Origin of the sequence: Sphingomonas sp. Sph1(2015), from assembly GCF_001970915.1 — a bacterium.
GTDB classification, from domain to species: domain Bacteria; phylum Pseudomonadota; class Alphaproteobacteria; order Sphingomonadales; family Sphingomonadaceae; genus Sphingomonas; species Sphingomonas parapaucimobilis.
The window spans coordinates 1-56,125 of record NZ_MQUI01000024.1 but is presented as its reverse complement, the minus strand read 5'-3'; the positions used below and the strand labels follow the sequence as shown (position 1 = coordinate 56,125).

General features: G+C 66.3%; 54 protein-coding genes, 1 tRNA gene and 2 pseudogenes (1 of these 57 cut by a window edge). 26 read left to right on the top strand and 31 right to left on the bottom strand.

The window, feature by feature from the left end:
* The 3 genes from BSZ14_RS11315 to BSZ14_RS11305 all read left to right on the top strand — a co-directional run.
* Positions 1-828, top strand: part of the annotated coding region (locus tag BSZ14_RS11315; RefSeq protein ID WP_076710997.1) for a M20/M25/M40 family metallo-hydrolase (this coding region is incomplete at its 5' end). Its footprint begins 499 nt before the window's first position; 828 of its 1,327 annotated nt are in view.
* A 192-nt stretch (positions 829-1,020) separates the two neighbouring features.
* Positions 1,021-1,287, top strand: coding sequence for a hypothetical protein (locus tag BSZ14_RS11310; RefSeq protein WP_042482455.1), 267 nt, complete (start codon positions 1,021-1,023; stop codon positions 1,285-1,287).
* 159 nt (positions 1,288-1,446) lie between these two features.
* Positions 1,447-1,522: transfer RNA gene (locus tag BSZ14_RS11305), tRNA-Ile, on the top strand.
* A 102-nt stretch (positions 1,523-1,624) separates the two neighbouring features.
* Here the strand turns inward: BSZ14_RS11305 and BSZ14_RS20315 are convergent.
* Both BSZ14_RS20315 and BSZ14_RS20310 read right to left on the bottom strand, forming a co-directional pair.
* Positions 1,625-1,724, bottom strand: a pseudogene (locus tag BSZ14_RS20315) (methyl-accepting chemotaxis protein); the annotation flags it as partial.
* Between the two features lie 96 nt (positions 1,725-1,820).
* A pseudogene (locus tag BSZ14_RS20310) lies at positions 1,821-2,174 on the bottom strand (PAS-domain containing protein); the annotation flags it as partial.
* A gap of 158 nt (positions 2,175-2,332) precedes the next feature.
* On the opposite strand from BSZ14_RS20310, the gene bfr reads away from it, so the two are divergent.
* The gene (gene bfr, locus BSZ14_RS11295) at positions 2,333-2,854 is read left to right on the top strand and encodes a bacterioferritin (RefSeq protein ID WP_042482461.1); all 522 of its coding nucleotides are present in this window, start codon (positions 2,333-2,335) and stop codon (positions 2,852-2,854) included.
* A 195-nt stretch (positions 2,855-3,049) separates the two neighbouring features.
* Here the strand turns inward: bfr and der are convergent, their stop codons facing one another.
* From der to BSZ14_RS11270, 5 genes are all read right to left on the bottom strand, one after another.
* Positions 3,050-4,420 (bottom strand): ribosome biogenesis GTPase Der, encoded by a 1,371-nt coding sequence (gene der / locus BSZ14_RS11290; protein ID WP_042482462.1) that lies wholly within the window; start codon positions 4,418-4,420, stop codon positions 3,050-3,052.
* Between the two features lie 95 nt (positions 4,421-4,515).
* The gene (locus tag BSZ14_RS11285) at positions 4,516-5,838 is read right to left on the bottom strand and encodes an outer membrane protein assembly factor BamB family protein (protein ID WP_076710996.1); all 1,323 of its coding nucleotides are present in this window, start codon (positions 5,836-5,838) and stop codon (positions 4,516-4,518) included.
* Entirely contained in the window at positions 5,835-6,503 is a 669-nt protein-coding gene (locus BSZ14_RS11280) for a tetratricopeptide repeat protein (RefSeq protein WP_241823729.1), read from the bottom strand. Before BSZ14_RS11280 ends, BSZ14_RS11285 begins: the two co-directional genes overlap by 4 nt.
* A gap of 117 nt (positions 6,504-6,620) precedes the next feature.
* A complete protein-coding gene (gene panB, locus BSZ14_RS11275; protein WP_076710994.1) occupies positions 6,621-7,487 on the bottom strand; it encodes a 3-methyl-2-oxobutanoate hydroxymethyltransferase in 867 nt (288 codons plus the stop codon).
* A 50-nt stretch (positions 7,488-7,537) separates the two neighbouring features.
* Entirely contained in the window at positions 7,538-7,882 is a 345-nt protein-coding gene (locus tag BSZ14_RS11270) for an ArsC family reductase (protein ID WP_076710993.1), read from the bottom strand.
* 228 nt (positions 7,883-8,110) lie between these two features.
* Between BSZ14_RS11270 and BSZ14_RS11265 the strand changes: the two genes are divergently transcribed.
* Together BSZ14_RS11265 and BSZ14_RS11260 are read left to right on the top strand one after the other, a co-directional pair.
* Positions 8,111-10,165 carry an NAD(+) synthase gene (locus tag BSZ14_RS11265; RefSeq protein ID WP_076710992.1) on the top strand — a complete coding sequence of 685 codons (2,055 nt, stop codon included), beginning with the start codon at positions 8,111-8,113 and terminating at the stop codon, positions 10,163-10,165.
* A gap of 106 nt (positions 10,166-10,271) precedes the next feature.
* The gene (locus BSZ14_RS11260; RefSeq protein WP_076710991.1) at positions 10,272-10,916 is read left to right on the top strand and encodes a GntR family transcriptional regulator; all 645 of its coding nucleotides are present in this window, start codon (positions 10,272-10,274) and stop codon (positions 10,914-10,916) included.
* 6 nt (positions 10,917-10,922) lie between these two features.
* On the opposite strand, the gene BSZ14_RS11255 is transcribed toward BSZ14_RS11260, so the two are convergent.
* The 3 genes from BSZ14_RS11255 to BSZ14_RS11245 form a co-directional block, all read right to left on the bottom strand.
* Positions 10,923-12,203: an NAD(P)/FAD-dependent oxidoreductase gene (locus tag BSZ14_RS11255; RefSeq protein WP_076711005.1), complete on the bottom strand. Its 1,281-nt coding sequence runs from the start codon at positions 12,201-12,203 to the stop codon at positions 10,923-10,925.
* Between the two features lie 17 nt (positions 12,204-12,220).
* Complete coding sequence (locus BSZ14_RS11250; protein WP_076710990.1) at positions 12,221-13,225, bottom strand: zinc-dependent alcohol dehydrogenase family protein; 1,005 nt, start codon at positions 13,223-13,225, stop codon at positions 12,221-12,223.
* Positions 13,226-13,288: 63 nt separating this feature from the next.
* Positions 13,289-14,461 carry a S1 family peptidase gene (locus BSZ14_RS11245; RefSeq protein ID WP_241823728.1) on the bottom strand — a complete coding sequence of 391 codons (1,173 nt, stop codon included), beginning with the start codon at positions 14,459-14,461 and terminating at the stop codon, positions 13,289-13,291.
* Positions 14,462-14,602: 141 nt separating this feature from the next.
* On the opposite strand from BSZ14_RS11245, the gene BSZ14_RS11240 reads away from it, so the two are divergent.
* Complete coding sequence (locus BSZ14_RS11240; protein WP_042482489.1) at positions 14,603-14,827, top strand: hypothetical protein; 225 nt, start codon at positions 14,603-14,605, stop codon at positions 14,825-14,827.
* A gap of 120 nt (positions 14,828-14,947) precedes the next feature.
* On the opposite strand, the gene BSZ14_RS11235 is transcribed toward BSZ14_RS11240, so the two are convergent.
* From BSZ14_RS11235 to BSZ14_RS11225, 3 genes are all read right to left on the bottom strand, one after another.
* A complete protein-coding gene (locus tag BSZ14_RS11235; protein WP_083748216.1) occupies positions 14,948-15,574 on the bottom strand; it encodes an alpha/beta hydrolase in 627 nt (208 codons plus the stop codon).
* Positions 15,575-15,660: 86 nt separating this feature from the next.
* Positions 15,661-16,080, bottom strand: coding sequence for a hypothetical protein (locus tag BSZ14_RS11230; protein WP_042482493.1), 420 nt, complete (start codon positions 16,078-16,080; stop codon positions 15,661-15,663).
* A gap of 203 nt (positions 16,081-16,283) precedes the next feature.
* On the bottom strand, positions 16,284-16,892 hold the full coding sequence (locus BSZ14_RS11225; RefSeq protein ID WP_042482496.1) for a TetR/AcrR family transcriptional regulator: 609 nt from the start codon (positions 16,890-16,892) through the stop codon (positions 16,284-16,286).
* Between the two features lie 182 nt (positions 16,893-17,074).
* Here BSZ14_RS11225 and BSZ14_RS11220 point away from each other — a divergent pair, with 182 nt between their 5' ends.
* Positions 17,075-19,369, top strand: a complete 2,295-nt coding sequence (locus BSZ14_RS11220) for a bifunctional diguanylate cyclase/phosphodiesterase (RefSeq protein WP_241823727.1) — start codon at positions 17,075-17,077, stop codon at positions 19,367-19,369.
* On the opposite strand, the gene BSZ14_RS11215 is transcribed toward BSZ14_RS11220, so the two are convergent.
* The 6 genes from BSZ14_RS11215 to BSZ14_RS11190 all read right to left on the bottom strand — a co-directional run bounded on the left by BSZ14_RS11215 (position 19,342) and on the right by BSZ14_RS11190 (position 27,663).
* Positions 19,342-20,745 (bottom strand): amino acid permease, encoded by a 1,404-nt coding sequence (locus BSZ14_RS11215; protein ID WP_042482499.1) that lies wholly within the window; start codon positions 20,743-20,745, stop codon positions 19,342-19,344. The two genes, BSZ14_RS11220 and BSZ14_RS11215, sit on opposite strands and share 28 nt — an antisense overlap.
* Before the next feature lie 38 nt (positions 20,746-20,783).
* Positions 20,784-21,494 carry a GntR family transcriptional regulator gene (locus BSZ14_RS11210; RefSeq protein WP_083748215.1) on the bottom strand — a complete coding sequence of 237 codons (711 nt, stop codon included), beginning with the start codon at positions 21,492-21,494 and terminating at the stop codon, positions 20,784-20,786.
* A complete protein-coding gene (locus BSZ14_RS11205) occupies positions 21,494-22,408 on the bottom strand; it encodes a dihydrodipicolinate synthase family protein (RefSeq protein WP_056437316.1) in 915 nt (304 codons plus the stop codon). The genes BSZ14_RS11210 and BSZ14_RS11205 overlap by 1 nt, the downstream gene beginning before the upstream one ends.
* A gap of 69 nt (positions 22,409-22,477) precedes the next feature.
* A complete protein-coding gene (locus BSZ14_RS11200) occupies positions 22,478-24,262 on the bottom strand; it encodes a DUF885 family protein (RefSeq protein ID WP_083748218.1) in 1,785 nt (594 codons plus the stop codon).
* Positions 24,263-24,280: 18 nt separating this feature from the next.
* Positions 24,281-25,276, bottom strand: coding sequence for an Ldh family oxidoreductase (locus tag BSZ14_RS11195; protein ID WP_076711000.1), 996 nt, complete (start codon positions 25,274-25,276; stop codon positions 24,281-24,283).
* A gap of 11 nt (positions 25,277-25,287) precedes the next feature.
* Complete coding sequence (locus tag BSZ14_RS11190) at positions 25,288-27,663, bottom strand: glycoside hydrolase family 127 protein (protein ID WP_241823726.1); 2,376 nt, start codon at positions 27,661-27,663, stop codon at positions 25,288-25,290.
* 103 nt (positions 27,664-27,766) lie between these two features.
* Between BSZ14_RS11190 and BSZ14_RS11185 the strand changes: the two genes are divergently transcribed.
* On the top strand, positions 27,767-30,514 hold the full coding sequence (locus BSZ14_RS11185; RefSeq protein WP_076710988.1) for a DUF5695 domain-containing protein: 2,748 nt from the start codon (positions 27,767-27,769) through the stop codon (positions 30,512-30,514).
* Here the strand turns inward: BSZ14_RS11185 and BSZ14_RS11180 are convergent.
* Positions 30,460-30,924: a (deoxy)nucleoside triphosphate pyrophosphohydrolase gene (locus BSZ14_RS11180; protein ID WP_076710987.1), complete on the bottom strand. Its 465-nt coding sequence runs from the start codon at positions 30,922-30,924 to the stop codon at positions 30,460-30,462. The two genes, BSZ14_RS11185 and BSZ14_RS11180, sit on opposite strands and share 55 nt — an antisense overlap.
* A 56-nt stretch (positions 30,925-30,980) precedes the next feature.
* On the opposite strand from BSZ14_RS11180, the gene BSZ14_RS11175 reads away from it, so the two are divergent.
* Both BSZ14_RS11175 and BSZ14_RS11170 read left to right on the top strand, forming a co-directional pair.
* Complete coding sequence (locus tag BSZ14_RS11175) at positions 30,981-31,148, top strand: Flp family type IVb pilin (protein ID WP_158069202.1); 168 nt, start codon at positions 30,981-30,983, stop codon at positions 31,146-31,148.
* 125 nt (positions 31,149-31,273) lie between these two features.
* Positions 31,274-31,447 (top strand): Flp family type IVb pilin, encoded by a 174-nt coding sequence (locus BSZ14_RS11170; RefSeq protein ID WP_076710985.1) that lies wholly within the window; start codon positions 31,274-31,276, stop codon positions 31,445-31,447.
* Positions 31,448-31,549: 102 nt separating this feature from the next.
* Here the strand turns inward: BSZ14_RS11170 and BSZ14_RS11165 are convergent, their stop codons facing one another.
* The 4 genes from BSZ14_RS11165 to BSZ14_RS20190 are packed head-to-tail and all read right to left on the bottom strand — an operon-like array spanning position 31,550 to position 35,358.
* Complete coding sequence (locus BSZ14_RS11165) at positions 31,550-32,500, bottom strand: acetyl-CoA carboxylase carboxyltransferase subunit alpha (protein WP_076710984.1); 951 nt, start codon at positions 32,498-32,500, stop codon at positions 31,550-31,552.
* Positions 32,501-32,511: 11 nt separating this feature from the next.
* On the bottom strand, positions 32,512-33,411 hold the full coding sequence (locus BSZ14_RS11160) for a tyrosine-type recombinase/integrase (protein WP_076710983.1): 900 nt from the start codon (positions 33,409-33,411) through the stop codon (positions 32,512-32,514).
* Positions 33,408-35,240 carry a hypothetical protein gene (locus tag BSZ14_RS20195; RefSeq protein WP_076710982.1) on the bottom strand — a complete coding sequence of 611 codons (1,833 nt, stop codon included), beginning with the start codon at positions 35,238-35,240 and terminating at the stop codon, positions 33,408-33,410. Before BSZ14_RS20195 ends, BSZ14_RS11160 begins: the two co-directional genes overlap by 4 nt.
* A complete protein-coding gene (locus BSZ14_RS20190) occupies positions 35,224-35,358 on the bottom strand; it encodes a hypothetical protein (protein WP_257575576.1) in 135 nt (44 codons plus the stop codon). The genes BSZ14_RS20195 and BSZ14_RS20190 overlap by 17 nt, the downstream gene beginning before the upstream one ends.
* A gap of 81 nt (positions 35,359-35,439) precedes the next feature.
* Between BSZ14_RS20190 and BSZ14_RS11150 the strand changes: the two genes are divergently transcribed.
* The 3 genes from BSZ14_RS11150 to BSZ14_RS11140 are packed head-to-tail and all read left to right on the top strand — an operon-like array spanning position 35,440 to position 37,219.
* The gene (locus BSZ14_RS11150; RefSeq protein ID WP_042482519.1) at positions 35,440-35,982 is read left to right on the top strand and encodes a shikimate kinase; all 543 of its coding nucleotides are present in this window, start codon (positions 35,440-35,442) and stop codon (positions 35,980-35,982) included.
* Positions 35,979-37,079, top strand: a complete 1,101-nt coding sequence (gene aroB, locus BSZ14_RS11145; RefSeq protein WP_076710981.1) for a 3-dehydroquinate synthase — start codon at positions 35,979-35,981, stop codon at positions 37,077-37,079. Before BSZ14_RS11150 ends, aroB begins: the two co-directional genes overlap by 4 nt.
* Positions 37,079-37,219 (top strand): DUF2256 domain-containing protein, encoded by a 141-nt coding sequence (locus BSZ14_RS11140; protein ID WP_076710980.1) that lies wholly within the window; start codon positions 37,079-37,081, stop codon positions 37,217-37,219. Before aroB ends, BSZ14_RS11140 begins: the two co-directional genes overlap by 1 nt.
* A 103-nt stretch (positions 37,220-37,322) precedes the next feature.
* Here the strand turns inward: BSZ14_RS11140 and BSZ14_RS11135 are convergent, their stop codons facing one another.
* Positions 37,323-38,690, bottom strand: coding sequence for a cryptochrome/photolyase family protein (locus BSZ14_RS11135; RefSeq protein WP_076710979.1), 1,368 nt, complete (start codon positions 38,688-38,690; stop codon positions 37,323-37,325).
* Complete coding sequence (locus tag BSZ14_RS11130) at positions 38,687-39,622, bottom strand: histone deacetylase family protein (RefSeq protein ID WP_076710978.1); 936 nt, start codon at positions 39,620-39,622, stop codon at positions 38,687-38,689. Before BSZ14_RS11130 ends, BSZ14_RS11135 begins: the two co-directional genes overlap by 4 nt.
* A 19-nt stretch (positions 39,623-39,641) precedes the next feature.
* Here BSZ14_RS11130 and BSZ14_RS11125 point away from each other — a divergent pair, with 19 nt between their 5' ends.
* From BSZ14_RS11125 to BSZ14_RS11075, 11 genes are all read left to right on the top strand, one after another.
* Positions 39,642-40,616, top strand: a complete 975-nt coding sequence (locus tag BSZ14_RS11125; protein ID WP_076710977.1) for an alpha/beta hydrolase — start codon at positions 39,642-39,644, stop codon at positions 40,614-40,616.
* Between the two features lie 2 nt (positions 40,617-40,618).
* A complete protein-coding gene (locus BSZ14_RS11120) occupies positions 40,619-41,134 on the top strand; it encodes an RNA pyrophosphohydrolase (RefSeq protein WP_076710999.1) in 516 nt (171 codons plus the stop codon).
* An 11-nt stretch (positions 41,135-41,145) separates the two neighbouring features.
* Entirely contained in the window at positions 41,146-42,057 is a 912-nt protein-coding gene (locus BSZ14_RS11115) for a DUF481 domain-containing protein (protein ID WP_052811345.1), read from the top strand.
* 50 nt (positions 42,058-42,107) lie between these two features.
* Positions 42,108-43,310: a hydrolase gene (locus BSZ14_RS11110; RefSeq protein ID WP_076710976.1), complete on the top strand. Its 1,203-nt coding sequence runs from the start codon at positions 42,108-42,110 to the stop codon at positions 43,308-43,310.
* A complete protein-coding gene (locus tag BSZ14_RS11105) occupies positions 43,307-44,326 on the top strand; it encodes an arginine N-succinyltransferase (protein WP_042482534.1) in 1,020 nt (339 codons plus the stop codon). The genes BSZ14_RS11110 and BSZ14_RS11105 overlap by 4 nt, the downstream gene beginning before the upstream one ends.
* Positions 44,327-44,331: 5 nt before the next feature.
* A complete protein-coding gene (locus tag BSZ14_RS11100; protein WP_076710998.1) occupies positions 44,332-45,585 on the top strand; it encodes an N-succinylarginine dihydrolase in 1,254 nt (417 codons plus the stop codon).
* 38 nt (positions 45,586-45,623) lie between these two features.
* Positions 45,624-45,842, top strand: coding sequence for a hypothetical protein (locus BSZ14_RS11095; RefSeq protein WP_042482538.1), 219 nt, complete (start codon positions 45,624-45,626; stop codon positions 45,840-45,842).
* Between the two features lie 49 nt (positions 45,843-45,891).
* Positions 45,892-46,791 carry a sulfate adenylyltransferase subunit CysD gene (gene cysD, locus BSZ14_RS11090; RefSeq protein WP_042482541.1) on the top strand — a complete coding sequence of 300 codons (900 nt, stop codon included), beginning with the start codon at positions 45,892-45,894 and terminating at the stop codon, positions 46,789-46,791.
* A 1-nt stretch (position 46,792) separates the two neighbouring features.
* A complete protein-coding gene (gene cysN, locus BSZ14_RS11085; protein WP_076710975.1) occupies positions 46,793-48,706 on the top strand; it encodes a sulfate adenylyltransferase subunit CysN in 1,914 nt (637 codons plus the stop codon).
* The gene (locus BSZ14_RS11080; protein ID WP_198930500.1) at positions 48,703-49,434 is read left to right on the top strand and encodes a 3'(2'),5'-bisphosphate nucleotidase CysQ; all 732 of its coding nucleotides are present in this window, start codon (positions 48,703-48,705) and stop codon (positions 49,432-49,434) included. The genes cysN and BSZ14_RS11080 overlap by 4 nt, the downstream gene beginning before the upstream one ends.
* A 111-nt stretch (positions 49,435-49,545) precedes the next feature.
* On the top strand, positions 49,546-50,256 hold the full coding sequence (locus tag BSZ14_RS11075) for a ZIP family metal transporter (protein ID WP_076710973.1): 711 nt from the start codon (positions 49,546-49,548) through the stop codon (positions 50,254-50,256).
* Between the two features lie 54 nt (positions 50,257-50,310).
* Here the strand turns inward: BSZ14_RS11075 and BSZ14_RS11070 are convergent, their stop codons facing one another.
* From BSZ14_RS11070 to BSZ14_RS11050, 5 genes are all read right to left on the bottom strand, one after another.
* Positions 50,311-50,829, bottom strand: coding sequence for a YciE/YciF ferroxidase family protein (locus tag BSZ14_RS11070; RefSeq protein ID WP_076710972.1), 519 nt, complete (start codon positions 50,827-50,829; stop codon positions 50,311-50,313).
* A gap of 24 nt (positions 50,830-50,853) precedes the next feature.
* Positions 50,854-51,636, bottom strand: a complete 783-nt coding sequence (locus BSZ14_RS11065) for an SDR family NAD(P)-dependent oxidoreductase (protein WP_076710971.1) — start codon at positions 51,634-51,636, stop codon at positions 50,854-50,856.
* Positions 51,637-51,647: 11 nt separating this feature from the next.
* The gene (locus tag BSZ14_RS11060) at positions 51,648-52,823 is read right to left on the bottom strand and encodes a zinc-dependent alcohol dehydrogenase (protein ID WP_076710970.1); all 1,176 of its coding nucleotides are present in this window, start codon (positions 52,821-52,823) and stop codon (positions 51,648-51,650) included.
* The gene (locus BSZ14_RS11055; protein ID WP_076710969.1) at positions 52,820-53,410 is read right to left on the bottom strand and encodes an SRPBCC family protein; all 591 of its coding nucleotides are present in this window, start codon (positions 53,408-53,410) and stop codon (positions 52,820-52,822) included. The genes BSZ14_RS11060 and BSZ14_RS11055 overlap by 4 nt, the downstream gene beginning before the upstream one ends.
* Before the next feature lie 107 nt (positions 53,411-53,517).
* Positions 53,518-54,237 (bottom strand): Crp/Fnr family transcriptional regulator, encoded by a 720-nt coding sequence (locus BSZ14_RS11050; RefSeq protein WP_076710968.1) that lies wholly within the window; start codon positions 54,235-54,237, stop codon positions 53,518-53,520.
* Positions 54,238-54,764: 527 nt separating this feature from the next.
* Between BSZ14_RS11050 and BSZ14_RS11045 the strand changes: the two genes are divergently transcribed.
* Entirely contained in the window at positions 54,765-55,955 is a 1,191-nt protein-coding gene (locus BSZ14_RS11045) for an aromatic amino acid transaminase (RefSeq protein WP_076710967.1), read from the top strand.
* The last annotated feature ends 170 nt before the right edge of the window (positions 55,956-56,125 follow it).

Here is a 56,125-nt window from a genome sequence, read left to right as displayed (position 1 = left end):
GCGGTCGCGATCGTCATCCGCTCGATCGGCACCGACCATCATCGCTTCCCCCATACCGGCACCACCAACTTCCCCGAGGGCGTGAAGCCCATTCCGGCGGCCGCGCTCTCGGTTCCCGACGCCGAGCAGCTGGAGCGGATTGCCAGCCGGGGCCAGCCGGTCCGCATGAAGCTGGTCCTGACCCCGCGTATGGTCGGCACCCGCGAATCGGGCAACGTCATCGCCGAAGTGCCCGGCAGCGATCCGTCGGCGGGCATCGTGCTGGTCGGCGGCCATCTCGACAGCTGGGACCTCGGGACGGGCGCGATCGATGATGCCAGCGGTATCGCGATCACCGCCGCGGCGGCCAAGCGGATCATGGATGCGGGTCAGCCGCGTCGGACCATCCGCGTCGTCTGGTTCGGGGCCGAGGAAGTCGGCGGCATGGGCGGCGAGGCCTATGCCAAGGCCCATGCCGGTGAGCGCCATGCCACGGCATCGGAAAGCGACTTCGGCGCGGACCGGGTCTGGCGGTTCGAGGTCAACCTGCCCGCCACCGCCAGGCCGGTCGCGGACCGGCTCCAGACCGCGCTCGCGCCGCTGGGCATCACGCGGGGCAGCGGCCTGGGCGGCGACGGCACCGATATCGGCCCGACGATCAAGCTCGGGACCGCCGGGATCGACCTGAACCAGTCGGGATGGGATTATTTCGATACTCATCACACGCCCGACGACGTGCTGGATCGCGTCGATCCGGCGGCGCTTCGCCAGAATGTCGCCGCCTGGACCGCCATGCTGGCGGTCGTCGCCAACGCGCCCGAAGCGATCGGCCCGGTCAGCCCACGCTGATCCGTCGGATTCATGGTAACCTTTTGGTAACGTCAACGCCTTGAAAAAGCCCGATCCGTGCCATCGGTTCGTCGCGAACCTTGCTTGTCCGTGAATTTTGCGGATTGACCGCGATGAACCGCACGTTATTTGAGCCGCTTCGCGACGGCATTCGGGCCGGCCGCGATTTTTGCTTTGCTTGGGAGCATTCGAATGAAGAAGATCGCTTTCGTTCTCGCTGCCGCCGGCCTGATGTCCGTCGCCGCCTGCAACAAGTCGCCGGAAGCTGCCGCTGTTGAGAACAACGCGGACATGCTGGCTGACAACATGGAAATGTCGGCTGACAACATGGAAGCCGCTGCGGACAACACCTCGAACGCTGCTGCTGCCGCGACCCTCGAGAACGCTGCCGACAACATGAACGCCGCTGCCGACAACGTCCGTGACGCTGCCGACGCCAAGGCGGACAACATGCAGTAATAGCCGCCTCGGACCTTCGGGTCCGAAGCGCCGACTGCTATGTCGGAAAAGGGCGCTTTCCATGCGGAAGCGCCCTTTTTCTTTGTCTCATTTCCTGTGCAAAGATGCCGCACGACGCTTGCGAAGTCCGGCTGCATCACGCTAACGACATTTGCGGTGGGGCCTGTAGCTCAACGGTTAGAGCTGGCCGCTCATAACGGCTAGGTTGCGGGTTCGAGTCCTGCCGGGCCCACCAAACCTCCCCTCGATATCGGCCATTATCGATCCCTGTCGTCGGCAAGCTCGAGCGACGCCGCGTTGATCCGGCTGATCTCCACCAGCACATCCGACGTTTCGATCGACAGGTTGCGCACCTCCTCGGCGACGACCGCGAATCCGCGCCCCTGGTTTCCCAACCGCGCAGCCTCGATATTCGCATTCAGGGCGACCAGCCGGGTGTTGGCCGAAATCCGGCCCACCCGCTCCAGCATGGCCACGGTTTCGCGATTCAGATCGTCGCGTTGTCGAATGACGCGCGTCAGATCGCGCTCATGCGTCACATCGACAAAGGTCAGCACCGCGCCGTGATCGGGCTGCGGGTGATAGGTGATCTCCAGGACATGACCATCATCGAAATGGTGGTCGAACTGACGCCGCGCCCCCTCACGCGCCCATTGCCGGTGATTGTCGAGGATGGCTGCCTTTCGAACATCCGACCAGCCCACCGCATTGCCCACATGGTGGAGATAATCGGCCAGGCTCGACCCCCTGGTCACGGCGCTGTCCGGCAGACCGAACATACGGCCAACATAATGATTGATCAGGATGATCCGCTCGTCCCAATCATAGATCACGATACCGTGCCGGACATGTTCCATGACCAGCGCCAGCTGCTCCGCCGCACTCACCGACACTGGTTGACCTCATCATTTATAACTTATGTTGCCCTTAACAGCTTTCCCACTAGATGAAAGCGCGACGCATTTTTACTGATGAAATGGGCCTTGTCGGGGCGACATATGGTCTTCTAAGGTGCGGTCAAACACGGTCATGAAAGGTAGGATTGATGGCGGTTAAGGGCGATCCGAAGGTCATCGAGTATTTGAACGAGGCGCTCAAGAACGAGCTGACCGCGATCAACCAGTATTTCCTGCATTACCGGCTGCTCGACCACTGGGGCGTCTACAAGCTCGCCCAATTCGAGTATAAGGAATCCATCGACGAGATGCGCCATGCCGACTGGCTGGCCGAACGCATCCTGTTCCTGGACGGACTGCCGAATTTCCAGCTGCTGGGTCGCCTGCGCATCGGCGAGACGGTCGAGGAAGTGCTCAAAGGCGATCTGGCCATCGAGGTCGAGGCCGTCGCCCAGCTGAAGGAAGCCATCGCCTATTGCGAGGAAGTTCGCGACTATGTCAGCCGCGACCTGTTCCAGCGCATCCTGGCGAGCGAGGAAGAGCATGTCGACACGCTGGAGCGCCAGTTCGAGATGATCGCGCGCATGGGCATCCAGAACTATGTCCAGTTGAACGCGATGGCGGAAAACGATACGCCCAAGTCGGGCGCGGCTCCGCATCTTCAGGGATAAGGCGACGGGGGCGGGTCATGAGGCCCGCCCCCTGTCCCCGGGCATCACCCACCCACCCGTTCAGCCTGAGCGAAGTCGAAGGCCACGGGAAAACGCGTGTTGCGCCCTTGGGCCGATGCCAGCCCCTTGGCCTTCGACTTCGCTCAGGCTGAACGGGTGGTTGGATAGGCGGCTCCAGTTGAGCCGCCCGCCCCCTCAATCCTTCTTGCCGAACGGGTTCTTCGGCGCACGCAGTGTCAGGCGCACCGGCACCGCACCGAAACCCAGCTCCCGCCGCATCGAATTGACCAGATACCGCTCATAGCTGGCGGGCAGCTGATCGACGCGGGTGCCGAAGATGACAAAGCTCGGCGGACGCGACTTGACCTGGGTAACATAGCGCAGCTTGATCCGCTTGCCGCCGGGCGCAGGCGGGGGATTGGCCTCGACCGCGCGCTCGAACCAGCGGTTGAGTTCGCCGGTCGGCACACGCTTCGACCAAGCCGCGCGAGTCTCGAACGCGGCTTCAATCAGCGTATCGAGACCCTTGCCGGTCGCTCCCGACACGGTGAGAAGCGGCACGCCCTTCACCTGGCTGAGCCCGTCTTCGAGCGCCTTGCGAACGCCGTTGAACAGTGAAGACGGACTTTCCGCGACATCCCACTTGTTGAGCGCGATCAGCAGGGCGCGGCCCTCTTCCAGCACACGGTCGGCGATGCGCAGATCCTGCGATTCCAGACCCAGCGTCGCATCAAGCAGCAGCACCACGACCTCGGCAAAATCGACCGCGCGCAACGCGTCGGCGACGGACAGCTTTTCCAGCTTATCCTGCACCTTGGCCTTTTTGCGCATACCCGCCGTATCGATCAGGCGGACCTGCCGCACCTCGCCGTCACGGTCGTGCCATTCCCAATCGATCGCGATCGAATCGCGCGTGATACCCGCTTCCGGCCCCGTGATCAGGCGATCCTGGCCCAGGAAACGGTTGATGAGCGTCGACTTGCCCGCATTGGGGCGGCCCACGATCGCCAGCTTGAGCGGCGCGAAGGGGTTTTCGAGGTCGACCTCCTCCTCTTCCTCAACCTCACGGTCGATAAAGGGCAGCAGCGCCTCGAACAGGTCGCCCACGCCTTCGCCATGTTCGGCGGACAGCTGGACCGGATCGCCGAAGCCGAGCGCCAACGCCTCAAGGATGCCCTGTTCGGCCGCACGGCCCTCCGCCTTGTTGGCGGCGAGCACGATCGGCGTGTCGGAGCTGCGCAGCCAGCGGGCGATTTCCTCGTCGAGCGGCATGATCCCCGCACGGGCGTCGACCAGAAAAAGTGCGACATCGGCCTCGCTGACCGCCGCTTCGGTCTGGCGGCGCATCCGGCCGGGCAATGTGTCGGGGTCTTCGTCTTCGTAACCGGCCGTATCGATGATACGGAAATCCAGGCCGAGCAAGTGCGCGTCGCCTTCGCGCCGGTCACGGGTCACTCCGGGCCGGTCGTCGACCAGCGCCAGCTTCTTTCCGACCAGACGATTGAACAGCGTCGACTTGCCGACATTGGGACGGCCGACGATCGCGACGATAGGGAGATTAGCCATCGCCCCCCGTTAGCGAAAGGCGAGCCTTTCGTCACGCGTATAGCGGTACAAATGTGCCGCCCCGTGGAACAAATGTCCCACGGGGCGATATGGCATCACTTGAAGGCGGTGATCCGCCCCTTCTGGTCGAGGACGTACAGCACATTGTTGGCGACGATCGGCGGCAGCGCAAACGGCGTCTTGGTGTCGACCGCCGCCTGGACGGATCCGTCCCCCGGATTGGCGTAGACGATCTGCCCTTCCGAATTGGTCAGGATCAGGCGGTTGCCCGCCAGCACCGGGCCGAACCAGGTGATCGCGCCGGTCTTCTTCTTTTCCTTGTGGAAACGCTGGAGCTGCGCGATCCAGCGGGCCTTGCCGCTCGACCGGGCCAGCGCGACCAGACGTGCGTCGTCGGTGACGAGGAAAATCCACTCGCCCGCGATCCACGGGGTCGAGAGCCCGGCGAAATTCTGCTCCCACAGACGCTGGCCGGTCGACAGTTCCAGCGCGACCATGCGGCCGCCCTGGCCCAGCGCATAGACGCGGCCCTGGTCGATCACCGGCGCGGCGTCGATGTCCGACAGGGTCGACACCGAGGTGGAAATGCTCGTCCGCGACAGCGCGTCCTGCCACAGCAGACGGCCATTTTCATAACGATAGGCGTTCAACTCGCCGCTGGAGAAACCGGCGACGACCGTCCCCTGGCTGGCCGACGGAGCCGCGACGCCGTACACGCCCTGTGTCTCCAGCGTCCCCTGCCCGGCCCAGACGATCTTACCGTCTGCCTGGTTGATGGCGTAAAGCTGATTGTCCTGGGTCAGGACATAGACATTGCCGTTGGCGATGGTCGGCGATCCACGCAACGGGCCGCTGGGCTTGGCGCGCCACAGCACCTTGCCGTCGGCGGCGCTGGCCGCGATCACATCGCCCAGACCGTCCGACGCGAACACCGTGCCGCTGTCATAGCTGGCCCCGCCGCCGAAGCGGGCAAGGCGGTTCGCGTCACCCTCGGTGATGCCGGTCGACCACAGGCGCGCGCCGGTATCGGCGTTCATCGCGACGAGATTGCCCTCGACATCGACGACGAACAGCTTGCCCTCGGCCACGACCGGCGCGGCGCCCAGCGGATCACGTGCCGAACCGCCGTTGATCGTCGCGGTCCACAGGCGCTGCGGCTGCTCCGCCAGCGCGAGCTGGCCCATCGACTTGGCGGCGTTGCCGCCCGGCTGCGACCATTCGGGGTTCGCCTCGGGCGCGGGCAGCAGGACCTGAACGTCGGCGATCGTCTTGTCCGCCTCGACCCCTGTCTCCGACACCAGGATCGGGATGCGATTGCCCACGGTCGGCGTTTTCTTGGGCGCGCCCTTGAATACCCCGCAGGCGCCCAGCGCCATCAGCGCGGCGAGCGCTGCCGAGGTGCGGAAATGCTTCGTCATTGGGTCTTGGTGTCCTCACTCTGGCCGACCGCGTCGACCCCCAATACGCTGGCCATCTGAACCGCACGTTGCCGCAACGTATCGGGCACATCCTTGTCGCTGGCAATCTGGCCGAACAAACGGCCTGCCTGGTCGCGCTTGTTCATGCGCAGATAGGCTATAGCAACCATCTCGCCCGCGCTGCCGAAATAGGCGTTGCCGGGCACCGCCATGCCGCCCAGCCGCGCCACGACGGCCTCGGGCTTCATCGTGTCATATTCGGCCATGGTCTGGCGGAGCAGCGCCAGGTCGCGGAACGGCTGGGCCAGCGACGTGTCGTTGGCGATGGCGGCAAAGCGGGCCACAGCGCCCTTCATGTCGTCCTTCTGCAACAGAATGTCGGCCTGGGTGAACTCGGCGAGCGCGCGATAGGCATCGACATTGGTGTTGGACAGCGCCTTCAGCTTCTCGCCCGCCGTCTTGGTGTCGTTCTGGCCCAGCGCGTCATAAGCGGCCTGCAGCTGTTCCCCATCGACACCCGCCGCCTGATGCTGGCGATGCTGCCAATAAAGATAGCCGCCGAACGCCGCGAGTGCGACGATGATCGCCGCGCCGACGATAAGGCCCCACCGGGTCCAGAAAGACGTCAGCCTTTCGCGACGCAGTTCGTCGTCGACCTCGCTCAAAAAGGCCTGGCTGGATTGGGGCGTTAGGGCCAAGACGGGCTCCGCTATTCTGGATCAAGGCAATATAGAAGCCGCGACCTTTAGCGAGGAGCGGCCCCCGTGGGAAGCGGGCTTGGCTTATCCCCCCTCGCGCGGGGCATAGATCTGCTCCGGCCCCGGGAAGCGGCGGGCGCGGACATCCTCGGCATAGGCACGTGCCGCCTCGCCGATACGGTCGCCCATCGTCTCGTAACGGCGGACGAAGCGGGCGGTGCGGTCGAACAGGCCGAGCATGTCCTCTCCCACCAGCACCTGGCCGTCGCACTCCGCCGACGCACCGATGCCGATGGTCGGACAGGCGATACGCTGGGTGATCTCGATCGCGATCGGCTCGACCACGCCCTCGATCACGACCGAAAAGGCCCCCGCCTCGGCCACGGCCACCGCGTCGGCGATGATCTTCCCGGCCTCCTCGGGCGTACGACCGCGCGCGCCATAGCCGCCCAGCACGTTCACCGCCTGCGGGGTCAGGCCGACATGGCCCATGACGGGGATGCCGCGCTCGACCAGGAAGCGGACGGTCGGCGCCATCGCGACGCCGCCCTCCAGCTTGACCGCCGCCGCCCCGGTCTCCTTCAGGAGCCAGGCGGCGTTCTCGAACGCCCTTTCCGGGCTGGCCTCATAGCTGCCGAAGGGCAGGTCGATGACGACGACTGCGTGATAGCTGCCCCGCACCACCGCAGCACCGTGCGCCGCCATCATCTGGAGCGTGACCGGCACGGTCGAGGGCAGGCCGTAGATTACCTGCCCCAGGCTGTCGCCGACCAGCAGCATGTCGCAATGCGGATCGAGCAATTGCGCCGAGCGCACCGTATAGGCGGTCAGCATGACCAGCGGCGTCTGCCCCTTGGCACGGCGGATGGCGGGCACGGTCAGCCGCTTCATCGGCGCGGGCGTGGGATTGGCGCGGCTGGTCGCGGTGTCGAGCGTGTAGGTCGTGGACATGACCAAAGCCTCTAACCCGTGTCCGCCGTGCGCTCCACCCCCTTGGTCCGTCAGAAGATTTCGCCGTAGGCCTCGGGCTTGAACCCCAGGGTCAGCGCGCCGTCACGGTCGAGCACCGGCCGCTTGATGAGCGACGGCTGCGCCTGCATCAGCCGGATCGCCTTGTCGGCATCGATCTCCTGCCGGTCGGCCTCATCCAGCTTGCGGAAGGTCGTGCCCGCCCGGTTGAGCAGCTTTTCCCAGCCGAGCTGATCGACCCAGCGGCGGAGCGTGGCTTCGTCGATACCGTCGGTCTTGTAGTTGTGGAAACGATACGCGACGCCGTGCTGGTCGAGCCAGACGCGGGCCTTTTTCATCGTGTCGCAGTTCGGGATGCCGTAGAGAGTGGTGGTCATATTACCTCGGATTCAGGAAGCCCGCCGCGTTTAACGAAATGCAACAGGATAGGGGAAGCGTGGCCTTTGACTTCGCTCAGGCTGAACGGATGTCGGGACGTGGGTCGTTCAAACCTCCACTCCGTTCAGCCTGAGCGAAGTCGAAGGCCAAGGGAAACCCCTCACATCCTAACCCCTGGCAACTCACACAGGCTGGCGCCCTTCCCCCCGCCCCGCTATCCCGAGCGGATGCAGGACCACCCCTTTTACGCGCTTCACACCCATGGCCTGATCCGCGTCGCCGCCGCGACGCCCGCCGCTTCGGTGGGCGATGCCCGGGCCAATGCGCACGCCATGCTGGACCTGGCGCGCAAGGCGGATGAAGACGGCGTTGACCTGATCGTCTTTCCCGAATTGTCGCTGACCTCCTACGCGATCGACGACCTGCACTTGCAGGGCGCGATGCACGCGGCCACGCTCGCGGCGCTGGGCGAGATGGTGGATGCCAGCGCGGCGCTGTCGCCCGTCATGCTGGTCGGCGCGGCGTTGCCCCGTAACGGGCGCCTCTATAATTGCGCGGTGGTGATCGCGTGCGGGCGGATCCTGGGCGTCGTGCCCAAGACCTTCCTGCCCAATTACCGCGAATATTATGAAAAGCGCTGGTTCGCGAGCGGCGCGGGGCTGACCGGCCTGACCATCGATCTGGATGGCCAGAGCGTGCCCTTCGGCACCGACCTGATCTTCGCCGCCGAGGACCTGCCGGGCTTCGTCATCCATACCGAGATTTGTGAGGATTACTGGGCACCTACCCCGCCCTCGACCCTGGGCGCGCTGGCCGGGGCGACGATCTGCTGCAACCTGTCGGCATCGAATATCGTCATCGGCAAGGCGCGCGACCGGGCGATGCTCGCCGCCGCCCAGTCGGCCCGCGCGGCCTGCGCCTATGTCTATTCGGCGGCGGGGATCGGCGAGAGCACGACCGACCTGTCCTGGGACGGCCAGGGCCTGATCCACGAACTGGGCGAGGCGATCGCCGAGTCCGAGCGCTTCCTGCGCGAACCCGCGCTCACCACCGCCGATATCGATGTCGAACGGATCGTGCAGGAACGCCTGCGCTTCGGGACGTTCAACGATGCCGCCGCTTTTGCGGGTCATCCCGAGCAGCGTTTCCGCCGGATCGGCTTCGTCCACGGCGCGGAGGCGGGCGATCGGGGCCTGCGACGCGCCGTTCACCGCTTTCCCTTCGTGCCCGACGATCCCGCCCGACGCGATGCGGATTGCTACGAGGCCTATAACATCCAGGTCGAGGCGCTGGCGAAGCGGCTCGAGGCCAGCCGCGCGAAGACCCTGGTCATCGGCGTATCGGGTGGCCTCGACTCTACCCATGCGCTGATCGTCGCGGCCAAGGCGACCGACCGGCTGGGCTGGTCGCGCGACCGGATCCTCGCCTTCACCATGCCCGGCTTCGCCACCGGCGAAGGCACCAAGGCCCATGCCTGGGCGCTGATGCGCTCGCTGGGCGTGACGGCGGAGGAAATCGACATCCGCCCCGCCGCTCAGCAATTGCTCGCCGACATGAGGCACCCCTTCGCGCAGGGCGAGCCGGTCCATGATGTGACCTTCGAGAATGTGCAGGCGGGCCTGCGCACCGACTATCTTTTCCGTCTCGCCAACCAGCGTGGCGGCATCGTGCTGGGCACCGGCGACCTGTCAGAACTGGCGCTGGGCTGGTGTACCTATGGCGTTGGCGACCAGATGAGCCATTATGCGGTCAATGCGGGCGTGCCCAAGACGCTGATCCAGTTCCTGATCCGCTGGTGCATCCGCACCGGGCAATATGACGAGACGACGAACGACGTTCTGGCGGCGATCCTGGCCCAGGAAATTTCGCCCGAGCTGGTCCCCGCCGACGCCAGCGGCGCGATGCAGTCGACCGAGGCGATGATCGGCCCCTATGCGCTGAACGACTTCTTCGCGCATTACGTCATCCGCTATGGCCTGAAGCCGTCGAAGATCGCCTTCCTCGCCTGGCATGCCTGGCATGACGCGGAAGCGGGCGGCTGGCCCGAGGACCTGCCGCAGGATGCGCGGGTCGCCTATGACCTGCCGACGATCCGGCACTGGCTGGAGCGGTTCCTGACCCGCTTCTTCCAGACCAGCCAGTTCAAGCGATCGGCACTGCCCAACGGACCCAAGGTTTCGCCCGGCGGCGCCTTGTCCCCGCGCGGTGACTGGCGTGCGCCATCCGATGGGACGGCTTCCGTATGGTTACAGGAACTTAGCCAAGCTGTTCCGCATATGTAATACACACTTGGCAGGCCATGACCATCGGGTCTATGCTGACCCGCTAGATCGTAACATTTACCGTAAATTACAGGCTTCTCCCCGGCCTGTCGGCACGAGAGAATCCATGAGCCTTGTCGTTCGCACCCTTTCGGAGCAGATCCTCACGATCATTCGCGAGCGGATCATCAGTGGCGACCTGCCCGAAGAACAGCCGATCCGACAGGATGCGCTGGCCAATGAGCTGGGGGTCAGCAAGATCCCGCTGCGCGAGGCGCTCGCCCGACTGGAGCAGGAAGGGCTGCTGACCAGCCAGGCCAATCGCGGCTTTTTCGTCCGTTCGCTGGGTGCGGGCGAGGCGGAGGAGATTTACGAACTTCGCCTGGCGCTGGAACCCGATGCGGCCGCCCGCGCCTCGCGCGTGGCAACGGTCGAAGATCAGGCCGTCGCACGGGAGGCGCTGACTGCGCTGGACGTCGCGGCGCGTGACGCCCTGCACGAGGTCGCGCACCGGAACCGCGCCTTTCACCTGGCGCTAGTCCGCCCGCTCGGCGCAGCGCTGACCTTTCAATTGATCGAGCGGTTGCAGGTGCTCGCCGAACGCTATGTCGTCCAGCATCTGAAACCCGCCGGTCGCGAGGACCGTGCGCACGAGGAGCATCATGCGCTGCTCGACGCATGGCTGGCGCGCGACGAGGCGCGGGTGGCCGGTTTCCTGACCGAGCATATCGGCGCGACGCTGGTCGACCTGCGCGCGCAATTGATCCGCTGATCCCGATCAGCCGGGCGGGCGGACGAAGGGCGTGGTGATGATCCGCGCACCGCGCCGGTAGGTCAGATAGCGCCACAGCCATTGCAGGCTGACGCGGATACGCTGGGCAAAATTGACCAGCAGCACGACATGGACGATCGCCCAGAGCATCCAGGCCGGATACCCCTTCATCCGGAACCGCCCGAAGTCGAAGATCGCGGCATGACGCCCGATGATCGCAGCATTGCCGCGATTGTGGAAGCGGAAGGGTTCGGGCGCGCGCCCACCCGTCAGTTGCGCCCGCAGGGCCTTGCCCAGATACGCGCCCTGTTGCTGGGCGACCTGCGCCAGGCCGGGCAAGGGCTTGTCGTCTTCGTCCAGGCAGGCGGCGACGTCGCCCAGCGAATAGACATTCTCCAGTCCCTGGACGCTCAGATCCGGTCGCACCGCCACGCGTTTACCCGGACCCGGTGGCACACCGAGCAGCTTGGCCGCCCCCGTGGGCGCTACGCCTGCGCCCCAAAGGACGGTGCGGGCGGGGACGAACCGCCCCCCGGCGGTCAGCCCCTCGGCGGTGATCGCCTCGACCGGCATATCGGTCATCACCTGCACGCCCAGCCGCGCCAGTGCCCGTTCGGCATAAGCGGCGAGCGAGTCCGGGAAAGCAGAGAGGATACGCGGCCCGCCCTCGATCAGGATGATCTTCGCCGTTTCCGGCCGGATCCGGCGAAAGTCGGAGGTCAGCGCATGGCGGGCCAATTCGGCCACCGACCCCGCCAGTTCCACGCCGGTCGGGCCGCCACCGACGATGACGAAGGTCATCAGCGCCTCGCGGTCCGCCGCCCCGTCGCGTTCCGCTTCCTCGAATGCGCCCAATACACGCGAGCGGATCACCCGCGCCTCTTCGATCGACTTGCAGGCCGGGGCATGGCGACGCCATTCGTCATGGCCGAAATAGCTGCTGGTCGATCCCGTCGCGACGACCAGCCGGTCATATGGCAGCGTCTCGCCCGTCGCCAGGGTCACTTGCCGGGCACCCGTATCGACTTGCGTCACCTCGCCCAGCACGACCTGGATATTGGGGTAGCGGCCCAGCACATGGCGGATCGGCTCGGCGACATCGGCAGGCGAAAGGGCGGCAGTCGCCACCTGATAGAGCAGCGGCACGAACAGATGATAATTGTTGCGGTCGACCACCGTCACCCGCACCGGCGCTCGGGCCAGTTGCTGCGCCACTGCAAGCCCGCCGAACCCCGCGCCGACGATCACCACATGCGGCCAGTCGGGATCGACGCCTCGACTCGTCATACCCTGCGCCCCCGTCATCAGAAGGTCACGGCGATCTTGCCGAAATGGTCGCCGCTTTCCTGATAGCGAAACGCATCGGCCAGATCGTCCAACGCAAATCGGCGGTCGATCACCGGCCGGAACGGCGCCTCGTCCAGCGCGCGGACGAACTCCATCTGCATCCGGCGGCTGCCGACGATCAGGCCCTGAAGCCGCGCCTGCTTGCTCATCAGGGTGGCGGTCGGCACGTCCCCCGCAAAACCGGTCAGCACCCCGATCAGCCCGATATGGCCGCCGATCCGAACGGCGTCGATCGACTGGGCGAGCGTGCCCGGCCCGCCGACCTCGATCACATGGTCGACACCCTCGCCCGCCCATGCATGGACGAGTTTCCCCCATTCGGGATGAGTGCGATAGTTGATGATGTGCGCAGCCCCCAGCGATCGGGCGCGGTCCAGCTTTTCATCGGAGGACGAGGTGACCGCCACTTCGGCGCCCATCATCCGCGCAATCTGAAGCGCCCAGATCGACACGCCGCCGGTCCCCAGCACCAGAACGCGGTCGCCCGCCTTCAGCCCGCCATCGACGACCAGGCTTCGCCACGCGGTCAGTCCGGCGGTGGTGATCGTCGCCGCCTCGGCATGGTCATAGCCCTTGGGCGCGCGGGTGAAGGCCGTCGCGGGGGCGACCACGAATTCGCAGGCATAGCCATCGATCCCATCGCCCGGGACGCGCGAAAAGTCGCCGATGCGGGGCGGCCCTTCCTGCCAATCGGGGAAGAAGCAGGAAACAACCGGGTCGCCCGCCGCAAAGTCGCTGACGCCCTCGCCCACCGCTTCGACGATGCCCGCGCCATCGGCCATCGGGATACGGCCGTCCCGGGTCGGCATGCGGCCCGCCACGACACCATAGTCATGATAGTTGAGCGACGTCGCGTGCAGCCGCACCCGGATCATCCCCGGCCCCGGCGCACCGGGATCGGGGCGGTCCACCAGTCGCAAACGGTCCAGCCCGCCGGGTGCATCCAGGATCATCGCCTTCATGCCGTCACCTTCATCGCTGTCTGTCGATGCAAAACCAACGCTGCCGCAGTGCAATACGATCCCTCAGCCGGTCGCCAGGGACCATCCGTCGGGCAGGAAATCGACGGACATGTAATAGTAAAAGGCACAGCTGCCGTCGCCACCGCGATAGCTGCCGCCCTTGACGATGCCGTAAGCGATGCCGCCCAGAAAGACCGGCCCACCGCTATCCCCGCTGCGACAGCTCGGCCCCCGCACCGCCACCCAGGTCGGGGTGCATCCGCCGCCGCACAAATCCCCGGCGGGCGCGAAGTCGGGTATCCATACCTCGGCGCAGCTATAACCCGTCCGTTCGCCGCGATGGCAGACGATATCGCCCGCACGGGTCTGATCGCGGGTTCTTTGCCCCGTGATGCGGCGGCTGATCGTCTTGGTCGTGTCGCTCCAGATGGCGGGCGACAACGGAGCCGGGCTGCCATTCACCTGTACGTCCTGATAGCCCCATCCCCATTGGCCCAGAAAGGGCAGAGGATGCTGCCGCCGTTCGGCATCGGTCCAGACCAGATCGTCGGGGCAATGGGCCGCCGTCACGATCGCGCTGTCGCTCCCGCGCCGGACGACGAAGCCGCTGGTGCAGGCATAGCGGCGGCTATTGCCGGGATCGATGCCGGTCAGCCGCGCGCCACCTTGAAGGTCCGCCAGATCGCTGTCGGACGTATCCAGCGTCGCGATCCGCACCGGCACGCCCGCGATCCGGGCGATCCGGTCGCGCAAGGCATCGCCCGGCTCCGCCTCGGCATCCGCGCGGGCCACCATCACGACCAGTGCCCCGATCCGGGGATCGACGCCGATACCCGGCGGCTGGGTCAGGCTGGCGCGGATTTCGGTCTGATGCAGGGCGAGGGCAATGACCAATTGATGGTGGGTCGCATAGGCCCCCGTGCGGAAGCGGACCAGCACCGGGCTTCCCGCCACCTGCACGACCCGGTCCGCCACGGGGACATCGCCGGTCAGCAATATGTCGATATGGAACGGCGCGTGACCGACCGACAGTCCGGCGAGGCGGTCGGCAAACTCGGCCTTCAACGCGTCGGTCAACGGCACCGACGCCTCCTGTACCGCCAATTCGCGTGCGGCCGCCATCGGCGCCTGCCCTGACAGGGTGGCATATTCCGCCGCATCCAGCGCCAGGGCAGCATTCCCGTCGAGCGGCGCCAAGGCCTGTGCCCATGCACCGCCCGGCATCATGACGAGCATGGAGACCGCCAGGCGCAGGAAAGCCCATCTATTCCGCCGACAAGATTTGCACTGGTTATATCCCATCGATTTAGTATGCATTACTCATGAGGAGCCGATGAGCGGCGATACACGGGATAAACGACCAAGGGGACCGAATTGATGTTGCGACGCCATGCCCTTCCGCTGCTTCTGATCGCATCCGCCATACCGCTGGCCGCCTGCTCCAGGTCGGAGCCTGCCAATAGCACGGTCCTCGACGATACCGGTGTGACGAATGACGCGCTTCTGGCCAATGACGAAGGGCTGACCGATGGCAATGCGACCTTTGGCGACAACGTGCTGCTCGACAATGAAGCGGCGCCGGGCGGCGTGAACGCCAGCTAGATTTTCCTTCGGTGGCAAGCCCCTCTCCGGGGCTTCCCACTGCTCCTGCCTCGCCAAAGGAAGCTCCCTGTGGCGATCAACTGGTCCGGCGGTCACACAAACCGCCGGACCGCTTTTATGTCAGCGTTCGGGAATGCCCAGCGTACGCAGGACGCGCATATCCTGTTCGACCACCCCAGCCGAAAAACGCTCGATCAGCCGCTGCGCCTGACGCCACATGCCCGTCGGCGCAGGCGCGGCGCGTGGCGGCGCCAGCAGGCCGCCGCCACAGATACTGGCCAGCGCCGGGCTATGGCTCGCACCGTCGACGATCAGAGAGGGAAAGGGCAACGCCGCCTCGGGCGACGCGAACAGTTGGCCGCCCTGCCGGTCCAGCGGATCGGCGGCGGGCGGCTGGAAGAACAGCGCACCGGCGACCCTGGACACATAATGGCTGGGCGACAGCCGCGCCCACCAGATGCTGGCGAGACAGGCCGCCCCCTCCGCCACGAGCAGCACCGCCTTGTCGGCATGGGCGACCGCATGATCCAGCCGGGTCGCCCAGATATCGCGCGCTTCGCGCGATCCGCCGTCAAAGGGAATTTGCAGATCGCCCTGCCGGGGCCAGGCGAACAGGCTTTCCCACGGCATTGCGCGTTCGCCATCGGGCTTGCCTGCCCCCGGCTCCGCCATAGGCCCTACCATTGGCCCCATCATCGGCAGAGTGATGATCGAGAAAGGGTCGCTCAGACGCAGTACGGCCGCCATGGTCTTCTCCGTCACTGATCCCCACACGGTACGTCAGTTTCGGGGAAGGGCAAGGGGGCACGGACGCGCGCCCGCCTCGGCACATCTTACCCGGCCGCCATGGGCCGGGCCAGCCGACGCGAATCACTGAGCGCGGCCGCGATGCTGTCGACCATCAGTTCATACTGGTCGGGCGTGTAACCGGCGGCCAGAAAGGCGCGAACCTCGTGCGAGGGCACGCTGTAACCACTGTGCCAGCTCAACACCGCCATCCGGCGGAGCGCTTCCAGCGAGGGATCGGCCAGCCGAGGGTTGCGGGTCTCGCCGAAGATGCTGCCGATCGCGCGGATCAGCTTGGCCGGCTCGCGCAGGCTGGACAGGCGGTCACGCCGGGCCAGTGCGACCACCTGCCACTCCAAGGCCGACAGACGGGCATCCGCCCGGATGGCCGCCGCACCCTGCTGTGCCATGGCGGCATCGACAGCGATCCGTGCGGCACCGATTTCCTGAAAAGCGACATAGGCCATGATGCAAACCCCTTTTTCCGGCGCGAAACATCCTGCCCCGGCCAGCATCGCGCTCGCTCGAGGAAGCGGCACCGGGGCCACCCATCCTGCTGTCTCGCCATTTCATTCGCGAAGGTGAGGATCACCTTCCATACCGACTGGTATATTAATCCGCCGTACAGCCGTCAACGACTTTCATACCAACCGGTACTAAAAATTTTCGCCTAGCGCGAGGGCCATAACGCCAACGCCGCATCGACCATCGATTGCAGCTGCTCCGAAGGCACGCCGCATCCTGCCTGGACGCCCATGCCCTGCAGTACCGCGTAGATCAGGTTGGCCAGTCCCGCCGGGTCGACATTCGCGGGCAGATCACCCTCGTCCACCGCGCGCTGGAAACGTCCGACGATCGCGGCCTGAGCGGAGGCCCGCCGCGCGACCACTTCCGCCTTGATCGACTCGGCTTCCGATCCACAGGCGACCGAATGGATCACCCCCAAGCAGCCCTTCGGCTCCCATTGGCTGGTCATGGCCTTCAACGCGCCACGCAACAGATGCTCGGCGACACCGCGCGCGGTCGGCTGGTCCAGCGCCTCGCGGATATAGGCGAGTTTCTCCGCCTCATAGAGGTCGAGCGCCTTGTGGAACAAAGCCTCCTTGTTGCCGAACGCGGCATAGAGGCTGGGCTTGGTGATACCCATGGCCTCGGTCAGGTCGGCCATCGACGCGCCCTCATAGCCCTTGCTCCAGAAGACACGGAGCGCGGAGGCCAGGGCCTGATCGACGCAGAATTCACGCGGGCGGCCCTTACACGCGGGCAGAGCATTTTCCATAACGCTCGGTATAGAATTTTGGCGGGGTGTTGGAAAGCCCCTCTCGCACACACGACAAATGGTCCGCTTTCGGACCTATATTAAGCTTTCTTCAATGGACCATGGAACAAAGTGTCGCCGAGGGAATGACGCATATGATGTTCAACATCGTGGGATGCATTATCGGGCAACATGATCCCTGGTTGATATTTCCCGCCCTGGGCGTGTGCGTATTGGGGCTGATCGCCCTGTTTCTGCTGCACGACCGGGCCGAGGAATGCGTCGAGCTTCGCCGACGCAACTGGGTGGCACTGGCGGCGATCACGGGCGGCGTCAGCATCTGGTGTACGCACTTCCTGTCGATGCTCGCCTATCGGGGGCCTTTGCCGCTGGGCTTCGACCTTCCCCAGACGTTGGCTTCGGTCGCGATACCCTGCCTGACCATCTGGATCGCGCTCGGCCATGTCCGGCGACGGCGTGACCTGGTCGGTTGCCTGGTCGCCGGCACGCTGACCACGATCGGGATCGGCGCCATGCATCTGATCGGCATGGCCGCGCTGATCGTCCCGGCAGAGATTCGTTATGATCCCCGGGGCCTGGTCGCCGCATTTCTCGGTGCCATGATGCTGTTGACCGGCGCATTCCATATCCATGTCCGAGTGCCTGGGCGGGGCCGGACCGTCCTGTCCGTCGGCGTGGCGGCTCTGGGGATCGTCGTCCTGCACTTCGGGGCGATGACGGCCACCACGCTGGTTCCCGGCGGGGTCGTCGTCGACCCGAACCTTCACCCGCTTCAGCCGCTCAACCTGGCGCGCGTGGTCGGCCTGGTGACGGCGAGCATCGTGGTCGCCCTGGTCGCAGCGGCGCTGCTCGACCGCCTCCTCACCGACCTGCGCGGCTTGACCGAGGCGACCCGCGAAGGGATCGCGATCCTGCACCACGGCCGGATCATCGAGGCGAATGGCAGGCTCGCGGCAATGCTCAACGTAGAGCCGGGTCGGCTGATTGGCTCGCACCCCGAGGACTGGCTGGAAGCGATCGACGGAGCGCCGCTTTCGCTCGTCGATGGCGGGCTGGTCGAGACCCGTCCGCGGGATATCGCGTCATTCGATCGCTACCTCGAAGTCGCGGGCCATGAAATCGAATATCGGGGCCGGCGCGCCATGGTCATGTCGGTGCGCGATCTGACCGAACAGCGCCGTGCCCAGCGCCAGATCGAATTCATGGCGGAGCATGACCCGCTGACCGAACTCCCCAATCGCGCCTTTTTCGACCAGGCGCTGGAAAGCGCGATCGCTCAGGCGGATCAGAAAGGCCCGTTCGCGCTGTTCGCGCTCGACCTCGATCGCTTCAAGGCGGTCAACGACCTGTTCGGCCACGCCGCGGGCGATGCGATATTGTGCCGGGTCGCCGCCATCCTGACCGCCGCCATCGACGAGGCGGGCGTGGTCGCGCGGGTCGGTGGCGACGAGTTTCTGATCCTGCAACGCGGCATGAAGGACCCTGAAGCTGTCCGCAGGCTCGCCGAGTCGATCCTGGATGCCTTTGCCGCCGAAATGGACCTCAGCCGCGATCCGATGGCGGTCGGGGTCAGCATCGGCGTCTCGCTATATCCCCAGGACGCGACCGATGCCCAGTCGCTGCGGCAGAACGCCGATGTCGCGCTCTACCGCGCCAAGACCAGCGGCCGGGGCACCGCGTCCTTCTTTGACCAGGACATGGACCGGGCGATGCGAAAGCGTCTCGCGCTGGAGCATGACCTGCGCCATGCCCTGCTGCGCAACCAGATGCGCCTGGCCTATCAGCCGCTGGTATCGACCGACAGCGCCACGGTGATCGGCCATGAGGCGCTGCTGCGCTGGGACCATCCCGAGCGCGGCACCGTCGAGCCCGGCGCGTTCGTGCCGCTGGCGGAGGAGACCGGCATCATCCTGCAACTGGGCGAATGGGTGCTGTCGACGGCATGCCGGACGGCCGCCGCCTGGCCCGCCCCCCTGACGCTGGCGGTCAATATCTCGCCGATCCAGTTCCAGCTGCCGAACCTGGCCGAGATCGTTGCGCGCGCGCTCGAAGAGAGCGGCTTTCCCGCGCACCGGCTGGAGCTGGAGATTACCGAGAATGTGCTGCTCCATGATCGCGCGTCGACATTGAAGACGCTGCATCAGCTGAAGGCGATGGGCGTGGGCATCGTCATGGATGATTTCGGGACCGGCTACAGCTCGCTCAGCAACCTGCGATGCTTCCCGTTCGACAAGATCAAGATCGACAAGAGCTTCATCTCGGGCGTCGCCACCGACGCCGCCGCGCGATCGATCGTCCGGGCCATCGTCGGGCTGGGCCAGAGCTTGAACCTGCCCGTCGTGGCCGAGGGGGTGGAGACGGCCGAACAGCATCGCATGGTGCTGGAGGAGGGATGCCCCCAGGCCCAGGGTTATCTGTTCGGCCGTCCTGCGGAACCCGTGGTCGAGGTTCAGCCCTTGGCCAGGGCGCTACGCTGACGCCCATAGGCGAAGTAGAAGGCCAGCCCCGCCAGGTTCCAGATGATGAAGCGCACGATCGTCGCGCTCGGCAGGCTGAACAGCAGGTAGATACAGCCCAGAATGGCGAGGCTGCCGACCAGATAGGGCTGCGGGCAGCGGAAAAGCCGCTTGGCCTCCGGGGCACGGCGGCGCAGGACCATCAGGCACGCGCCGACCGCGATGAAGGCGAGCAGCGTGCCCGCATTGGCCAGCTCGGCAATCTCGTCGAGGCGGAAGATACCGGCGACGATCGCGATCGATACGCCCGTGACCAGCGTGATGCGGGTCGGCGCGCCGCTGCGCTTGCTGACCACCGCCAGCGACTGGGGCAGCAGGCCGTCGCGCGCCATGGTGAAGAAGATGCGGCTCTGGCCGTACATCATCACCAGGATGACCGAGGGCAGCGCGATGACCGCCGCCAGCGCGATCAGATGCGCCGCCGTCGGCTGGCCCAGCGAGCGCAGGACGAGCGCCAGCGGCTCGGGCGAATTGGCGAGTTGCTGGAAGGGCAGCGCGCCGACCGCCGTCACCGCGACCGCCATGTAGATCAGGGTGCAGACCAGCATCGATCCGACGATCCCGATCGTCAGGTCGCGGCCGGGGTTCTTGGCCTCCTCGGCCGAGGTGGCGACCGCATCGAAGCCGTAAAAGGCGAAGAACACGATGGCCGCCGCCGCCATGACGCCGCGCTTGGCCCCGTCCACCTCGGTCGCACCGAAGCCATAAGGCATGAAGGGGTGGAGATTGGCATTGTTGAAGGCGGGCAGCGCGAAGGCGACGAACACGCCCAGCGCGACAAGCTTCACGACGACGAGAATGATGTTCAGCGTCGCGCTTTCCCGCGTACCGGCGACGAGCATCCCCATGACCGACAGCGCGACCACGACGGCGGGCAGGTTGATGATGCCGCCGCCATGCGGTCCCGCCAGCAGTTCGGGCGGCAGATGCACGCCCGCCGCCTGGATCCAGCCGACCAGATAGCCCGACCAGCCGACGGCCACCGTCGAACAGGCCAGCGAATATTCGAGGATCAGGCTCCACCCGACGACCCAGGCCAGCGTCTCGCCCAGCGCGGTATAGCTGAAGGTATAGGCGCTGCCCGCCGCCGGGATCAGCGTCGCCAGCTCGGCATAGGCCAGTGCGGCACAGGCGCAGACCGCGCCCGCAATGGCGAAGGCCAGGATGACGGCGGGTCCCGCCCGCTCCGCCCCCACGCCGGTCAGCGTGTAGATGCCGGTGCCGACGATCGCGCCGACCCCCAATGCGATCAGGTGCGGCCAGCTGAGCGTCTTGGCCAGCGACTGCCCCTCCGCATGCTGGGTGACGCTACCCAGCGACTTTCTCGGTCCAAACATCGTCGAAAAATCCCCCCGCCCCTATGGGCTTGTCGTTGTCAGTCGACGGGCGCGAACCCGCCTTTCAGGTCCGTCAGGGTGGACCGGATATGCGTATCAAGCAATGCCTTAACCCGGTCGGCGTCGCGCGCCAGAAAGGCATCGAGCTGTTCGCGATGCTCCAGATGCGCCCGCGCATCGCGTCCGGCGGGCTGCAGATGCGCGACGACATAGCGTTCGGCGAGCAATGCGAGCTGGCGGATCAGCTGGATCGTCAGGGCCTGCCGCGTCGGGCGGACCATCGCCATATGGAATTTTCGGTTGCAGATGGCGACGCGCGCCAGATCGCTGGCCGCCGCCTGGTCCAGCGCCTCGAACGCGGCGACCAGCGCGGCGCGATCATCGTCATCGGCAACGAGCGCGGCCCGCGCCGCCGCCGCCGGTTCCAGCTTCAGGCGGAGGCCGTAAATGTCCTCGGCCTGCGCCGCCGACAGCGCGCCGATCATATAGCCGCGATTGGCGACACCGTGGAGCAGGCCCTCCTGCTCCAGCCGTGCCATCGCCTCGCGCAGCGGTATCTTGCTGACGCCCAGTTCGGCGGCCAGCGCATCCTGGCGGATCGGGCGATCGGCGGGGATGGTCCCTGCGATGATCCGTTCGCGCACGATCGCGAAGATGCGATCCGCCAGTGTCTGCACGACGATGACGCCCTCGCCCCGATGACGCCCGTCATCCAGGGCGACGTCGGGGAGCGAAAGCGCCGTCGCCATCAGGCCGCCTTGGCCTGGCCCAGGTCCGGGCGGGTCGCGGCGGCCTTTTCGACCATCGCGATCACCTCGGCGCGGCGTTCGCCTTCGAGGACATAACGCGGCGGCAGGACGCGCTCCGAACCACGGCCCATGACCTGCTCGGCCAGCTTGATCGACTGGACGAGGTCATGCTCGGCGTCGAGGTGGAGGAGCGGCATGAACCAGCGATAGATTTCCATCGCCTTGGCATGATCGCCACGGTCGAACGCCGCGACCAGCTCGACCGACTCCTTCGGAAAGGCGTTGGTCAGGCCCGAGACCCAGCCCTGCGCGCCCAGGTACAGACCCTCGAGCGCCACGTCGTCCAGACCGGCGAACAGGGTATAGCGATCACCGAACGCGTTGCGGAAATCGGTGAAGCGGCGCGTGTCGGGCGCCGATTCCTTGACCGCGACGATGTTCTTCACATCGACCAGCGCTTCGAGAACCGACTGGTCGATGACCGTGCGGTACGCGGGCGGGTTGTTGTAGAGCATGATCGGCAGGCCGGTCTGGTCCGCCACGCCCTTGAAGTGGTTCACCAGCTCATGCGCCTTGGGCACATAGACCATCGGCGGCAACAGCATCAGGCCATCGGCCCCGGCCTTTTCGGCCGCCTGCGCGTAACGGACCGCACGGCGCGTGTCATATTCCGAACAGCCGGTAATCACGGGCACGCGGCCAGCCACCGCCTCGACGATCGCGGTCAGGACCGTGACCTTCTCATCATAGTCGAGCGAGTTGTTCTCGCCGACCGTGCCGAGCGCGATCACGCCGGTCACGCCGTCATTGACCAAGTCGTCGACGACGCGCTGCGTGTCGGCGAGGTCAATCGACATATCCTCACGGATCTGGGTCGTCACTGCGGGGAATACGCCGCGCCAGCCGATGCTCACTATCTATGTTCCTGCCATTGTTTTAGATATCGTATACTGTTTAACGCGACGCGGCTCTGGGGTCAATCGTCATTCCTCATCGGGATAGGGACCCTTGCCCCCTTCCGCGATGAAGCGATCGGTGCGCTGGTCGATGATGGGCAGCGGCACAAAGCCCAGTTGCAGCATCGCATCATGCCAGGCGCGAATGTTGAACTTCGGCCCCAGTGCCTTTTCGGCCTTGGTCCGCGCCCGCTGGAAAGCCAGCTGCCCCATATAATAGGACAGCGCCTGGCCCGGCCATGCAATATAGCGATCGACCTCGGTCTCGATCTCATGATTGGACAGGGCGGTATTGTCGCGCAGATAGGCCTGCGCCTTTTCGCGGCTCCAGCCCATGGCGTGGACGCCGGTGTCGACGACCAGCCGCGCCGCACGCCACGCCTGATAGGAGAGCATCCCGAAGCGATCATAGGGATCCTTGTAGAACCCCATCTCCTCGCCCAGCGCCTCGCAATAGAGCGCCCAGCCTTCGCCATAGGCCGACAGGTAATTGTCGCGGCGGAAGGCGGGCAGGCTCTTGTTCTCCGCCGCCAGGGGCATCTGGAACGCATGGCCCGGCGCACTTTCATGCAGTGTCAGGGCGGGCAGCGCGTAGAGCGGCCGCGAAGGCAGGTCATAGGTGTTGACCAGATAGATGCCCGGTCCGCCACGACCGGAGGTATAAAAGGGTGCCTGGTCGGCGGGCACGGGTTTGATCGCGAAGCGGCTGCGCGGCAGATGGCCGATCCACTGGGCCGCCACCCCGTCAAAGCCCTTGGCGATCCAGGCGGCCTTGTCGAGAAGCTCTTGCGGCGTCTTCGCATAGAAGCGCGGGTCGGTGCGCAGGAAGGTCAGGAACGCGGGCAGGTCGCCCTGGAACTTCACCTCCTTCATCACCCCGTCCATCCGTGCGCGGATTCGCTGCATCTCCGACAGGCCGATCGCATGGACCTGTTCGGGTGTCAGGTCGGCGGTTACATATTCGCGGATCTTGGACCGGTAATAGGCCTTGCCATCGGGCAGGTCATAGGCCGCAATGCTGGTCTGTGCGCGCGGGATATAGTCGTTGCGCAGAAAATCCAGCAGCCGTTGATGTGCGGGCAACACGTCGTCACGGATCGCCGCCTTCGCCTCGGCCCGCAACGTCACGACCGTTGCGGGTGCCATATTGGCGGGCATGGTCCTGAACGGCTCGTAAAAGGGCTGAGCGTCGCCGGTCCCGGCATCGACCACCTGTGCCACGCCGATGTCACGGCCCGTCAGCGTGACGCGCGGCACGGTGAAGCCCCGCGCCAGGCCAGCGCGCATGTTCGCGATCTGCTGGTCATAATAACGCGGCATCTGGTGCAGCATCGCGATATAGTCGCGATACTGGCTTTCCTTGTTGAAGCTGCCCCGCGCCCAGCTCGCAAGATTGCCCCAGAAGCTGGTGTCCGAATTGAGCGGCTTTTCATATTCGCGGAACCGCTGCGCGGCGAGCAGCGCATCGATCTGACCGCGATAGACCATATAGTCGGTGCGCATATCGGGAGAGAGCTTCGCCGGATCGATCGCATCCAGCGCCTTGGCGGTCGCTTCCCAGCGCGCCAGCCGCGCGGCCTGGGCCGCGGGGCCGACATCGGGCAATTGCCGCGAGCCTGCGCTGCCACTGTCCTCATCGGCGGCGGCCTGGCTGATCCGCCACTGATATTCGGCATCCGACAGCGCACGGAACCGGGCGTCCGGCGTAGCGGCCTTGCGGGCGACCCGAGGGCTATCCTTGGCCTGCGCCGTGCCGAGCGGCATCGCCACCAGCATAGTCCCCGCCAGCAGCCATCCGATCCGGTTCGTCATGCTCATACCCCCCCTCACTCAACCCTTCAGCGCGATCACGTCGCGGTGGAGATCCGCCGAAATCTCGACCCCCTCGACCAGCGAAACCTGACGCGCGGCATAGCGACGGGCGGAAGGCAGCCTTGCCCCCTGCCCCGTGATCGCGGCGAACATCGCCTCCGCCCGATCCTGATTTTGCGGGAGAAGATCGCCCAGGAAGCCCTTGGGATCGATGGCGATAATCAGCTCACCTCCCAGCGGAGAGCCGCCGCGGCCGCCGTCCCACCCGATCGACTCGCGGCTGGTCATGTCGCCGATCAGCGGCCCGGCAAGCAGTTCGACCATCGCCGCCAGCGCCGAACCCTTATGACCGCCAAAGGTGCGCATCGCGCCCGACAGGATCGCGGCCGGGTCGGTGGTGGGCCTGCCATCGGCATCGACACCCCAGTCATCGGGCACGCTCTTGCCCGCACGGCGATGGAGTTCGATTTCCCCGCGCGCCACCATGCTGGTGGCGAAATCGAAGACGAAGGGCGGTCCGTCCGGGCGCGGCCAGCCAAATGCGATGGGATTGGTCCCGAACACCGGCTCCGCCCCACCCGATGGCGCGACCCAGGCATGGCTGGGCGTGAAGGCCAGCGCGACCAGCCCGGCCTCGGCCAGTTCCTCGACCTCCGGCCACAGCGCGGCGAAATGCACGACGTTGTTGAGGGCCAAAGCCGCGATACCGTTGGCCTTCGCCTTTTTGATCAGCGCGGGCTTGCCCGTCTGAAAGGCGAGCTGCGCAAAGCCGCCGCCGCCATCGACCCGGACCAGCGCGCGGGCGGGATGCGACAGCACCGGCTCGGCATCGGGGACGACGACACCCTTTTCGATGCTGGAGACGGCGACCAGCAGGCGGTAGATGCCGTGCGACGTGCATCCGTCGCGCTCGCCCGCCACCATCGTCTCGCCCACGGCCTCGGCATGGGCCGGGGCGAGCCCCGCGCCCAGCAGCTTGGCCCGCGCCAGCGCACGCAATTCGTCCAAGGTCATCCGCACGCCCGTCACGCCGTCGCCCCCGCCTTGGCCGCGAACAGCCGCATGCCGAAGATCGGCCCGGCCGTGCTGCGGTCATGCGGCACGATCCGCACCCGCACGCTCTTCTTGCCCGCCGTCAACGCGGGCGGCAGCGGATATTCGACGTCGAAGAACGCACCCGGCTTGTCATTCTCCAGATGCTGGGTCGCGACCTTCACATTGTCGACCAATATGTCGAAGTCGCGCGCCCGCTCCTCACCCCAATAGGTGCCTTGCAGGATCATCGGGCCGGGGCGCACCGCCATGGTGAACTCGATATAGCCGCCCGACCGCGCATCACGCCCCTGCTTACCCCGATAGGACACCGGGTAGGAGATGTCGGAGGTCAGCCCATGGTCGCGCTCGGGCTGCATCTCGCCCAGATGCATGACATCGACCGAGCGGGCGGCGATATCGCGGGCCTTGGCCTGATCGGCCAGGAATGCCGCCTCCTGCGCCTTCCATCCCGCCTCGGTGAAGCGCTTGAAATAGACCGCGCTGCGCCGGTCATATTGGCTGTAGAAAGGCACGAAACTCAGGTCCGCCGGACGGAAGACCCCCGCCGTCTTGTATCGCACCGTCGCCGGATCGGAGGCGGTGAAGCCTGCCAGCGGATTGGCACCGACCAGCACCGGGTCGGGTGAGTCCCACTTGTCCTCGCGCCCGCCCAGATCGGCCGCCATCACCATCGGCCCGCGCACCACCGCGACGACCGTCTCGTCCCCCGGCGTCGTCTCGACCCGTAGGTCGAGCGGCAGGCGGATCGAAACCTTGTCCCCGGCCTTCCACCGGCGATCGACCACGGCATAGCCGCGCTCGAAACGTGGCGTCACGGCCTGGCCATTGACCTCGACCTGCGCCTGCCCGTTCGCCCAACCCGGCACACGCAGCGCCAGCGGGAAGCGACCCGCGCGATCCAGCCGCGTGAAGCTCAACGTCGCCTGCCCGTCCATCGGATAGGCCGTGTCCAGCGTCACGGTCGCGCCGCGCTTCTCCCACCGCGCCTCGGCCGGGATGTAGAGGTTGACGAAAAAGGTATCGCCGCCCTGCCAGAAGATGGACTCGCCATGCTTGGCGTGAGCCTCCATCCCCGACCCGACGCAGCACCAGAAGGCATCGTCCTTGTCCGACGAGAACTCACGGACGACACCGCTCATCAGCGGCGTCATATAGGTGAAGCCGCCGTTTTGCGGATGCTGGGCGGCCATCGCGTGGTTCAGGTGCGCGCGCTCATAATAGTCGAAATAGCGCCCGTCCGGTCGCCACCCGTAAAGATGCCGGGTCAGCTTCATCATGTTGTAGGTGTTGCAATGCTCACACGTCTGGTCGGTGACGTGCCGCGCGATCGTGTCGGGCTCCGAAAAATACTCCCGGTCGGCATTGCCGCCGATGACATAGCTGTGATGCCCGGTGACGGTTTCCCAGAAGAAGCTCGCGCCCCTGGCGGGTTCGGGCTTGCCGGTGATCTCATGAATGCGCGCCAGCCCGATCAGCTTGGGCACCTGGGTATTGGCGTGGAAATTAGCGAGCTTGTCCTCGCCCGCCACGAGCGGGTCGAGCACCTTGCGATCATAGATCCGCTCGGCCAGCGCCAGCCACTGGCGGTCGTTGGTCCGCTGGTACAACTCGGCGTAACTCTCGTTCAGCCCGCCATATTCGCACCCCAGCACCGTCTGCATCCGGGCATCGTCGAGCGCGGCGAAGACCCGTGCGAAATAGCCGCCCAGCTTGACCGCGACGTCCAGCGCCTGCGCATTGCCCCAGCCGCCATGGATGTCGAGCAGCCCGGCAAACAGCTTGTGAACCGTGTAGAGCGGCGACCAGGAACCGTTGAGGTCGAACCCGCCCGACTTGATCTTGCCCGCCATGATCTCGGGAAAGATTTCCTCACCGTCGACCACCGTGCCATCGGCCCGCTTGCGACCCAGCGCACCGACATAGCCGGTGCCGCGCTTGGCCTGCGCCTCGGCCAGTTCGGCCACGATATAGTCGGCGCGGCGGCGCATCTCGGTGTCACCGGTCTGCTGCCAGGTCAGGACCAGCGCCGACATGTAATGGCCCAGCGTATGGCCCGCGATCGTGTCGCTCTCCCACCCGCCATAGATCGGCGCCCTGGGTTCCAGTCCTGCATATTTCCGGAAATTGTGCAGCAGCCGGTCGGGGCTGAGGCGGTAGAGATAACGACGGTTGGTCTCGACGGCGGTCGCATAGACGGACGGGCGCAGGCGCACCGCCGACAGCGGCAGCGGCTCGGCCTTCGCCGGAAGGATCGACGGCGCAGCCCCCACCGCCCGCGTCGCCATTCCCATCAGCGCGACCCCGGCCGCCCCCTGCATCCATTCCCGCCTGCTCGACCGCAGCATCTTGCCCTCCCGGTAATACTGTATACCAATATAGCCAGAACGGGAGGGGGGTCAATTGCGATGGTCCCATGGAGGAGCTTCCCGAAGTCGGGGTTTTATCGTCATGCGCCAAAGTCTTATCCGTCTGTTGCCCGTCACGCTGGCCACCCTTTCGCTCGCCGCGAGCGCGCATGACGCGGGCTTGGCGACGCTGCGAAAGACTGCCAATGATTCGCAAAAAGCGGCCGTTTCGCGCTTTCGGGTCGGCACATTCCAGCTGATCCTCGACCCCGCCAGCCAGACGGCACGCGGCCTTTCGCCTGTCGCCACGCCCGGCTTCGACTTCCTGCCGATCGGCCGTGCCAGGGAACGCGCGGGCAATGGCTATAATCATCTGGGTGACATCCATCTGCGCCTGCGCCAGGGCAGCGGCGCGTGGCAGGATTATTCCTCCGCACGCGAACGTCGGCCGGTGCGGGCGCTGCCCGCGCGCGGAGCGGTGCTGGCGGCGGCGGACATCAGCGCGTCGATGGGAACCAGCCTGCCGCTCCGCATCGTAAGGGAATGGGTCAGCGAGAAGGGCACCCCAGTCCTGCGCTTCACGCTGACCAACACGTCCGCCGGGCCGGTCGAGGTCGGCGGGCTGGGCCTGCCGATGGTGTTCGACAACATCATCTCCGACCGGACCCTGGAACAGGCGCATGCGCAGGCGAGCTTTGCCGACCCCTATATCGGTCGCGATGCGGGCTATGTGCAGGTCACGCGACTGAACGGCGCAGGCCCCGCCCTGCTCGTCCTGCCCGAACGCGACACCCCGCTGGAGGCCTATGTGCCGATCCCGACGCTGGGCGAGACCGGCGGCAAGGCGGTCATCTCCGAAGCCAGCCCGCGTACACAGACCTCGGAAGGTTTTTACGACTGGACCATCGCCAGCGCCGCCTATGCCCAGACCGATTGGGCGAAGGCTGGGACGCCCTGGAACGCGCCGACCAGCTTTACCTTGGCGCCGGGCCAGAGCCGCAAGATCGGCCTGCGCCTCGTCACCGCGCCCGGCATTCGCGCGATCGAATCGACGCTGGCGGCACAGCAGCGCCCCGTCGTGGTCGGCGTGCCCGGCTATGTCGTGCCGACCGATCTCGACGCGGCGCTGTTCGTGCGGTCGCCATCCGCGATCACCGGCATTGCCAGCTATCCGGCAGGCGCGCTCGATGTCACGAGGGCACCCGGCAAGCCCGGCTGGACCCGCCTGTCGGTGCGCGGGCGCCAATGGGGCCGGGCGCGCCTGACCCTCACCTATGCCGATGGTCAGATCCAGACCGTCCAGTATTTCGTCACCAAGCCGCTCGAACAGACCATGGCCGATCTCGGCCGCTTCTCGACGACGAAACAATGGTTCGAGGGCAAGGGCGATCCCTTCGGCCGCTCGCCTGCCATCCTGACCTATGATCGTGAGGCCGATCGCATCGTCACCGCCGATCCGCGTGTCTGGATCTCGGGGATGAGCGACGAAGGCGGCGCGGGCAGTTGGGTCGCGGCGGTGATGAAGCAGCTCGATAATCCCAATGCCGCCGAAATCGCGCGGATCGAGGAGCTGGTCGACAAGACGGTCGTCGGGCGGCTTCAGATCGCCGACGGTCCTCATGCGGGCGGCGTGAAGAAAAGCCTGTTCTATTACGACCCGGCCGCCTTCCCCGACCTCTATCGGCCCGCCAGGGACTGGCGGAGCTGGACCTCGTGGAAAAAGGATCAGGCGGACGATCTGGGCCGCGCCTATAATTACCCGCATGTCGCGGCGGGGCACTGGGCGCTGTACCGGATCGCGCGCAACCATGCCGGGCTGACGAAGGTGCATGACTGGCCATGGTATCTCGACCATGCCTATCGGACCATCGTCGCGATGATGCGCGACGCACCGCATTATGCGCAGTTCGGGCTGATGGAGGGCGATGTCTTCGTCGACATCCTGACCGACCTGAAGCGCGAGGGCTGGACCGACAAGGCTGCGGAGGTCGAGCGGCTGATGAAGGGCCGCGCGGATCACTGGCGCACCCTGCAATATCCGTTCGGCAGCGAGATGGCCTGGGACTCGACCGGCCAGGCCGAGGTCTATGCCTGGATGCGCTATTTCGGATATGGTCCGCAGGCCGATGTCACGCGCGAAGTCATATTGGGCTATGACCCGTCGATCCCGCATTGGGGCTATAACGGCAATGCCCGGCGCTATTGGGACTTTCTGTACGGCGGCAAATATCCCCGGCTGGAGCGGCAGATCCATCATTACGGATCGACGTTGAACGCCATCCCGCTGTTCGATTCTTTCCGGCGTAATCCCGCCGACATGCACCTATTGCGCGTCGCTTATGGCGGATTGATGGGCGGCATCACCAATATCGACCAGAATGGCGCATCCTCGGCCGCCTTCCACAGCTGGCCCGACCGGATGGATTGGGACCCCTATAGCGGCGATTATGGCATGGGCTTTTTCGGCCATGCCTATGCCGCTGCGACCTATGTGGTGAACGACCCGACGCTGGGCTGGCTATCCTATGGCGGCAATCTGTCGCAGACCGGCGATCGGATCCATGTCGAGCCGCATGACGGTGCGCGCGCCCGGGTCTTCATCGCCCCGGCAGGGCTGTGGCTGAGGCTGGAGGCGGGCAAGTTCAAGGCGGTCGATTACGACGCGGCGACCGGCGCGGTCCGCCTGGCCCTCGATCCCGCCACCGATGATACGCCCGCCGCCCGTCTGTTCGTCGAGACGACGACGCCCGGCGGTCGCCCCTATCGCCCCGAGCGCGGGACGTTCGAGCGCGGCGGTTACACCGTGCCGCTATCGGGTACGGCCTCCGCACTGGTCTTGTCGGCGAGGTAAGCGGCAAGCTGGCGGACGAGCGGCGCGTCGGCGGGCGGCATGGGCCAGACGTGCATGTCGGCGGGCCGGCACCACGTAAGCCCGTCCGCCTCCAACGCAACCGGCGTGCCCGACCATAAGCGGACGACATAAAGCAGCAGCAGCAGATGGCGACCGGGCAATGGCTCGGTCGCGAAGCCCGCCGGTTCCAGCCCCTCGGGTGCAACGGCGATCGCGAGTTCTTCCTGCAACTCGCGGATCAGCGCCGCCTCGGGCGTCTCGCCGGGTTCCAGCTTGCCGCCCGGAAACTCCCACAGCCCCGCCAGCGCCTTGCCCGCCGGGCGCTGTTGCAACAGTACGCGGCCATCCTCGTCCACCAGGGCTGCGGCGACGACGGGAAACAAAGCGGGCAAGGCGGGGCTGTCGATCATTTCTTAACCTCGGGCGCGTAGGTAGCGGCAACATGAGAGCGCGTGCGATCAGAAAGATGCTGCAACGCCTGCTGGCCGATACGCGCGGCGCGTCGGCGGTGGAATATGGGTTGATCGTGACCGTCGTGATGCTGGTCATGATCGTCGGCCTTTCCCAGTTCGGCCTCAGCTTGGAAAGCCTGGCCGATCGTATTTCCACCGAGCTGAACCTCGCAAATCATTAAATTCAATTCGAAATCTGCCGCCTTCAAATCTTTTTTAACCAGTGGGCCGGTAAACCGCCGGAAGCTGAACCGGCGCTCCGGCTCAGCCGGGTGATCGATCAAATCAGGACTGAACGGAGACCGGAATGAAGACGTTTCGCAAGATGCTGAAGAACAACAAGGGCGCGACGGCCATCGAATATGGCCTGATCGCTGCCCTGATCGCCGTGGCGGCCATCGGCGCAATGAAGACCGTCGGCACCTCGCTGACCAACACCTTCGAAAACATCTCGACGAAGGTAGCGAACCCGTCGAACTAAAATCCAGCTGACGGGTGACGTTCAATCGTCGCCCGTTACGGGTTCAGAGACATCAAGGGGGCGGGTCGATTCATTCGGCCCGCCCCCTTCCGCATATGGCTTTTAGAGCCGCCCCATCGCCAGGAACTTCGCCGCGCGGCCACGCTTCAGTTCGTCACGGCCCAGGCCGCCCAGCTCGCCCAGCGCCTTTTCGACCGCATCGCCCAGATTGACGATCGCGCCCGCATGATCGCGATGCGCGCCGCCTACCGGCTCGGGTACGATCGTGTCGATCACGCCGAAATGCTTCAGGTCCTGCGCGGTGACACGCATGGCTTCGGCCGCGTCCGCTGCCTTGTCGGCGGTGCGCCACAGGATCGAGGCGCAGCCTTCGGGGCTGATGACCGAATAGATCGCATGCTCGAACATCAGCACGCGGTTGCCCGCCGCCAGCGCCACCGCGCCGCCCGAGCCGCCTTCGCCCACGATCGCCGCGACGACCGGCACGCCCGCCGCCAGGCAGGCTTCGGTCGAACGCGCAATGGCCTCCGCCTGACCGCGTTCTTCGGCCTGGATGCCCGGAAACGCGCCCGAGGTGTCGACCAGCGTCACGATCGGCAGACCGAAACGGTCGGCTAGCTCGACCAGGCGAATCACCTTGCGATAACCCTCCGGCTTGGCCATGCCGAAATTGTGGCGCAGGCGGCTGGCGGTATCCTCGCCCTTTTCATGGCCCAGCACCATGACGCGCTGGCCGCGAAACTGGGCGAAGCCACCCATGATCGCCTGGTCGTCGCCAAATGCTCGGTCACCCGCCAGCGGCACGAACTCGTCGAACAGCCCCGCGACATAATGTTTGAAGTGCGGGCGCTGCGGATGGCGCGCGACCTGCGTCTTCTGCCACGGGGTCAGCTTGGTGAAGGTATCGCGCAGCAGCTTGTCGGACTTGGCCTGGAGCTTGGCGATTTCCGCGCCGATATCGACCGTCCCTTCGGCGGTCGTGTCGCGCAGCTCGTCGATCCGGCTCTGAAGCTCGGCGATGGGTTTCTCGAAATCGAGGAAGGTCGTTGACATGGCGCTATCGCCTAAGGGCGCTTGTCCCGAAAATCAACGAGCGGGTGTTTGGCGTTGACCAGTTCGACCAGTCGGCTCGCCTCGACATGGGTGTAGATTTCGGTCGTGGCGATGTCGGCATGGCCCAGCATCGCCTGCACCGCGCGCAGATCGGCCCCGCCGCCGAGCAGATGGGTCGCGAAGGCATGGCGCAGGACATGCGGGCTGACCCGGTCGGGTGGAATGCCCGCCTCCACCGCCAATGCCTTGATCAGCTGATAGAGGCGGATGCGGGTCAGATGCTTCTTGCCGCCGGGGAAAAGCCAGAGCTTGTCGGCCGGGACATGCACCCGCCACGCCGCTACCGCCGCCCGCGCCCGGTCGGAGATCGGCACCATCCGCTCGACGCCGCCCTTGCCCTTCAGGATCAGGAAGGGCCGATCCGGGTGAACGGCATTGCGCGGCAGGGCGACGAGTTCGCTCGCGCGCAGGCCCGAGCCGTACAGCAACTCGACCAGGGCCGCGAGCCGCAGGTCGTTGGCGCTGGGGTGCGCCGCCCCTGTCCGCTCGGCGATAGCGGCGAACAGCCGGTCGATATCGGCATGGTCGAGTATCTTGGGCAGCGCCCGCCTCTGGCCCGGGCGCGGCAGGACCGACGAGGGATCGTCGCCGCGCAGCCCTTCCTCCTGCAGAAAGGCATAGAAACGCCGCAGCGCCGCCGCCTTGCGCGCGACCGTGGCGTTCGCCAGCGACGCCCACCCCTCGGCCAGCCGCCGGAGCGCGCCCTCGTCGGCCTCGCCCAAACCGTCCATCGCCTCGGCTGCGAGGCGCAGGTCCGAGCGATAGGCGGCCAGCGTGTTGCCCGCCGCGCCGGCCTCCGCCGCCATCATCTCCAGGAAGCGGTCGACCAGCGCGGCGTCGCGCATGTTCATGTCCGGGCGATCGCCTCCGCCGCGATCATCCGCGCCTCGGTATCCAGACCGACCGAGCGCAGCGCCTCGACGATGCGATAGAGCGCCTGGGGCGGCACCCCGCGCCAATCGCCGGTCTGCATCCCGACTGCGCAGAGCAGGACGACCATGCCGGTCTGCTCGTCCGCCACGGCCTGATCCAGCGCCTCGGTCCAGGCATTGCGCTGCCCGACCCGCACGTCGAGCGCCTCGGCCCCCTTTTCGATATCGGCGTGCGACAGCCGCCCGAGCCCGGCCAGCCCGGCAAAGAACATACGTTGTTTCAATGCGTCGGCGTTGTAACCTGTGACCTGATCGTAAGCCAGCTGGCCCTGACGGTCGGGATCGCTCAAGACGATCATCGCCCAGGCATCGCCGTCCTGCTTCACCGCCTCGCGCCAGCGCGCCGCGCTGCGATCCAGCCCAGCGGAAAGCATCGACGCGACCAGCCGGTCCGCCTCGCGCCCGTCGCTCATTACCGGCAGACGCGCGGCCGCGCGGGCGGTCAGGATCAGTCGGCCATAGGGCGTGGGCGTATCGTCGCCCCAGAGCGAAAGCATCGCCGACAGCCGCTGCCCTTCGTCCGCAGCGGCATAGGCGTTGCGCAGGTCGTTGCCGATCGCTGACTGCGCGCGGCTGGCCTGATCGTCATCCGTCAAGCCCGAATAGAAATCGACCAGCGCGGCGTTGGAAATCACGCCCAGCGTCGCGGCCTGATCGATCACCCCGGCCCGCTCGGTCGCGGGTACGGACGCCGAGGTCGCCAGCCAGCCGCGCACCTGCGGCCCGACATAGGAGAGATAATCCGGCGGCACCGTCACGCCCGTCGCGGTGGCGAGGCCGTAGCGCCAGACGGTCAGCCGGTCGGCGCCGCCCCAGTCGACGCTCACCGCCTTGCGCGCGGAGCCTGCGCCCATCAGCTTTTCGGCGAGCTTCAGGTCGAAATCCTCGACACCCCCCTGGCGGCGCATCTGGCGAACCGTCGCGGTGGCGCGTGCGCCGTCCCCCGTCAGCGCCGCGCACCAGCCCTGGGCCAGCCGATAGCCGTTCAGTCCCGTCACCGCGCTGCCGCGATCGGCCAGCGGGCAAAGCCCCGCCGGGTCGCTGGCGGCGAGGAGCGCGTTCATCGCGACCTGATAGAGCTTGGGGGTATAATTGCCCGGATCGACCGACTGGACGACCGCACGCGCCACCTCCGCCTCGCCCATCCGCAGCAACAGCCAGGCACGTTCGGCGGCGAAGTCCGCGCCGTTCACGCCGCGCGGCGTCACCATATGGGTGGCCAGGGCACGGCGCAGCAGGATCGAGGTCCAGCGCGACGGCAAGGGCGCGGACAATCGCCGCATCAATATCTCGGCGACCCGGCCATCCGCACCGGCAAAGATCGTCTGGTCCAGCGCGCCTTCACGCGGACCCGCCGGACCGACAACCGCCAGCGAGCGCCGGGCGGAGGCGGGCAGCTCATATTCGGCCACCGTCGCGGCATCCATCGTGGGTGTCGGCGACGGAGTAGGGGTCGGAACCGGGGTCGCCAGCGAATCCAGCAGCGCGCCCACCGCATCGGCAGGGGTCGGCGCGGGCGTCGGCGTGACGACGGGCGTGGCACCGGGCGCCGAACCCATGGCCGGGCGTGGCGTCGACCGGGGGGTCGGCCGGGTGCTGGGCTGCGCGGCGGGCTGGCCGAAACCGGGGGGCAGCAGTGATTCGGGACGGTCCTGCGCCGCCGCGATCGCGGCGGCACCGACCATCAGCAGGGCGATCGCCCTGGGCAGGTGGCGAAAAGCGCCCCCCCGCTTATTGCAGGTTGCCAAGCGAGACCGCCTTTTCGACCTGGGTGGTCGGCCGTTCGGTCGCCCGGCCCGAGAGCAGGAACAGCCCGCCGACGACGATGACGAGGAGGACGATGAGCGAAACGACCATACGGGACATGAAACGCAAAACCTTATAATGGACCCGTGAAAGCCCGGCCGGTGTTGCCGGGCGCGCGCCCGCTGTATAGCGCAGAGCGCAATGTTGCAAAGCCACAACCCTGTAGATGCAAGCTGGAACGGGTCGCCCATCGTGCTCGTCGGTCTGATGGGCGTGGGCAAGTCGACCGTGGGCCGCCGTCTGGCGAATCGGTTGCGCGTGCCCTTCGTCGATGCCGACACCGCGATCGAGCAAGCCGCCGGCATGAGCATCCCCGAAATCTTCGAGCATTACGGCGAACCCTATTTCCGCGACGGCGAGCGCCGCGTGATCGCGCGGCTGGTCGATGGCCGTCCCAAGGTGATCGCGACCGGCGGCGGCGCGTTCATCAATGACGAGACGCGCGCGCTGATCCTGGAACAGGCGACCGCCATCTGGCTGAACGCCAGCCCCGAAGTCCTGGCCGAACGGGTCAAGCGGCGCGACACGCGGCCGCTGCTGCGCGGCAAGGACCCGCTGAAGGTGCTGCGCGAACTGTCGGCGGTCCGCAATCCGATTTATTCGCTGGCCCCCATCCACGTCTCCAGCAAGCGGGGGCCGCACGAGGCCACCGTCAACGCCATCCTGAAAGCCATCGGACGATGAAGACCGTCACCGTGTCGCTGGGCGACCGCAGCTATCCCATCCATATCGAAGCCGGGCTGCTGCCCCGCGCCGCCGAATATCTCGCCCCGCTGTCACGCGGGCGTCGCATGGCGATCGTGACGGACGAGAATGTCCGGCCGCATCTGGCGGTGCTTCAGGCGTCGCTGGAGGCCGCAGGGGTGGCCAGCGAGGCGATCATCCTGCCGCCGGGCGAAAAGACCAAGAGCTGGGCGATGCTGGAGCATGTTTGCGACCGGCTGCTCGAACTCGGCATCGAGCGGTCGGATCATGTCATCGCGCTGGGCGGCGGGGTGATCGGCGATCTGGTCGGTTTCGCCTGTTCGATCGTCAAACGCGGCTGCCGCTTCGTGCAGATCCCGACGACGCTGTTGTCGCAGGTCGATTCGTCGGTCGGCGGCAAGACCGCGATCAACACCTCGGCGGGCAAGAACCTGATCGGCGCCTTCCACCAGCCTGCCATGGTGCTGATCGACCCGGACGTGCTCGACACCCTGCCCGCGCGCCAGGTGCGGGCGGGCTATGCCGAGGTCGTCAAATATGGCCTGATCGACGACTTCGCCTTTTTCGAATGGTGCGAGGCGAACGCGCCGGCATTACTGGCGGGGGATGCCGATGCGCGGGTATACGCCATCGCCCACTCCGTCGCCGCCAAGGCGCGGATCGTGGCGGCGGACGAGCATGAGACGAACGGTATCCGTGCGCTGCTCAATCTGGGCCATACCTTCGGCCATGCGCTGGAGGCGGAGGCGGGTTTCTCCGACCGGCTGCTGCACGGCGAGGGTGTGGCGGCGGGCTGTGCGCTCGCCTTCCGCTATTCGGTGCGCAAGGACCTTTGCGAGCGGCAGGATGCCGAGCGGGTCGCGGCGCATCTCCGCGCGATCGGCCTGCCCGATGGCTTGGCAACCGCCGGGATCGATGCTCCCTCCGCGACGTTGGTCGAGCATATGAAGCACGACAAGAAAATGGCGGCGGGCACCCTGCCCTTCCTGCTCGCGCGCGGGATCGGGCAGACCTATCTCGACAAGACGGTCGACCTGGCCGACATCGCCGCCTTCCTCGATACCGAGCCGCGCTGATGCCCAACGGCGTCGCCAAGGCAAATCTGCCGAGCAAGACCTGCCCGGCCTGCGGACGCCCCTTCACCTGGCGCAAGAAATGGGCGCGGGATTGGGATCAGGTGGTTTATTGCTCGGACGCGTGTCGGCGGAAGCGGTAGGGATTCCCGTGGCCTTCGACTTCGCTCAGGCTGAACGGAGCGGGGGAGCCTCGCTTATACAACCTCCGTTCAGCCTGAGCGAAGTCGAAGGCCACGCTCTCCCCTATCCCCGCATCCGTCTAGCCGCCGCCAAGGCCCGCTCCCGCCCCTCGCGGTGGCCGATGATCTTGGCTGGATAATCCTTCGGCCGACAACCAGCCTCGTCCGGGTCATGGATGGCGGCGTCGCCAACGCCCTTCAACTCCGGCACCCACTCACGAATATAGTCCCCGGCATCGAACTTCTCAGACTGGCTGAGCGGCGCCATGATCCGGCCGAACATGTTCGAGTCGATCCCCGTGCCCGCGACCCATTGCCAGTTGACGGCATTGTTCCCGTAATCGGCATCGACCAGACAATCCCAGAACCAGCGCTCCCCCTCGCGCCAGTCGATCAGCAGATGCTTGATGAGGAAGGAAGCGGTGATCATCCGCACCCGATTGTGCATCCAGCCCGTCGTCCAGAGCTGCCGCATCCCGGCATCCACGATCGGATAGCCGGTACGTCCCGTCTGCCACGCCTTCAGGTCCTTGGCGGCCTCTGCGCCACCGCGCCACGGCATCCTGTCGAAGGCATCGCGCCCGTTGCGATCAGCATAGTCGGGCATTGCCATAACCACACCATCCGTGAAGTCCCGCCACGCCAATTCCTTCCGAAACGTCTCGGTATCGCCCCGCCGGGCGAGCGAGTGCCATACCGCACGTACCGAGACCTCACCGAAATGCAGGTGCGGCGACAGGCGCGAGCTGCCCTCTTCGGACGGCATGTTGCGCGCGGTGTCATAGGCGACCGCCTTTTCGCCGAAATCCGCCATCCGCTCGCGCGCCGTCGCCTCGCCCGGTATCCAGTCCTCGTCGAAACCGGTCGACCAGTCGGGCTTGGTCGGCAGCAGCGTCCAGTCGGCCAGTTTCTCGCTTGTCGGCCAATGGCCTGGCGCATCCAGCGTCTCGGGGCGATCGAGCGGGTGCTCGGGCGGCAGATGGCCCTGCAGCCCCTTCCAGAAGGCCGAGTAGATCCGGAACGGCTTGCCGCTGCCCGTCGTGACCAGTTCCGGCCGTGCCAGATGATTGCCGTCATACAGGGTCAGGCAATCGTCCAGCGTCTCTTCGGCCTTGCGCCACCAGGGTTCGTAATGACGGATGGCATGGACCTCGGTCGCGCCCGTCTCTTCCATCAGGGCGCGCAAGGTCTGGACGGCTTCGCCCCGTCGCAGGATCAGGCGGCTGCCCCGTTCTTTGAGATCCTTCGCGAGCGACGTCAGGCTGTGATGCAGCCACCAGCGCTGCGCCGCGCCCATCCGCCAGTCGCCCGGCGTTTCGTCGTCGAGGATATAGACCGGGATGACCGGCCCCGCGTCCGCCGCCGCGAGGAGAGCCGGTTGGTCGTGAAGGCGAAGATCCTGGCGGAACCAGACGATGTGGGGGGATGTCATCCACGCGCTACGTTTCGATCCCGCTCCGGTTCCCAGGCGCGCATGCGATGGCCCAGCGTCAGGATCGCCGCGACATGGCGCTCCGCAATCGCCATGACATCGTCACCATAGCCGCCGCCCACGGTGCTGGCGACGGGAAGCCCGCGGGCGAGCGCCAGATCGGCGATCAGCGTGTCGCGGGCGATCAGCCCTTCGTGTGTCACCGCCAGGCGCCCCAGTCGATCCTCGACGAACGGATCGACCCCGGCCTGGTAAAGGATGATGTCCGGCCGATGCTCGTCGAGAAACGGCACAAGCGTCGCCTGGAGTTGCGCAAGATATTCGTCATCATCCACGCCGTCGGGCAAGCCGACGTCCAACGTCGAGCGGGCTTTCCGTGCCGGGAAATTCTTTTCCGCATGGATCGAATAGGTGACGATATCCGGCCGCCCGGCGGTCAGCGCGGCGGTGCCATCGCCCTGATGCACGTCGCAATCGACGATCGCCACCCGCCCCACGACGCCCTGCTCGACCAGCCGCACGGCCGCCACCGCCAGATCGTTGAACACGCAGTAGCCCGCCCCCGTATTGGACAGCGCATGATGGCTGCCCCCGGCGGTGTTGGCGGCAAAGCCATGTTGCAGCGCCAGCAGCGCGGCGGTCCACGTTCCCCCCGGCACAGCCCGCGCCCGATGCGCGACCTGCTGCGTGATCGGAAAGCCGATCCGCCTCGTCTTGTCGGGCGGCACGCGCGCCTCCAGCACCTCCGCGACATAATCCGGATCGTGAACCGCCTCCAGCCAGATCGGCGGGATCAGTTCCGGCTCGGTCCATGCCACCGCATCGCCCTTTGCCCGCAGCAGATCGCGGATCGCCCCGTTCTTGCCCCAGCGATAGGTGGAACGCGCCGGTGCCTCGGTGACATAGGCGGGATGATGGACGACATGGATCATCGTCCCTAGGTAGGAAGCCATGACCCGCGATAGGAGGGCCACGGCCCCGCTGCCCGAACTCCGTGCCGATGTGGCGCGATTCCTCGGCTATTATAACCGCCTCCCCGGCCCGCCTCAGCAGGAGCTGGGTCCCGAGGCGGCCCGCCAGATGATGCGCGCCGCGCGCGACCTGACCGATCCGCCGGTCGGGCCGCTGGGGCTAGACGAGGCGTTCACGATCGAGGGTACGGCGGGGCCGATCCCCGTGCGGCGCTTCGATCCGCGCGAACGGCGCGAGCCGGGTCCGGTGGTGCTGTTCTTCCATGGCGGCGGCTTCGTGATCGGCGACATCGACACGCACGCGCCGCTCGCCGCCGAGATGGCACGGGCGCTCGACCTGCCCGTCCTATCGGTCGGCTATCGCCTGGCCCCCGAGCATCCCTGGCCCGCCGCGCCCGACGATTGCGAGGCGGCCGCACGCTGGCTGGCCGAGCAGCCGGGGACGACCGGGCTGATCGTGGCGGGCGACAGTGCGGGCGGCACGCTCGCCACCGTCACCGCCATGAGCCTGCGCGACCGGCCCGCCGCCGCGCCGGTCCTCGCTCAAGGACTGCTCTATCCCGCCCCCGACATGGCCCGCGCGCACCCGTCGCTCCGCGACTTTGCCGAGGGGCATTTCCTGACCCGGGCGATGCTGGACTGGTTCGTCGCCTGCTACGCCGCGGATCTGGGCGATGTGCGCGCCGCCCCGATGCGCGGCGAGCTGGCCGATATGCCACCCGCCGTCGTCATGACCGCCCAGTGCGACCCGATACGCGACCAGGGCCGCGCCTATGCCGCCGCGCTGGCCAAGGCCGGCGTGGCCGTGACCTTTCGCGAGGCACGCGGCACGATCCATGGCTTTGCGACGCTGCGCAAGGCGATCCCCTCCGGCGTGGGCGATCTCACCGCTTTCCTGCTTGCGTTGAGGGCCGTGATCGTCGAGGCGGAGGGCATCCGCCCGATGGGACAATGATGATGACCGACCTTCCCTATCGCCCCTGCGCGGGCGTCATCCTGATGAACCGCGACGGCCGCGTCTTTGTCGGCCAGCGGATCGATTCGACCCTGGAGGCGTGGCAGCTTCCCCAAGGCGGCATCGACCCCGGCGAAGAGGCCGATGCGGCGGGGCTTCGCGAATTGTTCGAGGAAACCGGCATCACCGCCGACAAGGTCGAACTGATCGCGCGCGCACCGCGTGAGCTGACCTATGACCTGCCCGACGACCTGATCGGCAAGGTGTGGAAGGGCAAGTGGCGCGGCCAGCGGCAGAGCTGGTTCCTCTATCGCTTCCTGGGCGAGGACAGCGACGTCCGCATCGACACCGAACATCCCGAATTCCGCGCCTGGCGCTGGGCCGAGCCGGAGACGCTGCCCGCGATGATCGTACCGTTCAAAAAGGCACTGTACGAGGAACTGCTGGTCGTCTTCGCCGACCATTTCGCCGTGACGCATGCGGATAACGCGGTTTCGGTCGACGCGGCGAAGCGCTAAGGCACCGGACCATGAAGATGCGGCTGTTCCTGATCCCGATGGCGCTCGGCCTGCTCGCCAATGCCGATCCCAAGGACCCGGACCCGGCGCTGATCCCGCCCCAGATCCGTTCGATGCTGGAGGCCGCGATCGCCAGCGGCAACGAGAACGACATCACCACCGTCGTCCGCTATGCCCGCAACGCCGTGCCCGAGGCCGCCGACGCGATCGATGCGATGGCCGATGTCTGGCGCGACGAGAAGACCGCCAGCCGCAGTCGTACCCTGCGCGAGGCTACCTTTTTCGACCTGTGGCATGGCCGGGTCGAGCTGGGCGGCTTTGCGACGACGGGCAACAGCCAGAATATCGGCCTGACGGGCATTGTCGACCTGACCCGCGAGGGGCTGCAATGGCGGCACAAGGTCCATCTCCAGGGCGATTATCAGGAGAGCGCGAACATCGTCAGCCGCGAACATTATGTCGCCTCCTACGAGCCCAACTACAAACTCAACGCCAACAACTATGTCTATGGCGCGGCGCAATATGAAAGCGACCGCTTCCTGGGCTATTTCAACCGTTTCTCTGCATCCGGCGGTGCGGGTTACAGCGCGATCCGCAAGCCGCGCATGACGTTGGACGTCGAACTCGGCCCCGCCTTCCGACATACCGAGTTCACCGACGGGCGGATCGAAAGCGCGCTGGCCGCGCGTGGCAATCTGAATTTCGTGTGGAAGCTGACCCCGGCCGTGTCGTTCAACCAGAACGCCTCCGCCTATGTGCAGAAGTTCAACAGCACGGTCAGCACCAATTCGGCGCTGAACGCCAAGCTGTTCGGTCCGCTGTCCGCCGCGCTGTCCTACAATGTCCAGTATGAAAGCGAGCCGCCGCTCGGCCGCCGGACGACCGACACGATCACCCGCGCCTCGGTGGTGTACAGCTTCTAATTTCGGCGGCGGGGTTCACCTTTGCTGCGTCCATGGCCTAGGTTGGGGCCATGGAGAGACTGAACACGATCGAGCGAGACGCGGTGGCGTCCGCCGCCGCCTACCCCATGCTGCCGCTGGTCGAGGCGTGGGCCGCGATCAACAGCGGGACACGCAACATCGCCGGACTGGCGATCATGGCCGAGCGACTGGCCGAGCATTTCGGCACCCTGCCCGGGGAGTTGACCCTGGTCGAGCCGGAGCCGGTCGAACGGATCGGCAGCGACGGCCGGTCCGCGCCGCTGGCGCATGGCCGCCATCTGCTGCTGTCCGTCCGCCCCGACGCCGCCCGCCGGATGCTGTTCACCGGCCATATGGATACCGTCTATCCGGTCGATCATCCGTTCCAGACCGTGACGCGCATCGACGACAACCGGCTCGGCGGGCCGGGCGTGGCCGATATGAAGGGCGGGCTGGCGGTGTTGCTCGCGGCGCTGAAGGCCGTCGAGGCTAGTCCCATGGCCGGACGGTTCGGCTATGATGTCCTTATCAACTCGGACGAGGAAACCGGATCGGCGTCCTCTGCCGCGCTGATCGCCAAATGCGCCGGTGGCAAGGTCGCGGCGCTGACCTATGAGCCCGCTTTGCCCGACGGCACGCTGGCGGGGGCGCGGGGCGGCACGGGCAATTTCACCATCGTCATACGGGGGCGCAGCGCCCATGCGGGCCGCAATCCGGAGGAAGGGCGCAACGCCATCGTCGCCGCCGCCCGGATCACGCTGGAGCTGTCACAGCTTGCCGCCGACGACATCACCGTCAACCCGGCGCGGATCGATGGCGGCGGACCGAACAATGTCGTGCCCGACCTGGCGATGCTGCACGTCAACTTCCGCCCGCGTGCCCTGGCCGCCATCGAGCGCACCGGCTCGGCGATGAAGGCCATTGCGGAGCGGATCGCCGCCGAACATGACGTCAGCGTCGAGGTCCATGGCAGCTTCAATCGCCCCCCCAAACCCATCGACGATGGCGCGGCCGCCTTGTTCGAGACAGTGCGCGCGGCGGGCGCGGACCTGGGCCTGAGCATCGGCTGGCGCGACACCGGCGGGGTGTGCGACGGTAACAATATCGCGGCGGCGGGGGTGCCCGTGGTCGACACCATGGGCGTGCGCGGCGGCGCGATCCACTCGCCGGACGAATATATGCTGATCGACAGCCTGGCCGAACGCGCGGGCTTGTCGGCGCTGACCATCCTGCGCATCATCGGTGCCGCATGAGCAGCTTTTGCATCCGCCCCGCGGTCGATAGCGACCTTCGCCACCTCTATGAAATGGCCAAGCTGACCGGCGGCGGCTTCACCAACCTGCCCCCCGATCGCCGCGCCCTGATTGCCAAGCTGGCGCGCAGCCATGACGCCTTTGCGGGCGATGGCGACGGCAAGGTCAAAGACGAGCTGTTCGTCCTGATGCTGGAGGACCGCGCGACCGGCGAGGTTCGCGGGACCTGTCAGATCTTCACCCATGTCGGGCAGAAGCACCCCTTCTACAGCTATCGCATCGGCACGCTGACACAGCATAGCCGCGAACTCGACCGCACCTTCCGCGCCGAGATGCTGTCTCTGACCACCGATCTGGAAGGTGCGAGCGAGGTCGGCGGCCTGTTCCTCCATCCCGGCGAGCGCGCCGGGGGCCTGGGCCTGCTGCTCGCCCGCAGCCGCTACCTGTTCATGCGCGCCAACCGCCCGCGCTTCGCCGACCGGGTACTGGCCGAACTGCGCGGCGTGATCGACGAGGCGGGGGGATCGCCCTTCTGGGACGGGCTGGCCGGGCGGTTCTTCGGGATGAATTTTCAGGAGGCCGACCAGTTCAATGCGATCCACGGGCACCAGTTCATCGCCGACCTGATGCCCAAGCACCCGATCTACACCGCGATGCTGACCGAGACCGCGCGGGCCGCCATCGGCCTGCCCCATCCCTCGGGACGCGCCGCCATGCGGATGCTGGAGAATGAGGGCTTCGCCTTCGAGCATTATATCGACATCTTCGACGGCGGGCCGACGATGACGGCCCGGACAGACCAGGTGCGCACCATCCGCGATGCGCGCGAAAGCACGGTCGTTGCGATCGATGCGCATCCGGGGCGCGAGGCGCTGGTCGCAACGGGACGGCTCACCGACTTCCGCTGCGCGCTGGCCGAAATCCGCGACGGCGATGGCGGCATCATCCTGTCCGAACAAGCCGCCAACACGCTCGACCTGACGGTCGGCGATACCGTCCTGCATATCGATCGGTGAGCATCATGCTGAAAGAAATCAACTTCGACGGCATCATCGGGCCGAGCCACAATTATGCCGGGCTCAGCCACGGCAACCTCGCCGCCACCCGCAATGCGGGCAAGGCCTCGCACCCCAAGGCCGCCGCGCTTCAGGGGATCGCCAAGATGCGCGCGAACCTCGACCTGGGGCTGGTGCAGGGCATCCTCCTGCCGCATCCCCGACCCGACCATGGCTGGCTGGGGCGGCTGGCGACCGATTATGGCGCCGCCTCACCGGTCCTGAAGGCGCAGAGCCTGTCCGCCTCGGCCATGTGGGCGGCCAATGCCGCGACCGTCTCGCCCGCGCCCGATACGCGCGACGGGCGCTGCCACCTGACCGTCGCCAACCTGCTGACCATGCCGCATCGCAGCCATGAGTGGCCCGCGACGCTCGCGCAGTTGCGGCTGGCCTTTGCCGACCCGGCCTTCGTCGTGCATCCGCCGGTGCCGGCCCCCTTCGGCGACGAGGGCGCGGCCAATCACATGCGGCTGTGCAGCGGCCATGGTCATCCCGGCGTCGAGGTCTTCGTCTATGGTGAGAGCGGCGGCCCCTTCCCCGCCCGCCAGCATCGCCAGGCGTGCGAGGCGGTCGCCCGCGCGCATTGCCTGTCGCCGGACCGGGTGCTCTTCGCGCGCCAGTCGGATGCGGCCATCGCGGCGGGGGCCTTCCACAACGATGTGGTCGCCGTCGCCAACGAACGCGTGCTGTTCGCCCATGAACAGGCCTTTGCCGATCGCGACAGCTTCTATGCCGATCTGCGCACCCTGATGCCCGATGTCGAGATCGTCGAGGTGCCCGCCGCGCGCGTCAGCCTGGAGGATGCCATCGCCTCCTACCTGTTCAACGCGCAGCTGGTGACCCCGCCGGGCGGCGAACCGACGCTGATCCTGCCGCAGGAGGCACGCGACACCGCACCCGTCTGGTCCTGGCTTCAGGATCATGTGGCGGGCAATGGTCCGATCCGGCGGCTGGAGGTGGTGAACGTCCGCGAATCGATGGCCAATGGCGGCGGCCCCGCCTGTCTGCGCCTGCGCGTGGTGGCCGACCCGGCGACGATCGACCCGCGTTTCCTGGTCGATCATGCCCGGCTCGACCGGATCGCCGCCGTGATCGAGGCGCATTGGCCCGACGCCATCGACCCCACCGAAATCGGCGATCCCGCCCTGATCGCCCGTATCGAGACTGCCCGCGCCGCGCTGCTGACCGAGCTGGACTGTCTCACTTTGGCAAGCGGTTGACGCTTGGCGGCGGGGCGATCCGGTGGTCTAACGGCGTCATGTGGTCCCGCCTGGTCGCCCTGTTCACGATCAAGTCGAAGTTCGAGGCTTTTCTGGTCATCTATGGCCTGGGCCTCGGCGCGGTCGAGCGCGGCATGCATTATCTGACCGCTTATCCAGGGCTTCCGGGCAAGATCCTGTTCGCCGCCTGTCCCATCGCGGTGTTCATGGCGGGCGCGCGCATATTGGACTCGCTGGAGCGGGACTATCGCGATTGACAGGATAAGTTGGTCGCACGGTTCGCTGGCGACATTATCTGACAATCCGATGACTGGCCTAACCCACCTGCAGCGCCTCGAAGCCGAGAGCATCCATATCCTCCGCGAAGTGGTCGCCGAGACCGAGCGTCCGGTGATGCTCTATTCGGTCGGCAAGGATTCGGCGGTGATGCTGCACCTTGCCAAGAAGGCGTTCTTCCCGGCACGCCCACCCTTCCCGCTGCTCCACGTCGACACGACCTGGAAGTTCCGCGCCATGTACGAGCTGCGCGATCGCGCGGCCGAGGCGGCGGGCATGGAGCTGATCGTCCACCGCAACCCGGAGGCCGAGGCGCTGGGCATCAACCCCTTCGACCATGGCAGCCGCCACACCGATATGTGGAAGACCGAGGGGCTGAAACAGGCGCTGACCGCTGGCGGATACGACGCGGCGTTCGGCGGCGCGCGGCGTGATGAGGAGAAGAGCCGCGCCAAGGAGCGGGTCTTCTCCTTCCGCTCCGCCGCGCATGGTTGGGACCCCAAGGCGCAGCGGCCCGAGCTGTGGAACCTCTATAACAGCCGCATCCACAAGGGAGAGAGCATCCGCGTCTTCCCCATATCGAATTGGACCGAACTCGATATCTGGCAGTATATCCTGCAGGAGGGCATCGAGATCGTGCCGCTCTATTTCGCCGCGTCGCGCCCGACGGTCGAGCGCGACGGGATGCTGCTGATGGTCGATGACGACCGTTTCCGCCTGCGGCCCGGTGAGGTCCCGGTCGATCGCTCGATCCGGTTCCGTACGCTGGGCTGCTATCCGCTGACCGGCGCGGTCGAGAGCGAGGCGGCTACCCTGCCGCAAGTCATCCAGGAAATGCTGCTGACCACCACGTCGGAGCGGCAGGGACGCGCGATCGACCATGATCAGGCGGCCAGCATGGAGAAGAAGAAGCGCGAGGGGTATTTTTGAGATGACCGCCTATCAACCCGATGCGCTGATCGCCGCCGATATCGACGCCTATCTCGCCACTCATGCCGCCAAGTCGATGCTGCGCTTCATCACCTGCGGCTCGGTGGATGACGGCAAGTCGACGCTGATCGGGCGGCTGCTCTACGATTCGAAGACCATCTTCGAGGACCAGTTGAGCCAGCTCGAGGCGGACAGCCGCCGGGTCGGCACGCAAGGGGCGAATATCGACTTCGCACTGCTGGTCGACGGCCTGGCCGCCGAGCGCGAGCAGGGCATCACCATCGACGTGGCTTACCGCTTTTTCGCGACGGAGAAGCGCAAGTTCATCGTCGCCGACACACCCGGCCACGAACAATATACCCGTAACATGGTGACGGGCGCCTCGACCGCCGATCTGGCCGTGATCCTGATCGACGCGCGCAAGGGCGTGCTGACCCAGACGCGGCGGCACAGCTATCTGGCGCATCTGGTGGGCATCAAGGAGATCGTGCTGGCGGTCAACAAGATGGATCTGGTCGGCCATGACCAGTCGGTCTTCGACGCCATCGTTGCCGATTATGCAGCCTTCGCCAAGACCATTGGGATCGAACGGTTCACACCCATCCCCCTGTCGGGCCTGACCGGTGCGAACGTGACCACCCCCTCACCCGACATGCCCTGGTATGACGGCCCCGCGCTGCTCCCGCATCTGGAGACGGTGGCAATCGATGGCGACCGGGCGGCGGCGGCATCGTTCCGTATGCCGGTGCAGTGGGTCAACCGGCCCGACCTCGACTTTCGCGGCTTTGCCGGGTCGATCGCGAGTGGCCGGGTATCGGTCGGTGACCGGGTGCGGATCGCCCCCTCGGGCAAGATGACCGAGATCGCGCGGATCGTCACCTTTGACGGTGACCGCCAACAGGCGATCGCGGGCGAGGCCGTGACGCTGGTCCTTGCCGACGAGGTCGATTGCTCGCGCGGCGACGTGATCGCCGCCGCCGAGGACCCGCCAGAAATCGCCGACCAGTTCGTCGCCAAGATCGTCTGGATGGCGGACGCTCCGCTGGTGCCCGGGCGCAGCTACTCGCTCAAGCTCGGAACACAGCTGGTCGGCGCAACGGTGCAGCCGCCGCGTCACGTGGTCGACGTGAACAGCCAAGAGCAACGCCCCGCCGATACGCTCGCGCTCAACGATATCGGCCTGGCGGAGGTCTATGCCGATCGCCCGATCGTGTTCGAGCCCTATGCGAAAGGCAGTGCGCTCGGCGGTTTCATCCTGATCGACCGCGCGACCAATGCAACGGTCGCGGCGGGCATGATCGACCATGCGCTGCGCCGCGCCCAGAATATTCATTGGCAGTCTGCGGTGGTGACGCGCGAGGCGCATGCCCGACAGAAGGGACAGGCCCCAAAGGTCCTCTGGTTCACCGGCCTGTCGGGCTCTGGCAAGTCCACCATCGCCAACATGGTCGAACAGAAGCTGCACGCCATGGGTCGCCACAGCTTCCTGCTGGACGGCGACAATATCCGCCATGGCCTGAACCGCGACCTGGACTTCTCCGAAGCCGGGCGGGTGGAGAATATCCGCCGGGTGGGCGAAGTCGCCAAGCTGATGGCGGACGCTGGCCTGATCGTGCTGACCGCCTTCATCTCGCCCTTCAAGGCCGAGCGGGACATGGTCCGCGCGCTGCTGCCCAAGGGCGAATTCGTCGAGATCTTCGTCGATACGCCTTTGGGCGTCGCCGAGGAGCGGGACGTGAAGGGCCTTTACGCCAAGGCGCGTGCGGGCGAGATCGCCGAGTTCACCGGCATCTCCAGCCCCTATGAAGCGCCCGAGCGACCCGAAATCCGGATCGACACGACGAAGGAGACGGCGGAACAGGCCGCATCGCGGATCGTCGAACATGTGCTGGGCATCTGGAGTTACGACCTGTGACCGACGCCGAACTGGCCCGCTCGGTCGCTGTCGAGGCGGGCGAACTGCTCAGGTCCATCCGCGCGTCGAGCGGACTGGAAGGTGCTGCCCTCGGCGCACTGGGCGACAGGGATGCCAATACGCTGATCCTCGACCGGCTGCACGCGGCGCGGCCCGACGACTTCATCCTGTCCGAGGAGTCGGTCGACGACCGCGCCCGCTGCGCCGCGAGCCGCGTCTGGATCGTCGATCCGCTGGACGGCACGCGCGAATATGCCAGCGGGTCGGGCGAATGGGCGGTGCATATCGGCCTTGCCATCGACGGCCGCCCGGCCATCGGCGCGGTGTCGGTGCCCGACCGCGATCAGGTGTTCGCAACCGACGACCTGCCCCCCAGACACCTCCCCTGCCCGGCGGGCCTGCGCGTCGTCGTCAGCCGCAGCCGTGCGCCCGATATCGCGGCTTGCGTCGGCGAGCGGCTGGGCGCGATCATGATCCCGATGGGTTCGGCGGGCGCCAAGGCGATGGCCGTGGTCGAGGGCCGTGCCGATGTCTATCTGCATGACGGCGGGCAATATGAGTGGGACAATTGCGCCCCCGCCGCCGTCGCGCTGGCGGCCGGGTTTCATGCCTCGCGCATCGACGGCAGCCCGCTGGTCTATAATTGCCGGAATCCGCTGCTGCCCGATCTACTGATCTGCCGGCAGGAAGTGGCGACCATCGTGCTGGAGGCGATCGCGCGGGGTTGAGGCGGATCGATCCAGGTTGCACAAATGTGACCTTGTAACGTCTCATGGCTTGGTTCATGGGTCGATGATGCCGCACCCTTTTTCCGTCGCTCTTGTCGTGCGGATGCTTCCATGACCCTTGTTCCCCTCGCCTTCGGCTTTGCCGCCATGCTCGCCACGCTGGCGGGCGGGCTGCTCGCGTTGCGGCTGCGTCATCGCATCGGGCTGGTATTGGGCGTCACCGCCGGGATCGTGGTCGGTGTGGCGCTGTTCGATCTGGTGCCCGAGGCGCTGGAGCTGGCGGGGGACCGCTGGACGATCCGCGCGATGATGGCGTTCAGCGCCATGGGGCTGGGCGGTTATATGCTGCTCGACCGGGTGCTTGCCCGGATCCCGCACGCGGCGGCCGCTTCATGGCGGGGCGATCTGGGTCCGGCCATGCTTTGCGTACACAGCCTGATGGATGGGCTGGGCATCGGCATCGCGTTCCAGATCGATACCGCGGCGGGATGGATGATCGCCTTGGCCGTCCTGACCCATGACGTGGCGGACGGAGTCAACACCGTCAGCCTCAGCCTCGCCGCGCGGTCCGAAGCGGCGGCGCGGCGCTGGCTGGTGCTGAACGGAGTCGCTCCGATGCTGGGCGTCGTGATCGGGCTGGGATTGTCGATCCCGACGGGGATGCTGGCACCGCTGATGGCGCTGTTCGCCGGGATTTTCCTCTATATCGGCGCATGCGAGCTGGTGCCGCGCAGCCAGTCGCTCGATCCGCGACTTCGGACCAGTTTCGCGACCTTGGCGGGCATCGCGCTGATGCTGGGCGTGACACACTTCGCCCACTGACGCCGGTTTGGGGCATCGTCGCCTGGAAGGGTGCCGACGACGATGCCCGCGACCTCAAGCGGGTTGGACAGCACCCGCCGCCGCATTCGCCCCGCCCTCGGCCATGCCGGTGAGCTTTTCGTCGGTGGCCTTTTCCTCGGCCAGCGTCTCGTCCAGGATCGCCGCGCAGTCGCTGCGCCCCAGCTGCCGTGCCCAGGCGACGAGGGTGCCATAGCGCGCGATCTCATAATGCTCGACCGCCTGCGCCGCCGCGATCAGCGCGGCGTCCAATACCCGTTTGTCGGCGACTTCGCCCGCGACCTCATTGGCCTCCTTGATGATGCCGTCGATCGCCGGACAGGTCACCGCCTTGGGCTTTTCGCCATGCATCTCGAACACCTGTTCCAGCCGCCGGATCTGCCCTTCAGTCTCGCGCAGGTGCTGCTCGAACCCGGCCTTGAGCTGCGGGTCGGTCGCCTTCTCGATCATCTTGGGCAGTGCCTTGGTGATCTGATGCTCGGCGTAATAAATGTCCTGAAGCTGATGGACGAACAGGTCGTTCAGCGTCGCGATATCCTTGGTAAACAAGCCCATGATCCGTCTCCTGATAGGGTAGTTTCAACGGTCGGCCGAGCCGGGTTCGGCGATCTGGCGGTGTGCTTCGGCCAGCACCGACTGGGGCACCACGCCCGCACCTGCGACCTGCAGCTTGTTCTTCAGGCCGGTGGTAATGTGCCCCTCGCCCGCCTTCATCGCGTCCCAGCCTTTCCGGGCAACCTCGGCGGGATCGTCCTTCTTGCTCTGGCCGACATGGGTGTCGAGCATGTCGGCGCGGGCGAAGAATTCGGTTTCGGTGGCACCCGGCATCAGGGTGGTCAGGGTGACGCCCTTTTCATCCTTCAGCTCGTTGCGGACCGCCTCGGTGAAATTGTCGATGAACGCCTTGGTCGCGTTGTAGATGGCGTTGAACGGGCCGGGGATGAAGCCGACGATCGATCCCGTCACCAGCACCTTTCCCTCGCCGCGCCGGACCATCGCCGACAGCACGCGCTGGAGCAGATAGACGGTGCCGGTGACGTTGGTGTCGACCGATCGCCGCCAGTCCTCGACCGACTGGTCGAGGAACGCCCCGCCCTTGCTGTTGCCCGCATTGGCGCACAGCACATCGATCGCCCGGCCATCGGCGGCGGCGAGCAACCGATCCACGCCCTCCAGCGTCGACAGGTCCGCCTCGACCGCCTGAACCTGCGCGCCCTCGACCGATAGCTTGCTGGCGGCCGTGTGGATGGCCGGTTCGTCGGCGACGGTCAGCAAGTCATAGCCTTCGCGCGCCGCACAGGCCGCCAGATGATAGCCTATGCCGGTCGAGGCCCCCGTCACGATTGCGAATTTCTCTGCCATGGCGTGGCTCCTTATTGACCGGGCTTCAGCACGATCTTGGTCACTTCGTTTTGCTGGTCGTGGAACATGCGATAGCCCTCGGGCGCCCGTTCCAGCGGCATCCGGTGCGAGATCAGGAAGGTCGTATCGATCTTCCCCTCCATGATCGCGTCGAGCAGGCCGGGCAGATAATGCTGGACATGGGTCTGTCCGGTCTTGAGCGTCAGCCCCTTCTGCATCACCGCGCCCAGCGGGAACTTGTCGACGAAGCCGCCATAGACGGCGGGCATCGACACCCGGCCGCCCTTGCGACAGGCGATGATCGCCTGGCGGATGGCATGGATGCGATCGGTGCCGAGGAAAGTCGACGCCTTGATCTGGTCGATCGCATTGTCGACGAACAGGCCGTGCGCCTCCAGCCCGACCGAGTCGATCACCGCATCGGGACCGATGCCGCCGGTCATCTGCATCAGCGCGTCATAGGTCGCGGTCTGCTCGTAATTGATCGTCTCCGCGCCGAACTTGCGCGCCAGTTCCAGCCGGTGGGGGAAGTGATCGATCGCGATCACCCGCTCGGCCCCCATCAGGAAAGCCGACTGGACCGCGAAGAGGCCCACCGGACCACAGCCCCAGACCGCGACGGTATCGCCCGGCTCGATCTCGGCATTCTCCGCCGCCATCCAGCCGGTGGGCAGGATGTCGGAGAGGAACAGCACCTTCTCGTCCTCCACACCGTCGGGGATGACGATCGGGCCGGTGTCGCTGAACGGTACGCGGACATATTCCGCCTGACCGCCCGCATAGCCGCCTGTCATATGGCTATAGCCGAACAGCGCGGACATCGGATGCCCGTACAGTTCGCGCGCGATATCCTGATTGTCGGCCGGGTTGCCGTTCTCGCAGCCCGAATATTGATGCTTGCCGCAATGATAGCAGGAGCCACAGGCGATGGTGAACGGCACCACGACCTTCTGCCCCTTCTTCAGGGTCGAGCCCGATCCCGTCTCGACCACCTCGCCCATGAATTCATGGCCCAGAATGTCGCCCGACTGCATCGTCGGGATATAGCCGTCATAGAGGTGGAGATCGGAGCCGCAGATGGCGGTCGCCGTCACCTTGATGATCGCGTCGCGCGGATTGACGATTTCCGGGTCGTCGACAGTGTCGATGCGGACGTCATGCTTGCCATGCCAGGTCAGCGCCTTCATGCAGCCTGCTCCTCACGCTGTTTGGGGTTCATCGCGTTGGTGGCGACCTCGCCGGTTTCCATCAGCTGCTTGAAGCGCGCGAGGTCGCGGCGGACCTGGATATTGGGTTCGCGCTGGAACAGCTTGGCGACCAGCTTGCCGATGACGCCAGCGGGCGGATCGTAGAGGATGGTTGCGGTAACGACGGTCCCACGCGCCCCCGCGTCGCGGAAGGTGACGCGGCCCGAATTGGCGACGTCCGCGCCTTCCGCCGAAGTCCAGGCGATCAGCTCGCCCTCGTGCTCTTCGGTGACGATCGCGTCCCATTCCACCTTGGTGCCGCCGGGCGCCTTGACCACCCAATGCGACCGGGTGCCGTCCAGCACATCGACGCGCTCGACATTCTCCATCACGCTCGCGAGGTTGGAAAAGTCGCGCCACCAGGCGTAGAGTTCGGCGGATGGGCGGTTGATCGTCACTGCCCATCCGGCAAAGCTGTCTCCGCGATCCTCGACGGCCTCGGCAGTGGCAGTGCTGACGGCGGCGTCCTGGTCCCTGGAGGTCGACAGGGGCGCATCGTCATAGGGTCTGTCGGCGATGTCCGGCATAAGCCACTCTCCTCATTCCTTGCCCGGACAGCGTTGGATGAGGCGCGATGTTCCCTATTTTATCAGTCTTTTACAGTATCTTGATACACATCAACCGATCCGTGAAATCAACCGGCGGTTACCCGGATCCGGGCACGACCCACCTTGCGCGACAGCGCCTTGGGATCGGGAATGGTCATCGACCGCGACGACCAGATCAGGTCGCCCGCCCGCCGCGCCGCCTGCAACATCCGGTTCACATGCACCGCCGTCAGGCCGAGTGCATCGGCCAGCGTTTCCTGCGTGATCGGCAGGTCGAAGCTGTGGCCATGGGTCATTGCGCTGGTTTCCAGACGCTCATGCAGTTCGAGCATGAGGTCGCCGATCCGCTCCATCGCATTCATCCGCCCCAGTCGCGCGATCTGCGCCAGCAGATAGGCCTCGTCCATCGCATGGGCGACCGCATAGGCTTCGTCGAGCGCGGGCAGCGTGCCAGGCTCGGGCGGGGTGCAGGTGGTGACCTCGGTCAGGGTGATGATACTCGTCGGGGCCACCGGGCGCCGGTGATGATAGAGCCCGACGATATCGCCCGGCAGCAGGAAATTAAGGAATTGTCGCCGCCCGTCGAGCAGGATGCGCACCCGTGCCGCCCATCCCGACAGGATCAGATGCGGGCAGGCGATGTCGCGCCCCTCGACCAACAGGTCTCGCCGGGGGCGAAACGGCTGGGGCCGGGCGATCGCCTCGCCCAGCGCCGTGACCGAGGCACGGTCCAGGGACGCCAGGCGCGACAGACGATGAAGCGCCGGCACGATCGGCCTGGCACTGTGCGAAAGCGGAATATTCATGGTTTGCCCTTCACCGTCATCAGGGGAAAAGACCCATCGGCCGGGCGGTCCCGGGGAAGAACAACACGCAGCGAGGCTCTGATCAAATTCATCGCAACTCTCCTCATCCTGCCACCGGCCGGAATTGGCCGTGCGGCAAGGGCGATGACGTGACGGACGCCACCGGGTGATGCATCAAGAAGTTGGACAGCCCAACCGGCGACGAACCACCGGATCGATCCGCCATCACGGTCATGGCGAACCAAAGTGGGGCTGTCGTAACGCCTCCCGGTGCAAGGTGTACGAACAAGCGTCCGCAGCGCTCCATAATGCACATCAATATCCGGCGTTTTTCGTGTGTTAGGTCGAAAAACGGGGCGAAACATCGAAAACAGGCGATACAATAGCGCGGTCGTTCACCTCCATTCAGCCTCTTTTTGAGACACCATGACGTCGCGCGTGGGGGCGGCGCTTGCACACGTCATCCGTCATTCCCTTTTGAGCCCGAAACCCTATGGTGCGCGCCTTTCCGTCCAAGAGGCTTTGCCATGCGTTTCGCCACCCTCACCCGCCAGCCCGACGATCCCTTGCTGCGCATCATCGGCCAGCACGCCGCCGACCCGCGTCCCGACAAGATCGACCTGGGCGTCGGCGTCTTTCGCGACGAGGAAGGTCGCACGCCCGTCATGACGGCGGTGAAGGCGGCCGAAGCCCGGCTGCTGAGCGAACAGTCGAGCAAATCCTATCTGGGGCCGGAGGGTGATACCGGCTTTGTCCGCGCGCTGGCGACGCTGGTGCTGGGCGACTCGGTCGCGGCCGAGCGGGTCGTCGGGCTTCAGACGCCGGGCGGCACCGGGGCGCTGCGCCTCTCCGCCGAACTGCTGGCACGCGCGGGTGTCGCGCGTATCTGGATCGGCAGCCCCAGCTGGGCCAACCATGCGCCGCTGTTCCGCCAGGCCGGGGTCGAACCGGCGATGATCCCCTGTTACGACCTGACCAGCCAGAGCTTCGATCTGGACGGCTTCCTCAGTGGCCTGGGCGGAGCGGAGGCAGGCGATGCCGTCCTGTTGCACGGATGCTGCCACAACCCGATCGGGATCGATCCCGATGCGGCGGGCTGGAACGCCATCGCGTCGCTGGTCGCCGAACATGGGCTGCTGCCGGTCGTCGATCTCGCCTATCAGGGGCTGGGCGATGGCTTCGATGTGGATGCCGAGGGAGCGCGTACCATCCTGGCGGCGGTGCCGGAGGCGCTGCTCGCCTATTCCTGCGACAAGAATTTCGGCCTGTATCGCGAGCGCACCGGAGCGCTGTTCGCCATCACGCCGGACCGGGACAGCGGGGCGACCGTCTTCTCCAACCTGCTTTCCCTGGCGCGGGCTAACTGGTCGATGCCGCCGGATCACGGCGCGGCGATCGTCCGCATCATCCTGGAAGACGAAGCCCTGACCGCCGAATGGCGCAACGAACTGGAGGCGATGCGCCAGCGGCTTGCCAGCCTGCGCGCGGCGCTAGCAGCCGGGGGGCGCATCGGGACGATCGAACTGGCGGCGGTGGCGCATGGCAAGGGCATGTTCGCAACCCTGCCCCTGTCGCCGACGCAGGTGGAATGGCTGCGCGATCGTCATGCGATCTATATGGCCGGGTCGGGGCGGATCAACATCGCTGGGTTCAACACGGCCGCAATTGCGACCTTCCACGAGGCATTGCGGGATCTGATGGCGAACGGAGTGGCGTGATCTGGGCACTCCCGCCGTTGGTTTGGGGCGGCGGGATTCCCTTGGCCTTCGACTTCGCTCAGGCTGATCGGAGTTAAGTACTGCTCTGTATCCCAGAGTTGAAAGCGATCAGCATTGCACGGTTTTAGCCCCTCCCCTTCAGGGGAGGGGTTGGGGTGGGGCATCGCCAT

Coding starts and splice junctions, on each gene's coding strand:
- BSZ14_RS11210 (WP_083748215.1), bottom strand. CDS start 21,494: ATGGCGACGGCGCTTTCGCTCCCCGACGTCGCCCTGGATGACGGGCGT.
- BSZ14_RS11265 (WP_076710992.1), top strand. CDS start 8,111: ATGCAGGACCACCCCTTTTACGCGCTTCACACCCATGGCCTGATCCGC.
- BSZ14_RS11065 (WP_076710971.1), bottom strand. CDS start 51,636: ATGGCAGAGAAATTCGCAATCGTGACGGGGGCCTCGACCGGCATAGGC.
- cysD (WP_042482541.1), top strand. CDS start 45,892: ATGACTGGCCTAACCCACCTGCAGCGCCTCGAAGCCGAGAGCATCCAT.
- BSZ14_RS11170 (WP_076710985.1), top strand. CDS start 31,274: ATGAAGACGTTTCGCAAGATGCTGAAGAACAACAAGGGCGCGACGGCC.
- BSZ14_RS11260 (WP_076710991.1), top strand. CDS start 10,272: ATGAGCCTTGTCGTTCGCACCCTTTCGGAGCAGATCCTCACGATCATT.
- BSZ14_RS11215 (WP_042482499.1), bottom strand. CDS start 20,745: ATGTTTGGACCGAGAAAGTCGCTGGGTAGCGTCACCCAGCATGCGGAG.
- BSZ14_RS11130 (WP_076710978.1), bottom strand. CDS start 39,622: ATGATCCATGTCGTCCATCATCCCGCCTATGTCACCGAGGCACCGGCG.
- BSZ14_RS11055 (WP_076710969.1), bottom strand. CDS start 53,410: ATGCCGGACATCGCCGACAGACCCTATGACGATGCGCCCCTGTCGACC.
- BSZ14_RS11165 (WP_076710984.1), bottom strand. CDS start 32,500: ATGTCAACGACCTTCCTCGATTTCGAGAAACCCATCGCCGAGCTTCAG.
- BSZ14_RS11075 (WP_076710973.1), top strand. CDS start 49,546: ATGACCCTTGTTCCCCTCGCCTTCGGCTTTGCCGCCATGCTCGCCACG.
- bfr (WP_042482461.1), top strand. CDS start 2,333: ATGGCGGTTAAGGGCGATCCGAAGGTCATCGAGTATTTGAACGAGGCG.
- BSZ14_RS11070 (WP_076710972.1), bottom strand. CDS start 50,829: ATGGGCTTGTTTACCAAGGATATCGCGACGCTGAACGACCTGTTCGTC.
- BSZ14_RS11125 (WP_076710977.1), top strand. CDS start 39,642: ATGACCCGCGATAGGAGGGCCACGGCCCCGCTGCCCGAACTCCGTGCC.
- BSZ14_RS11150 (WP_042482519.1), top strand. CDS start 35,440: ATGTTGCAAAGCCACAACCCTGTAGATGCAAGCTGGAACGGGTCGCCC.
- BSZ14_RS11060 (WP_076710970.1), bottom strand. CDS start 52,823: ATGAAGGCGCTGACCTGGCATGGCAAGCATGACGTCCGCATCGACACT.
- BSZ14_RS11225 (WP_042482496.1), bottom strand. CDS start 16,892: ATGGAAAATGCTCTGCCCGCGTGTAAGGGCCGCCCGCGTGAATTCTGC.
- BSZ14_RS11180 (WP_076710987.1), bottom strand. CDS start 30,924: ATGATCGACAGCCCCGCCTTGCCCGCTTTGTTTCCCGTCGTCGCCGCA.
- BSZ14_RS11230 (WP_042482493.1), bottom strand. CDS start 16,080: ATGGCCTATGTCGCTTTTCAGGAAATCGGTGCCGCACGGATCGCTGTC.
- BSZ14_RS11050 (WP_076710968.1), bottom strand. CDS start 54,237: ATGAATATTCCGCTTTCGCACAGTGCCAGGCCGATCGTGCCGGCGCTT.
- BSZ14_RS11045 (WP_076710967.1), top strand. CDS start 54,765: ATGCGTTTCGCCACCCTCACCCGCCAGCCCGACGATCCCTTGCTGCGC.
- BSZ14_RS11245 (WP_241823728.1), bottom strand. CDS start 14,461: ATGCTCGTCATGATGCCGGGCGGTGCATGGGCACAGGCCTTGGCGCCG.
- BSZ14_RS11285 (WP_076710996.1), bottom strand. CDS start 5,838: ATGACGAAGCATTTCCGCACCTCGGCAGCGCTCGCCGCGCTGATGGCG.
- BSZ14_RS11100 (WP_076710998.1), top strand. CDS start 44,332: ATGCTGAAAGAAATCAACTTCGACGGCATCATCGGGCCGAGCCACAAT.
- BSZ14_RS11105 (WP_042482534.1), top strand. CDS start 43,307: ATGAGCAGCTTTTGCATCCGCCCCGCGGTCGATAGCGACCTTCGCCAC.
- BSZ14_RS11115 (WP_052811345.1), top strand. CDS start 41,146: ATGAAGATGCGGCTGTTCCTGATCCCGATGGCGCTCGGCCTGCTCGCC.
- BSZ14_RS11140 (WP_076710980.1), top strand. CDS start 37,079: ATGCCCAACGGCGTCGCCAAGGCAAATCTGCCGAGCAAGACCTGCCCG.
- panB (WP_076710994.1), bottom strand. CDS start 7,487: ATGTCCACGACCTACACGCTCGACACCGCGACCAGCCGCGCCAATCCC.
- BSZ14_RS11310 (WP_042482455.1), top strand. CDS start 1,021: ATGAAGAAGATCGCTTTCGTTCTCGCTGCCGCCGGCCTGATGTCCGTC.
- BSZ14_RS11110 (WP_076710976.1), top strand. CDS start 42,108: ATGGAGAGACTGAACACGATCGAGCGAGACGCGGTGGCGTCCGCCGCC.
- BSZ14_RS11160 (WP_076710983.1), bottom strand. CDS start 33,411: ATGAACATGCGCGACGCCGCGCTGGTCGACCGCTTCCTGGAGATGATG.
- BSZ14_RS11255 (WP_076711005.1), bottom strand. CDS start 12,203: ATGACGAGTCGAGGCGTCGATCCCGACTGGCCGCATGTGGTGATCGTC.
- BSZ14_RS11195 (WP_076711000.1), bottom strand. CDS start 25,276: ATGACCTTGGACGAATTGCGTGCGCTGGCGCGGGCCAAGCTGCTGGGC.
- BSZ14_RS11240 (WP_042482489.1), top strand. CDS start 14,603: ATGTTGCGACGCCATGCCCTTCCGCTGCTTCTGATCGCATCCGCCATA.
- BSZ14_RS11185 (WP_076710988.1), top strand. CDS start 27,767: ATGCGCCAAAGTCTTATCCGTCTGTTGCCCGTCACGCTGGCCACCCTT.
- BSZ14_RS11200 (WP_083748218.1), bottom strand. CDS start 24,262: ATGACGAACCGGATCGGATGGCTGCTGGCGGGGACTATGCTGGTGGCG.
- cysN (WP_076710975.1), top strand. CDS start 46,793: ATGACCGCCTATCAACCCGATGCGCTGATCGCCGCCGATATCGACGCC.
- BSZ14_RS11235 (WP_083748216.1), bottom strand. CDS start 15,574: ATGGCGGCCGTACTGCGTCTGAGCGACCCTTTCTCGATCATCACTCTG.
- BSZ14_RS11095 (WP_042482538.1), top strand. CDS start 45,624: ATGTGGTCCCGCCTGGTCGCCCTGTTCACGATCAAGTCGAAGTTCGAG.
- BSZ14_RS11120 (WP_076710999.1), top strand. CDS start 40,619: ATGACCGACCTTCCCTATCGCCCCTGCGCGGGCGTCATCCTGATGAAC.
- BSZ14_RS11270 (WP_076710993.1), bottom strand. CDS start 7,882: ATGACCACCACTCTCTACGGCATCCCGAACTGCGACACGATGAAAAAG.
- BSZ14_RS20190 (WP_257575576.1), bottom strand. CDS start 35,358: ATGTCCCGTATGGTCGTTTCGCTCATCGTCCTCCTCGTCATCGTCGTC.
- aroB (WP_076710981.1), top strand. CDS start 35,979: ATGAAGACCGTCACCGTGTCGCTGGGCGACCGCAGCTATCCCATCCAT.
- BSZ14_RS11135 (WP_076710979.1), bottom strand. CDS start 38,690: ATGACATCCCCCCACATCGTCTGGTTCCGCCAGGATCTTCGCCTTCAC.
- BSZ14_RS11250 (WP_076710990.1), bottom strand. CDS start 13,225: ATGAAGGCGATGATCCTGGATGCACCCGGCGGGCTGGACCGTTTGCGA.
- BSZ14_RS11190 (WP_241823726.1), bottom strand. CDS start 27,663: ATGCTGCGGTCGAGCAGGCGGGAATGGATGCAGGGGGCGGCCGGGGTC.
- der (WP_042482462.1), bottom strand. CDS start 4,420: ATGGCTAATCTCCCTATCGTCGCGATCGTCGGCCGTCCCAATGTCGGC.
- BSZ14_RS11175 (WP_158069202.1), top strand. CDS start 30,981: ATGCTGCAACGCCTGCTGGCCGATACGCGCGGCGCGTCGGCGGTGGAA.